The sequence below is a fragment of the Bacillus sp. z50 genome, from assembly GCF_058313585.1.
In genome coordinates, this window is record NZ_JBZFQL010000001.1 from 749,731 (window position 1) to 807,401 (window position 57,671).

The window sequence follows — 57,671 nt, forward strand, 5'->3', positions numbered from 1 at the left end:
CCGTTATTGATAACTTTCCTTTGGAAAAGTATTCTCCGTATTGTATATATCCATGCTCTTTGAGGATTCTTTCGGCTATTTCCTCTGTATAATCATCAAAGCCTACCTCATGTAATTTTTCGACCAATGTATCTTTCATTGTTACCGTAAAATAATCAGGCAAATCATCAATATATTGGTCTATAATTTTTAATTGCTTCTCAATTTCACTATTAATAATAAATAGTTCAACCTTTTCATCGTATAAATACGGACTTTCTTTCGTTTTTAAAAGTTCAATAACAAGTTCTGACTCTTTTCCAAATAAATTTTGCAAATCTATTTCAGCAATATAATCAGGCGATCCAGTTAATAGTTCTAATAAACTAAATGTATTTTGTTCATGTAAAAAGCTAAGAGCTTCATTTATAGCTCTTCTTTCTATTTGTCGTATTCTTTCCCTTGTTAAATCGAAATGCTTGCCTGTTTCTTCAAGAGTGAGTTTGTCTTTCAACCTATATGAAAGTACTTTATATCTCTGGTCAGGTATCCTATCAAATATACTCTCTGCTATCACTTCCAATGGGCGTTGTTTCTTTAATTTTCTGGATAGAATAATTAAGTCTACATCTTCCAAGCCTATATCTTTTAATGTTAGACCTTCAATGTCTGAGATTTTTAAATCCGTTTCTTTTGATGAGGTAATATCAAAGGCCCTCAAAACATCTACTAATGCTCTTTGTCTTATTAAAGGATATATATCACCAGATTCAAAGACAAACTGTTCAAAGACATCAACAGGATAACGATAGTCTTCTAATATCTTCATGACCTCTTCAACTTTTTTCTTCCGTATTCTTGGTTGATTCCCAAATTTCTTAACTACATCATCAGTCAGATCATTAATCGTTATTATTCCTTCTGAGTTACAATAATCTAGAAAAGAGTTATCTGTGCCATGCTCAAATACTTCCGCAATTGTTTTATTACTAGAAAAAAAGAATTTTGATGAATTATTTTCAATGTAACCCTGTAAGTCTTCGGTACTAGTTGTTAGAATTGTATCTATTCTTTCTCTAACTTCTTTAACTTTTCTATAGCCTACACCTTTTCTATTCGAATATTCCTCTAATTCTCCAGTGGTAACTTGTAAGATATTAGATATACTTTTATCTGTACAGAATGCTCGGAATGAATTATATCTATTTTCGTTAAACAACTTGTCTATTGGTATATTTGATAGGATAATATCTCTTTCACCCATTACATGATTATCCGAATTAGAATTATGTACTATGCTTGCCATTGGCTCTTCTTTATGATCTTCGGCAAAGAAACCTAAACTTATAAACTCATCCTTTAATCCATCCATATCTAGATGTTTATTTAGATGATAAAGAGCATCAAACTGGATCCCATTGAAAAACAGATCACTTTTTACATTAAATCTTAATATGAAATTCCCTAAACCATATTTACTGAAATCTAATTGCTTATATCTATCTTCATTCTCTTCAATAGCTAAATTGGTATCCGTTTTGTAAAAGTAGTTCGGTAATAAGTTGTTTTTCTTAACTGTTACAAATTGAAATCCTCTTATCACTAATTCATCCACTATATTTTGGAACATTTCTTTATCTTTAACATATAAACGTCTAAGATTATCTAAAGATATTTTTTTATCTGAAATGTTACTGCCCTTAAAAAAAGGATGGAGATTCTCACTGTATATATCAGCTATATTATTTACATGATCAGGTATCAGAATGTAATCTTCCATCTTTTCACCTCATTTTCCATAATAATACTATAGTAACGTAATTTTATTGTTTATTGTAAATTAAATGGAGGATGCCATAAGTATTTAAGGATTTTTCGAAGCCCCTGTCCTTCTCAGACTGGGAAATGGTTCCGCGTTCAATTGCTACTGATGGCTTATGAATCTGAAAGAAGAACGGTTGGCAAGCTTCTTCCTGAATTAAAACCAAGTAAGAAAAACATTCTTTTTCTGATAGTATCGTTTCCAAACCGTTATAGGGCTTAAGATTTCCTTTTTGAAATCACTCGTTTTTCTCTCTAAAAAAGCCTTAAGGTGGTTAGCCTTAAGGAGTATCTTTTAATAAATTATTTTCATAATTAGTTACTTTATAATTAACATAGTATCATCTGAAGTGTGTTCGCAATCAACAACAATTTTTGGTATATAATTTATTTTCAAATTAATCATAAATATTGAATAATTATTCTGCTTTTCCTAGTGAATATATTGATGTAGCTATTACCGTTTTCAACATGAGAAAAAGACTAATACTAAAATAATAACAACGCCTAATTGCCTGATACTTATTCCAAATATCTTTTTCCACCAAAGCTTTTTAGTTGCTCTCGCCATTACCGTGCAGACTATTCCATTGCCCCCATTTCACCATTCAAGATTGCTTCTGTTTGCAATTCACCGGAAGATTGCAAATCGTCGTTTAATGTATTTAAATATGTCATTGTAACATCATCGCCAACTACGTTATTTAAATGATTAGGATTTTCGACTAAATAATTAGCACGCTCATGCACATCTGCAAAATTGTTATTTTCCCACTGTGCTTTTTCTACCGGACCCATATTTGCCGGGTTTGTTTTTGCTTCTTCCTCAGCTCTCGCTTCGGCCTTTGCCTTAGCTTCAGCCTCCTCTTTAACTTTACGTTCAGCTTCTTCTTTCTCTTTGGCAATTCGCTCTTGTTCTGCTTTCCATTCTTCTTCAAATTGCGCTTTCAAACCTTCCACTTTTAAAATACGCTGACCTTCCAATGCAGTATCCTCCAACTCTGTTAGATCAACGTACTCAGTATGAACCTCCCCTTTAACGAATTTAGCTTCCTGTCCACTACAACCACTGATGATCACCATCATGGCTACGCTTCCTGCAACCACATTCAAACATCTGCTTGTTGACATTGCAACCAATTCCTTTCAAGAATATTACTTAGCTTGCTTAGACCAAAGGCCAGCATTATGTATGAGATTGTAAACAATTCAGAATTACTTGTTAACTCTTTATTACTTCTATACCACTCTTAATCATTAGAATTCATGCCACTTTTTACCTAGGTGATAAATTGTGTTTTAGTGTTGTAGTGACAGACCTATATACATTTAGCTCGATAAAGCTTTACCTAAAGGCTCACAAGTTAAATCTAATCCTTTTTCCTTACAAAACAAATCGAACCAAGCAATTAATCTAAAAATTCAAATAATATATTGTAAGCGTTTTCTTTTAGTGTTAATATGTGTTCATTGGATAAGCATTTACTAAATTATTACTTATAAGGGATAAAGAGGTAATTAAATATGGTCACAATCAAAGACATCGCTAAACTAGCAAATGTTTCTTCCACCACTGTTTCTCGTGTGTTAAACCATGATAAATCATTAATGGTAACTGACGATACGCGTGAGAGAATTTTACAGAATGCTAAGCAGCTTGGATATAAGACAGTTAAGGAAAGAAAACAGAAGAAAGGTAAGCTGAAGAAAAAATACAGTATTTTATTACTACTCTGTTTGTCATCAGAGGAAGAATTAATCGATCCTTATTTTTTATCGATTCGAAAAGGTGTTGAAAGCTCTTTAGTAAAGAATGGTGTAAATAGTTTCGAGGTGGTGCGAATACATGAAACGATTCATGAGCATCAGTTTATGAATAAGGATGGTGCCATCGTCATCGGCAGGATCAGTGATCAAACACTAAAAAAGCTAACTCATAATATGAAAAATGTCGTGTATATTAATCATTCTCCAGATGAAGACCTCTATGACTCTGTCATTATTGACTTTCAAAAGGCCACTAAACAAGCACTGGATCATTTACTTACCAGAGGATACAACCATATTGGTTATATAGGGGGGCTTGAGAAAGAACATCAAGTTGATCGTTCCTACAAAATCGAGGATGAGAGACTCACCACCTTTGAATTCATTTTAAAAGAAAAAGGATTGCTTAAGAAAAAAGATATATATATTGGCGAGTATACGATGGAATCCGGCTATGCATTAATGAAAGAGGCATTAACGAACAAACTGCCTCAAGCCTTTTTCGTTGCCAGTGATTCTATGGCTATCGGAGCTTTAAAAGCATTAAAGGAGTCCAATATCTCTGTACCTGAGGAATTGGCCATCATCAGCTTCAATGATATTGATATAGCCAAGTTTTCCAGTCCTCCTCTTACCACTGTAAAAGTATATACGGAGGAAATGGGTGAAACAGGCGTCAACATGCTTTTAGATCGACTAAATGGTAGACAGCTGCCTATTAAAGCTGTTCTTCCGACAAAATTAATGATCAGAGAAAGCTGTTAAGCACACTAAAAGGAGGTGGTTTGATTAAAGTCGTAACAATCTTCCAGATATACATACTGAAAAATAATATGGGATAAGGAGAATAGAATACTATGAAAAAAACATTGAGATTCTTTATTGTACCTGCCTTATTGTTAGTAGCTCTGAATGGTTGTTCGAGTAGCAGCTCTACTGACGAGAAGAAATCAACCCTAACTCTTTTTTCAACCGTAACGAATGAATCTGATCAAATCGCATTAGATGAATTAATTGATAAATTTGAAGAGGAAAACAAGGACATCGATATTAAACAAAACTACCCTGCAAATGACTATGAAAGTATGCTTCGCGTCAAAATGGCCGCAAATGATATGCCAGACTTATTTGATACTCACGGCTGGGCAAAAAATCGATACGCCGAATATGTAGAGGATTTAAGCTCTATGGATTGGGTAGATCGTCTGGATCCATCCTTAAAGCCCTTCTTAACTGATGATGCCGGAAAGGTTTACGCATTCCCCCTCAACCAAGCTAAAGATGGCTTAACCTACAACGCTACTTTACTAGAAGAGTATGACATTGAACCTCCTGCAACGTTTGATGAATTTATGAAGGCGCTCCAAACGATAAAAGAAAAGGGTAAAGGTGAAGTCACCCCTCTATGGTTTAGCGGTTCAGATAAAGGTTCATTCGGTCAATACTTCGATCAGTTCGCAACTCCTTTGTTAATAACAGATAGTAAAAATAATCATTCAGAAGAATTATTAAATGGCACATTCAACTGGGATCATTATACTTATCTGCCTGAGAAATTAAAAGAGATGCAGAATAAGGGATATTTGAATGAAGATGTCTTGACGGCTCAACTCCATCAGCAGCCTGAATTGTTGGCCCAAAACAAAATTGGTTTTGTCGTCGGCGGAGGCACGCAAGGACCAACGGTGGAGGAAATGAATCCAGATGTCAAACTCGGAGTGCTTCCTATGCCGGCGATCCATGAAGGCGATGAACAAAGCTGGATTGGCGGGGAACGACATACACTTGCTGTTTGGAAGGATTCAAAGAAAAAGGATGCGGCTAAAAAGTTTATTGAGTTTATGGCAGTGGCTGAAAATGCAAAGGCGATGGCTGAAGGAACCTCTCTTCCCTCCGGCTTAACAGATGTCGAGGCAGATATTTATTACTCTGATTACTTTGCTAAATACCAGGATGTGAAGGTTGAACCATATTTTGACCGTGTTTACCTGCCAAGTGGGATGTGGGATCCAATGGGTGCAACAGGTCAAGAGTTATTATCGGGGAAAATGAGTCCAGAAGACGTTTCAAATAAAATGGGTGAAGAATATAAACGTCTGTTAGAACAAAAGTAAAACCATCTAACTCTTGAACCGAAAGGAGTTGAACATCTAGTTGGAAGCGCAAGTAGACAGTCAAAAACAGACTAGACCAATCGAAAACGTAAAGATGAAAAGACCTAAATCGAGGCGAAAACCTTCATTAGCATGGATGTATATTCCTTCCTTGCTCGTAGTCTCTTTATTTATTATCTATCCCTTTTTAAATGGGATCCGTATCTCATTTACAGACTGGAATGGATTTTCTCAGACCTTTAAGAACGTTGGATTTGCCCAATATTCTAGAATGCTGCAGGATCCAGACACTTGGTTAATTATGAAAAACACATTGCTGTATGGACTGGGAAGTACATTGTTTCAAAATATCATCGGACTGGGCTATGCCTTATTATTGAATCAAAGCATCCGTTTCCGGACGATCACCCGGACGATTATCTATTTACCTGTTATTATCAGTCCGCTAATAATGGGGTACATTTGGTACTTCTTCTTTTCCTTTCAGGGTGGTGCGCTGAATGATTTACTCTTATTTATTGGGATGGATAAAACAAATATTCTGGCTGATCCCAATATCAATAAATGGTTAATTGTATTTGTTAATACCTATCAATATACAGGTGTTGCAATGATTATCTATTTAGCCGGATTACAGAGCATTTCAAAAGACTATTATGAAGCTGCCAATATGGATGGAGCATCCTCTTTACAAAAGTTCAGGACCATTACCCTGCCACTTTTAATGCCTTCTATAACTATTAATATGGTTATTAACATTATTGGTGGACTTAAGCTATTTGATGTCGTTCTAGCCTTAACCGGAGGTGGACCAGGTAATGCCTCTCAATCTATGTCTACCTATATGTATGATTTATACTTCGACCGCCAGGATGCCGGATATGCGGCAACACAGGGTATCCTAATGGCCTTTGTCATCTTAATTTTAAGTCTGGCAGCCCTCCTATACTTTAAGAGAAAAGAGGTTGAGGCTTGATGGATTATACGTCAAAAAAGAAAAAGTGGTTATTGTCGATTGTGGCTCTACTCATTGGGTTATTTCATTTGATCCCCTTTTATATCCTTTTAACCACCGCTTTTAAAGAAAGAGGAGATTTTAGTTCGAAATGGGTTTTACCAGAAACGTATTCGTTCGAAAATTTCACTCAAGCATGGGAAACGGCTAATTTAGGGACAGCCTTTATCAACACGGTGATTATTACGTTTTTTTCAGCTTTACTATTAATCTTATTTTCTTCTATGGCCGCCTACCCTTTAGCTAGATTTAAGACCAGATTAAATAACTTCGTATACATGCTTTTAGTAGCTGTAATGGTCATACCTCCTTTAACAGCTTTAGTGCCTCTATACCAATTAGTTGTTGATCTAGGGATGATGAATACCCATGCCATAGCGATCTTAAATAATGTTGCTGCTTACACCCCACTCGCTGTTTTTCTTTACACAAGTTTTATACGGTCTACGATTCCAAGAGAACTAGAAGAAGCAGCGAAAATTGATGGGGCCAGTCATATAAAAATATTCTTTACGATTGTTTTTCCATTATTGAAGCCTGTCACAGCATCGATCTTAATCATCTCCTGTGTTTACATATGGAATGATTATCAATTTGCTATTTTCTTCTTGCAGGCTGATGAGGTTAAAACGCTAACCGTCGCTTTATCCAGCTTCTTTGGGCAAAATTCCAGCAGGCTTAATTTAGTTGCCGCTGCCTCAATCATGGCAGTGATTCCTATGGTCATTCTGTTTCTGGTGCTACAAAAACATTTTGTTAAAGGTCTTGCAGCTGGTTCAATCAAGTGATAATCAATTATTAAAATTGGAGGGATTTTTAAAATGAAAGTAACAATAATCGGTGCAGGAAGTGTTGTTTTTGCCAAAAGACTTATTTCAGATATTCTTAGTTATCCAGAATTAATAGGAACAACCTTCTCATTAATGGACATAAACGAAGATCGATTGCTAACTGCAGAAAAAATGGCCCTTTCTTTAATAGAGCAAAATGGAAACATTGCAACAGTAGAAGCTCATCAAAATCGACGGGATGCGTTAAAGGATGCCAGCTATGTGATCAATCTCATACAGGTCGGTATGCATGAATCCACCTTAATAGATTTTGAAATCCCTAAAAAATACGGCCTAAAACAAACCATTGCAGATACACTTGGGGTAGGCGGAGTATTTAGAGCACTGCGGACAATTCCGGTTGTTTTAGACATCTGCAAAGATATGGAGGAGGTTTGTCCGGATGCTCTATTACTAAACTATACTAATCCAATGGCTGCCCTTATCCTTGCCATTGAAAAAGCGACATCCATTAAAACAGTAGGTCTCTGTCATAGCGTACAAAACACCGCCGGAGAATTAGCTGGCTATCTGAATCTACCAGCAGAAGAACTGGAATATCAGGTTGCAGGAATTAATCATATGGCATGGTTTCTGGAATTAAAGCATAAAGGAAGGGATTTGTACCCTGCTTTGTTCGAGGCGATGAAAAATCCAGCCATTTATAAAAAGGATAAAGTACGCTTTGAAATGATGAATAGGCTGAACTACTTCATCACAGAATCAAGTGAACATCTTTCCGAATACACACCTTATTTCATAAAAAGAGATTCGCTTATTGAGGATTTCTCTATTCCGATTGATGAATATATCCGACGAAGCGAAGCTAATTTAAAGCATTTTGAAGAAACGAAAGAGAAAATCGAAAATAATATTCCTTTTAATACAGAGGAAAGTCACGAATATGGGGCCCCGATTATACACTCCATGGAAACCGGTGTTAACCGTGGAATATGGGGAAATGTGTTAAATACTAATTTAATAACGAATCTGCCAACCAATGCCTGTGTTGAGGTCCCTTGCCTGGTCAATAAACGCGGAATTCAGCCAACTCATATTGGTAATATGCCTCCGCAGCTTGCCGCTATGAATATGACAAATATCAATGTACAGCAGCTGATTGTAGAAGCCGTTCTGACAGGTGACATTGATTATGTCTATCAAGCAGTTATGTTAGACCCTCATGCCTCCTCCGTCCTGTCATTAGAAGAGATTTGGGATATGACATCCGAATTACTAGAGGCACATAAACAACATTTACCGAAGTTCACCAAAGGACGGCATTTACAATATAAAAAATCAGTTACAGTTGGATAGATTTATAATGACTAGAAAAGGATACATGAACCCATGTATCCTTTCACTTTGTTATTGTTTCCTCTAAATCTACTATTCCCTCTTTAGAAACTCTCTCAAAGAGGCGAACCCGCTCAGTCAAAATATACCTAGATGATGTCTATGATAAAGAAATACATTCCCTATGTGAATGTACTTATTTTAATCGTTTTACATTCAATAATTCTTCAATCGGCATTTCGTAAGCACGGTTTCCTAATTCTTTTTTTAGCGCTTCATTGGCTTCATATTCTTCCGCTGTAAATGAATCCTCGCGGCCTTTTTTCAAATAATCATAGAAAATAGGCGGTAAAAAGTCTTCTTTTAACGAAACTTCTACAGATTCCCCATTTTGTCTTGTGAAAATATAGGCATAGCTGGTCGCACGGTATGGATCATATTGAGCTACTGGATAGTTCACATCCACTGTGTAGACCCCTCTCGTTTTACAGCGAGTAATAAACTCAAATACGTCACGGAATCCAGGTCCCCCATGCCCCGACTGAACGGAAAGATCATTCCGATTCGGAATTTCATCTCCAAACAACTCCTGAAAGGCTGCTTCCACTACACGGAACCCAACCCCTAACGCCATATAAGCTGCATAGCCATGATACTTTTTAATATCATCAAAAGAAATTTCAATTAAATCATTACGATCATAAATTTTAATTGTACGCATACTCAGTCCCCTATTCTTAGTTGTTCTCGCAAACTAATTATAGGTAATTTAGAAAAATCACACAAATTATAAGCAGACTTTAATCCTAAAGTTCCATATCCATAATTTATAGTTACAAAATAATAAAGGGGCATAAAATTAAATGTTTACGTTATATCCCAATTATAAAAAAGACCCTTTAGATGCATAAAGGGCCATCATATTTTTATATAATTATATGAATAAATACACCGCTGAGATGAATCAATCATGAAAATCAAATAGTACCCTAGAATATCCTTAGCTTTTAATCCTACTATTACAAGAGCCGGTAGCAAAACAAGGTTAATTAATTATATTTATCCAGGCATCTCTCAACACTACTGCCATAGCCTTCATTCACATGTTTTTTCATATACAAAACACAGAAAATTGCACAGGATTCTAAAAACAAAGAAATTATGAGATTTAGCTTGTATAAAATAATCACTCTCATTGAATTAATGGATTGTATGGATTCTGATTTATACATATATTATGAAAAAAATCAGAATATCAAATCGAAAAGGTGGAATGTTACTTTGAAACAAAGAGACAGCAAAACTACCTTTTTATATTAAAAAAAGCATCTCCAATTCTTTTTATTTCACATCATGTATTGATGCTTCTATTTCCGGTGTATAATGTCCGTTCTTTATCCATTCAATTTCCGCATTTTGCAAAGCAAACCATTCCCCATTTGTCCTTTTAAATTTAAATAAATCATGAAAAAGTTGTTCTGTTCTTATCATATCATTAGTTTCAATTCTGTGAATTTCTGTAAGTTTAAACGGCATTTTAGTCTGGAAATTATCAATTCTTGCTTTAGGACTTTGTGATCTTCCTATTTTTATAGTATTAGCCATGTCTTCATGTAAATAATATACATATCCTTTTTCTTTGATAATTTGATCAGTATAGCCTAGTTCTTTTCGTATACAATCAGAAACAAATCCAGATATAGTAATTTTCTCACCGTTCAATTTTTTTTGATTAACATGTCTTTTAACTGCTTCTTCCAACTGTTCATTTATACTTATAGTCATCCTTGTCATTATAAGACCTCCTAAAATATTATAAATTAAGTTTACAAACATTCTTAGAAGTCAAAAAATAAAACTTCAAAGCTCCTCACTTAGCGCTAGAATGAACTGGTGTACCCGGATATGAGATAATGGACAAAGAACCTCAGGAATTCTATGTTAACTTATCAAGAGTGTAGTTCACTAAGCTCCATGGAGCCGGCAGACTATAAAAACTTGTTCACATAATAATAAATTATAACGGATTACGTGTTCATTTCTTGAAAAAATTAAATATCAGAGACGGAGCCCTAATATTTAGATTTCATTTCCGGAATTCCACATAGTATACTTGATCAATTACTACTAGCTTTTGACCACGATAGCCCTCTGTGAGTAGCTTCTGCTGTCCCTTCGTATCAGCCATTTGGCATAATACCGGTTCTCCTTCTCGGTTATTCGAGCTTTCGAGTTCCTTAAAGAAGATATAACGTAAATTCCCTCCATATTTAGGCTTCAATGCAACGATTTCCATTCCTTGAGCAAACTTGTCCTTTAGGCTTGGGATGTTAAACGGAGCAACTGTTGAACATACATATTTATAGGGATGTTTGCTACGTGCCAGTTCATCCATGATCCATTTTGCCATACGTCGTTGCAGGCTCAATCCACGCCAGTCCGGATCCACATTGCTAATGTCTTGATAAATAACAAAATCCAACTCGCTCTCTGGCAAGCCTGCATCGATTCCCAAATGGTCCTCCATCGTATCTGGCACAACTAAAGCGCGGAATGAAATCAATTCTGCCTTAACAAATACGCCGATTAATAGACCATTACCACTCGTTATGTAACGGAACTCCTCTTCTGAAAGGGGCTGTAGGCTCGTTTTATCATCTAGATCCTGTACCACTTTATCCTGCAAGCGTAACACAGTTGGAATATCGGTCTCTGTTAAACGGCGAACAACATAAGCTTGTCCGTCGGGAAACATGCCTTTATCGATCATCTAAAGTCTCTCCTTTCATTGAATAACATCTCTGTGAACGGTCAATTCTGTAAGTACATCTTCATTCATATCAATTCCGAGACCACTCTTTTTATTTAATTCAATGAACGGGACATCATAGTACAAATTCCCAACATCCTTTGAGAATTTTAAAGGTCCTGTCAATTCGACGGATGTGATGATTTTCTTGGAGAAAGCAACATGAAAGCCAGCGGCCGAGCCAATGGATGATTCGACCATCGATCCGATTTGACACTCGATTCCAGCCATTTCCGCTTGATTGGCTAGCTTCACAGCTGGATGGATTCCTCCACATTTCATAAGCTTTATATTAATTTTATCAGCCGCTTTCTTTTGGATAACCTCTCTCATATCCTTTATACCTTTTAGGCCTTCATCAACCATTAATGGCAGGCGTGCTTTCTTTTTCAATTCAGCCATACCCTCAAGATCATCAGCCAGCACTGGTTGCTCGAGCCAGTCTATTTGCAGTTTTTCAAGAGACGGGAGAGCCCTCAATGCATTGGAGCTATTCCTCCAACCTTGATTAACATCGACACGAATGGCGATTTCATTCCCAACTGCCCTGCGAACAGCACGAATTCGTTCCATATCCTGCCCTACCTGTTTGCCAACTTTCATCTTAAAGGAAAGGTATCCCTCAGACACCTTCAGCACCGCTTCTTCCGCCATTGCAGCTGGTTCCTGAATACTTAGTACATGGGTGATTGGAAAACGATCATGATAACGTCCTCCGATCAGCTGATAAACCGGTACCCCCAGTTTCTTGGCCACTAGGTCATGACAGGCAATATCAATAGCCGCCTTTGCTGCAGGGGCTCCGTATACCATTTTATTCATTCGTTCATGTATACGTTCAAATTCACCTGGATCCTGACCAATTAGAAGCGGCGCTAATGTATGCTTGAGAAGACTATACGTACTCTCCCATGTCTCTCCTGTTACATGTTCATCTGCAACCGCTTCCCCAAAACCAATAAAACCGTCATCACTTTCCATTTTCACAATAATGGAGGGCATATCGTGATATGTATGATAGCTGACAACGAATGGTTCATGAAGAGGCAGGCGGATGGCATATAGTGAAATAGCTTTAATCATATGAAAGTCCCCTTATACTGTAATTGTATCCTCTTTTTGCTGTTTAAGTTCTTTTTCAATCTTTGCTCTTTCTTGATCACTCATTTTTTCAATTGAAAACCCTGTTATCGCATAAAGAATCGCAATAATCGGCACGGCAAAGTTCAAAATCGCGTATGGGGCATATTCAAATACACTTACACCAAGAGTACCGAAGATAAAGACGCCACATGTATTCCATGGGATGAAAACAGACGTTAGCGTCCCTCCATCCTCAAGCGCCCTGGATAGATTTCTGGAAGAGAGCCCTTTATCACGATACGCTTTTGAAAACATACGTGCTGGAATGACAATGGAAATATACTGTTCGGAGCAGGTTGCGTTTGTAGCAAAACAAGATAATATCGTAGAAATAATGAGACTTTTTGCAGTTTTTGCTAATTTAAGAATTTGTGAAACGATTGCGTTCAGCATTCCCGTATGCTCGAGCATGCCTCCGAATGTCATTGCCACGATGGCCATGGATACCGTGTACATCATATTGTCCAAACCGCCGCCATTGAAGAGATCATCCACCATGGAATTACCGGTTTCAATCACATACCCTGCTTGCAGAGCTGAAATAGCATCAGCAAATGTATCCCCCTGTACGAATACCTGAGTAAGGAAGCCCAAAAGAACCCCAATCACCAAGCCAGGTATGGCTGGTACTTTTTTTGCCACCAAAATAATGACGATAAGTGGAATCAGTAATAAGAAAGGAGAAATAAGGAACTCATCCTGCAAGACAGCTAGTGTTTGTTCAATATCAGTTGTACTCACACCGCCTTTACCGAAGTCACGCCCCAAGAACCAAAATACACCTAACGAAATGATTAGGCCTGGGATCGTTGTGTAAAACATGTGGCGAATATGTACAAATAAATCCGTGCCGGTCAATCCGGCTGCTAAATTGGTTGTATCCGATAATGGTGACATTTTATCCCCAAAATAGGCACCTGATATAATTGCTCCCGCAATCATCGGGGCCGGTATCCCAATACTTAAACCAATCCCCATCCCAGCTACCCCAATCGTTCCCATAGTTGACCAGGAACTACCGATGGCAACGGAAACAATACAACAAATGAGCATAATCGACACCAGGAAAAGAGACGGACTGATGATCTTCAATCCATAATAAATCATGGTAGCGACCACACCACTGCCAATCCATGATCCAATTACCAGACCGATTAACATAATGATGATTACAGCAGGTAATGCTAAACGAATTCCATTGTACATGGCCTCTTCAAGCTCGTCCCATTTGTAGCCGGCCATCCATGCCACAAGTGCGGCCGTGATTGTACCAACAATCAACGGGATATGTGGTCCCTCTTCAAAAACAATAATTGTAATAGCCATAACTGCTATCAGCACTACTAACGGTATAATTGCCAGCCCAAAAGATATTTTTCTCTCCATCTGTTCTCCCCCTGTTTGAATTTAATCCGTAATGAAACGTTATTTATTCTTTTATGTGGACAAGCTGCATCGCTTCCGCAAGTACCCTTGCCCCGAGATCTAAGATGTCTGTTTGTATCTGCATTTTGGGATGGTGCAGTCCCGGGCTAACCTGGGCACCGATTCCGATCATAGTTGTTTGTACATCTGGATGCTTCCGGCTATAAAAATGAAAATCATCGCTTCCAGACGTGATGATTGGCTCTTCTAAAGCTTCTTCTCCGGCAACTTTTATGATTGATTCCCTTGCAGACCTTTCTGGCTCTTTTGAAACAGTGGCTCCTGGAGTATAATCCTTCCATTCATAATCAATGTGTACACCAAAGAGCTCAGCTATCCGATTTAAACCAGTCCCGATAGAATCTATCATTTCATCTAAAACAGCATTACACTGCGCACGGACATCAATCGCAAATGAGCCATTGCCTGGGATAATATTAGTGTTTTGCCCGCCAGCTATCATTTTGGTCAGCTTAATAGAATAGTTCTCCGCAGGATCAGCATGAAAAGTTGCCAGATAACCATGGATAGCAACCATCACATCAATCGCACTCTTTCCCTGATGCGGCCTTGCCCCATGTGCATCAGTACCTTTGATTTTCCCCTCAAGGAAGATACAGGCTCCGTGGTGGATAGAAGGAGTAAACTGACCATATGCTAGTTCATCTTCTGGACGCACATGCATACCAAACAATACCGACACGCCATCCATTGCACCCCGCTTAATCATCCATAACGAGCCATTCCCCTTCTCCTCGGCCGGCTGAAAAATAAAACGATATTTACGATTCAGCGGCTGTTCCCTCAAATAGAGAATCGCACCGAGTGCCATGGCGATATGAGCATCATGCCCACATGAATGATTCGCCCGCATAACACCTCCAACTTCCTGCCATAGCGCATCAATATCTGCTCTCAGCGCCACTGCACCACTACCTTCTCCCAATTCAGCAATTAATCCGGTACAATCAGAAAAACGTTCGTAATGAATCCCAAAACTATCCAATATCTCGGCAATTGTATTGGTTGTTTCGAATTCCTTTCCGCTGATTTCGGGATGTTCATGAAAATGATGATACCACCCCAAAATTTGTTCCTCATAGCTCATCATGCATCACTCCCTTAACGATCCCCTTATTCTGCCATAACGTTTTTCAGCATATCACTCCGCCTGTCAGAGGATTTATTGAACACAGTTGCTCCTATCATTTGCAAATCCCCAAAGAAAAAGGAACCAGGTAAACCCTACATAAACAAGCATTTCTCCCATTTATTCAGGTAAACATACTTGGATTGCCTCTGACTGTCGATAAGATACCATGTATTAAAATACTTAAAAAACATTTTATCAAAAAATTCAAATAATTTCTTGTTTAATCCATTCTTTACAAATAAAGTTTCCTATTTAGGTTGGCAAACCCTTATAAATTAGTAACAAAGTCCCCATCTTTGCTAATTAACCCGCTAACAGGAGGTATATGATAAACAATTTGTCATCCACACGAAAAAGGACCTGTTCAAAGGTCATTTTTCATAGACTTTTGAGCAGGTCCTTCCTTATATTAATAATCCAGTATTAGTTAAATAGTTTTCTAAATTTTACATTTGAATCTACTACTCTAATCTCAATTTGTATTTTTTTCATTCCCCTATGTATTTGCTTAACTTTGCTGACTCCATCATCATGTCCCTGTTAACGACTTTTTGCTCTTTCAATTGCCTGTTTCATATCTTTTACTGGATTCCTTATTAAATTTCCATGCCCGACTGCCAGTAAAGAAGGTTTATAATCCAACAAATTTTCAACGGACTCGATTGCTTTTTCTTTATTCCAGGTTGCCAATGCCGGGAAAGGAAAACTCCATCGAGTATCACCAGCTACAGCTATTCCGCCCTTTGTTTGAAGAGCATCTCCGACTATTAAACTATGATCCCTAATATCTAAATACGACATCATTCCTGGAGTATGACCCGGGGTATGAATGGCTATCAACGATCCAATCCGATCACCATCCTGTAATAGGGTATCCGGATTTGTCTTTATATTTTTGGGAATACCGCCTTTTATAGGCATATTCCCTTCACCTTCCTCTAACGATGCATCTCCTTTTAGAATTTTCAGCTCTCGTCTGGGAATTAATACTTCAACGTCTTGAAGCTCCTGAGTAAGTCCATCAAGAGCCCCTACATGATCAGTGTGTGCATGTGTTAACACTATTTTCTTAATCGGCTTTCCTATACCCTTTGCTGTCTTTAAAATTGCTTTTTTACAAAAAGGAAGTCCTGCATCGATTACGATTAAATGCTCCTCTTCTTCGATAAGATAACAATTAACAGGAAAAAGATTTGGCATAAAGGAAAGCTGGTAAAGATTATTTATCTTTGTTAATCTCATTAAAACTCCTCCAACTTATATTTTGGGTTATATATTGAATCTAAGGAAAAACAAGGTGAGTGAAAGAAATTTTTTAGAAGGTAAAATATAATTCCGGTGATTAAGACAAAATGTGAGCAACCGTCGTGATTTGTGGGATAAGGAGGGTTTTGGACGAAAGATTCGACCCATATCAGCGCTACGACTGAGGGAACAATCGCGGCAACACGGAACGTAAAAATTCTGGGGACCAACTTACCCCAATGAAAGAGGTAATCAGGCGGTAATAGGATGGCTCACATCTTTTCAGAAGACCATTTGTGATTGTCTCTTTTATTCTATCTAGTCTATTAACGCCCGATTATCGAATAACAGGACATACGTATTTCGTCGAGAACATTTGTATAGATTTACTCGCTAGATTGATTACTTTTACTCAGGAAACTCAATGACTTGTCGCAACTCAATTTGACCTTCACCAAATCCTTGTGGATCAGGCATTCGCTTAGCCCATTCGATGGCTTCTTCCCTAGACTTCACATCAATGAGAATAAATCCCGCAATCACTTCATTCGTTTCCGAAAATGGTCCATCAGTGACCACTGGCTTTTCTCCCGGCTTAGGATATGAAAGGCGAACCCCATTTGAACTTGGATGAAGTCCTTTGGCCATAACCCGCACGCCAGCCTTTACTAATTCCTCATTGTAGGTTGACATGGCTTCCCTGAGTTCCTGGCTTGGAAGATTCCCAGCTTCTGAATTCTTTGAAGCTTTAACAATGATCATAAACAGCATGAAATAGCCCTCCTTCATTTTATTCTCAACATCTTAACTACTTTTTTAATTCGATTTTATGCTCCAAAAACCTAACAATTCATTTACTTACAATCGATTGTTTGCAATATCTATTAAGTAATCTTGAATTGCAATGTCCCCAACAATCCAAGAGGATTCGGGATATTTTTATATTCTTCACTTATTTTTTCACAATCAAATATGGGTAAGAGGCTATTACCAACACTTCTATAAAAGTTATCCATAAATTCTATAACATATTCCACTTTACTCAGTTCTTCCATTTCCATTATCGGTTTTGAATAAAAACCAACATACTTCCAGGAATGATTTAGAATTGAAGCAATTCCTGAATTAGCAATAAATAAGAAATTCTTTATCTCTATATCTTTACTTATTTCTTGAAGGTTTATTGGCTGTTCAGTAAAAGATTCTATGTATGCGATTTTTATGTCATCTTTTTTTATTCGTCTATCGCCCGCTACAATGACACCGTAAACATATTTTTTAATTTGCTGAAGATATAATTCGAAAATTTGACCTGGGTATATTTCACGAAACTTTCTCGTAAACACCGGTTTATCACTCCCTTTATCTCCTTCTAAAGCTAACCTGTCCATAGCTGCATAAAAAACAGCTAATCATACAGCTCTTGTACTGAATATGGTTGTCAGTTGATAGATTAGTTACTGATTTCTGAAGTTCACAGAGAGTTAATGAAATCACCTTGAATGGGTTCTTTTCCGTCTTCAAATTGAATACGGATTGATTTTCCCTTTAAATAATCAGCTGAATTCATCACTTGAAAATGCAGGTGAGTTTCACTTGAGTTACCAGAATTTCCGCAAGTACCAAGAAGCTGTCCTTTCTGGACTCTTTCTCCTTCTTGAACAAGGATAGAATGATTTTTCAAATGAGCTAGCATACTATACTCGTTATTTTGATGTTCTATTGTAATGCAATTTCCTTCAGGAAGTTCAGGATTCATTTCCCCTGGCACATTATCCTCGATTCCATCTATCACTTTTATCACTACACCATCTGCCGGGGCTAATATTTCCTTGTCATAAGCATAATAGTTTTCATTTTTCTTTGAGTCATCGCTATAAGATTTACCGTTTTTCAAAATAAGTAAATCATACGCGTATCTTTGATCCTCATATACATAGTGATAATTGATAAACTGATTAGTTCCACCCCAGAAAACATACCATTCATCTTTTATCGGCATAATATATTTATTCATTGTATATTTCTGATCACTTTCAGGATGAGTGATAAAAGGAGCAAGAGATAGGCTGTAAATTGTATTATTTTCTCCGAAGGATACACTTATAACTTTTTCTCTGGCATTGTCTAACCAGATATATTGTTTAATACCTTCTATTAAATTAGTAACCATTTCTAATGTATACTTTTCGACTCCAGCATTAAAATCTGTTCCATATTCAATGAATTGTTGTAAAGGTACAATATTTTTAAAATCAATTGTTGTTTGTTGATATAAGGTTGAATACATTCCATTCAGAAAAGATTCTCCGAAATCCTCGGGTGAAACTTTAGATATTTCTGCTTGATTCTCCTTCAAACTAAACTCCTCCAATTCTTTATAAACCTATCTAAAATTATTCTTAAGCTGGAGATTTCCTTTAATAATTCTAGACTGTCTGACAGTATGTACTTTTACAATATTCTTCATTCATTAGAAAAATCCTTCCTCCGCTAAACTGCCCAATAGCTGCATAAAAAAAGAGCTGTTTACAGCCCTTGAAATAGAGTAACACCCGTGTCGTTCCTTTATAACAGTTCCTTATTTTTATTATAAGAACGTTTTAATGAAATATAATTGATGAGGAACATCACTACACCTCCGAATAATGTAAATCCTATTAGTTCACTCCAACTGCTAATACTTGAAGGCGTATCAACCAATAGTAAATACAGTAGAGTAAAAATAACAAAAAATGTAACTGTTTTAGTAAAAATAACTCTTAACTCTTTCCTATAAGCTACTTTTGTTGCAACCTCCGTATATTCAATCCCAGCTACAATATACCTTGTAAATATATATAGAACGAATATGGATATGGCCAACAGTAAAATTATCTCTAAGTCGATAGAAGCATATTTGTTTATGAACATTATTAAAACAAGGAAAAGGAAAAGAAGTATCCCACCTTCCGCGAAGAAATATAGCATCCTTTTTTCCTTATATTCATCATCAGGTATTAAAAAAGATATCCAAGATTTCATCAACTCTCTACCTCCCAAAATAATTCATCTAATGTTTTATTAAGTTCTTTTGCTATTGCAACACAAAGATGAAGAGTCGGATTATATTCCCCCTTCTCAATCAATCCAATAGTCTGCCTAGTCACCCCTACTTTTCTTGCTAATTGTTCTTGGGTCATTGAAATTTTCATTCGTGTTATTTTTACATTATTTTTCATATATTCCACCTTACTCATGTAAGATATAGTTTACATATGCAATTTATATCTTACATTAGATTTACATATAAAACAAAGAAACCGACTCTAATCATAAGGAGTTTAACTTAAAAAGGCCTTAATCCATCCTGGATCAACGCCCCCTCGTTAGATCTATAAAAAAACTCTATATATAATTCACCTATTCTTACTTACTATATATAATATTTATAAGCTTTATTATTCGACTTCTATACTAAGCTTTCCTCCCTATTTTATGATAAAGGGACATGATGATCCAAATAGCAGTTGGAAATGCGAATGCTCCAATAATCATAGATGCTAAAATGTTAACTCCGATATCACGGACATATAGCAACATAAAAACAGCTATTAAAAAGAGGATGACTGGTATAGTTTTAAGAAGATTAACTAACCCTTTCTTTTCCTTTATACTCCATTTATTATTGTACGTTGCAATAATAGTCATAGCTGCTGGAATGGCAATGGCAGTAGAAATAACTGCGGTTACAATAAGTATTGAATGCAATATACCAGAGCTTAGCATTGTTCCAACCCAAGCAAGTAGTGTGATTAAAACAACCGGAATCACAAAATAATTGATTGAACGGGCTGAACTTTCATACTTTTCAACAGCTGTGTCTCGATCACTATAAATCGGTTTCGTATCGGGTTTTGCTCGAAATAAATGTATATCTCCTGTGGAGGCAACATGTGACCATCCTGAGGCTGAGAAAAGGTCAAAATATTCATCATCTTCTTTTAAAGATCGATAATCTACACTGTAGATATAATCTGAGCTTTCGCCTTTTTTTAGTGTATAACCCATTAACTTAAAATCACTGACATGCCATCCCTTCAAAGAATATCGTCGTAATTTTTCCATGTCCTTATCCTCAGCAAAAGCTAATCCCTCTGACATAATATACTTTGTTTGTCTCATTCTTCTCCCTCCTTCAATCCCATTTCTGCTAATTGAATCATCTGTTTTCGTATGATTACATCTTCCTCTAATACTTCTCTGCCCTTGTCAGTAAGCAGATACGTTTTACGCCTTGAATCCGACCCATCATACAAATAAATCCATTCTTGTTTTAATAGCTTTTTGATAATTGTGTACATGGATGCTGGCCCTACGTTAATGGCCCCATTTGTTGTTTCTTCAATTAGATTCATAATTGCATAACCATGTCTTGGCTTAGTTAAAGCAGCCATAATATAAAACATTGAATCAGTTAATTGCTCCGTTTTCTTCAAGGTATCACCTTCTATATCCTTTTACGATATATCATAATATGATATATCTATTTAAGATCAATATATCACTTTGTGATATATATGTCCATACTTATATCACAAAATGATATATTAAAGTTTGATATTTAACCTTTATCATTAAAAAGGAACTATACAAATCGGGCTTTGTTTTCGAATATAAAATTCTTAAATCAATATGACAAAGCGATGTATCAGAAAGTTTTGTAATACTAATCTTTTTTTATTAGAGTTATTAATTGTGTTATTTCACTTTTATGAAGTGAGATTAGTGAAGTTTTTAAAATTAAATTAACAAAAAAAACGACTCTAATTAAAATGAGAATAAAAAAAGCATCAATAATTTTGTGGCCCCGGAACAACAAATAAGCTTCTTGGTGCTGCGTACCACCATTGGAGGTTTGTTTTTAAAAGGTAAAGCGCCAAAAAAAATTGTCAAAAAAAAAAGCAAGCTTGTCCGATAAAGATGTGCATTTCCATTCAATCCTCCCCTTTCATTAAAAATATTTATAGAAAAAAGCCACCAGTTGCCTGAGAGCTTCTAACTTCAATTTCACTATTTAAATATTTTTATTCTTCTTTACCTCTATATTATTCATCTTCATATGGTACTACTTCATATTCATCATCATCATCAAAAATTTGCTCCTCTTTTGCCTCTTCCATTTCTTTAATAAATTCGCTTATCAGAGTTGAATAATGGGCAACATTAGGGTGTTTCTTTAACTCATCTATTATCTTATTTACAATAGGAAGATCATATTTAATCCTTTGGAAGCTTATGTATTGAAATAAAGTTGATCCTATCTTATCTTGAACCTTCTCTTTGGTTTCATTTAATAAATTTAGGACATAGTTTTCTGTAATACTATTTTTCGGGTAATAGAATAAATTATCCAGTGCTTTTATGATTTTAGTAAAATGACCTGATTGTAATAAAGAGATTAATTCATCTTCTGGCATCGCATCTAATTTGTAATCCTCTTCTTCGTCAGGATTAAAGAAGTATAGCCCCTCTTCCTGGATGTATAAGTCCTTTATAAATTCATCAAAATTATCAGCTAAAACAAAATCTAAATCTCCTTCTGTATCAATGTATGAAACAGCAGGCTCAAATCTATTATTCCTATAATCCAAAGCAAACCAAGTATGACCATCCCCATTTAATAAGACAAGTCCTTTAGGTAAATTCCATTCTTCAGTCATGTAAGCTGTATCTAAAATACCAGGCCATTCTCCAACTCCACGCAGATGATCAAATTCCACAAAAAAGTTTCCATCTATTGGGCGTTTTCTTAAACGGAGAGCATTAAATCGAATAGACCCACCATTTTGTTCTAATAGCAACTTACGATAAGTTTCAGGGAGCTTGTGTCCCAGTTCCTTTTCAGCTTCTTCTAATTCAGCTTCAGTTACGGGTGGCCTTCTATAATAATCTTCACGTGCTTTAAGCCAAAATTTCATAATTATCCTCCTTAAAACATTTCTTGATTTATAAATTCGAAGTTATTATCTTTCCTCAATTGTAATAACAGCCTTTTTTCTGATCTAAAAGAATAACACTTGCTCCCGTCATAACAAGATGGCGACTACCAACTAACCTGCCCCTTTAGTGGCATAGCAAATAAAGCTAATCACATAATTTGTTATGATAAAGGTTTAACTCTTTAAACGAATGTCTCGCCTTTCAAGAATTCCTATAATTCCACATACTAATACGCCAAACCCTAATATGCTTGTGAGAATCCAATTGTTTCCCCAACTAATAATTACACTACCTAAGCAACTTAGAGCAATAATGAATGCTCCATATTTTGCTCGCCATTTTTCCGATTTTAATGGTTTTTCACCTTTCAAAGTTATTCACCTCATACTAATTAGAAATTCTATGATTATTCTTCATCCCTAAGTGATTCTTCAGTTAAAATCTAAAATCCTTCTTCCGCTAACCTGCCCTTTACTTCCATAAGAAGTTCAACATAAAAGAGCATTAATCATTCCTGAAACAACGGCTCCGTTAGTTTAAATACATTTGAAACTAATAGTTTCCAAAGTAATTCTTAAAACACCAAATCACAAGAAACATACTCACTATGCCCCAAGCAACGGTACTCCATATCCACCAAATTACGGATTTGGCTTTTGATGAATTTTCCTCGTCTTCCATATTGGCTTTTATAAAAGCTACCTTACTTTCCATACCTTTTTTCATAGAAGCGAGAATAACAAATCCCGTTATTATGAAAACAATAGTTATCCAGAATAATAAGTCCACCTTTTATAACTCCCTTTCCTTTCAATCCTCTTTATTCAACTAACCTGCCCCGTTTCTACAATAAGAAATTCAACATAAAAAGGCATTAATCATCCTTAGATCAATACCCTCGATAGCTTAAGTACAACTTTTCACACTATAAATATTTTCCTTTTAAAGAGCTATATTTAAAATTTCTTCAATCCATTCTTCTTTTTCCTCTATGCCAAGAACAATGCATAAACTTTTATGGACCTTTTTAAACTCTGGGATAATTTTATTTACTACAACCATTATCTCAATTGGATCTCGGCTACATTGCCATTGTTCAAGTAGTCCAAGTTGTATATCAGATAATTCACTTCGGCTACCTTCTAGTTTTGCCCAGTCTCCAAATGCGTTAGGCTGAATACCAGCAGCCATATACCAACCTGTTACCACTGATAGTCTCAAACTATCAAGACAATTCAGTGCATAATAAAGTTCTTTTCTCATTACTCTTCGATATGCTTCGTGTACATAAGCAAAGAATTTCGTTCTCCAAATTTCAAACTCCTGGACATTAGGACAATACGACAAATCCATTGATTTTTCTAATACAGTTCTTAATATTCCAGTTGTGTCTCGAACAATTTTAATGTTTTGTAAACATACTGATGGTTGAACATCCTTGATCCTATAATAAAAAGTGTCTACTTTTATGAACTTATCATAATGAGCAACACTGTGAGTTGCCCAGGGTAAATCCTCAAAAAATAGAACGTTTCCCCAGTTTCGGGCTCTTTGCTTTTTGTTTAATCTATATACTTCATACATATCATCTTTAACAACAATTCTCAGGTCAATATCAGAATATAAATCTGTATTTTGATTACCTATTGAACCTCCATAAAATACGCCCAATACGTTCTCATCATTTAGCAAATCTTCTTCAATTGCAATAATTATGTTTTGACGATACTTCGGAAGATCTAAATCTCTTCTTTGGTATTTAGTGTTTAATCCCACACACTATAAACCAGCTCCTTATCTGAATAATGGTGTTAACCAACTTATTCGTTAAAAACCATATAAAATCCTTCTTCCGCTAACCTCCCCTTTCAGTTAAAGAACAGCCCACTCCCATTATATGTTATGTATTGAATAAAAACCCTTTTGATGAAAACAACGTTTAAGAAAAAGCACAAATCAACGAAGGAATAGTGAGGTTTAAGTTTCGGTGTCTTTGAAAAATCAATTGAATATATAAGGACGTAAAAAAAATGACGTATTATTATACGTCACATATGAATTAACAACTAGATTAATTATTTAGAAAAAAGATGCCGATAAAAATTAGATAAGTTGCAAGGATACCTAGCATCTTCCCTTTCGAGTCTCTACTGGCAATAAGCATATATCCATATAATATGGTGAATAGGATGAAACCTAAAATAGATAAGAGCCAATCATAAGATGACTCTCCTTTAAGGGCAGAAATAAGACATGCTAGGATCGTGATAGGTATATAAACATAATTATCTTTTGTATCTTCTTCCATTTGTCGCACTCTCTTTCGAAATTTTTAGAATTTGGTAAATAGAGTATTTTTCTGACTTTTCATATTATTGTATAATAATCAATGACAACAAACAATGAGGACAAAGGGATAATAAATTTTTTTGTACTGTACTTAGCAATTATCATTACAGTTTTAGGTCTTGTCTTGGCCTATCGGTTGGTAATGCATCAGCAGCGGGCTTAAATGCTACTGAGTCAGAAAAACTCATCACACCAATCCAAGAGGAAGATACATATATGGAAATTCTTACAATTAGTTCTGTTTTAAGTTTATTAATTATTCTAATTTAACTCCTTCTTCTACTAACCTGCCCCGTTATAGAAAAGGGTATTAATCCTTCTTGGATCAAAACCCCTGTTAGCTTATATGTAATTTCTTACATTCAGGCAAATTACAATTTATCAGTGAGTTTGAAATTTAGAAAGGAGATTTTGATATGGACAATAAAGACAACTTATTGAAAGTGTTAGATGATAAATATGGTGTATCAATTACACCTGTTGAAGATTCCGAAAAATATGATAGCTACACAAAGATTAGTGATGATGACTTTGTAAAAATTAATGCCAGTCTCCAAAATTTACCATTCGCTTTAAAAAACATTAATGATGCTAACTATTATTCTGGAACATATAAAGTTGTATATGACAAAGGATTAGGTGTGTTGCAAAGGTCAGCAAAAGATCCAAACTTATTTAGAGCTAATGTTGTTGCCCCTGGAACAAATAATGATATTACAGGGCAAGCATTACTTCAAGAATTAAATCCATCCGAGATTATGACATTATCTAATATAGCAATAGCTTCTTTTACAGTTGCGTCAATTGCTACAAACCAATAATTCCTAGCAAGAATTGATAATAAATTAGAATCAGTCGAAAAGAAAGTGAATGAAATTCAAAGGTTTCTAGAGATTGATAAAGAAAGTCAGTTATGGGCAGATGGTGAATTCTTAAAAGAAGTACGAGACAATGCACAATATATTTTAAATAATGAAGCATATAGTCACGCAACACTTATAAATGTTCAATCTATCAGAAGAACAGCCTTAGCTAATATCAAATTATATTATGAGCAATTACAAGATTTAAAATCATTACTCAATCAAAACGATAATAGCAAAGAAACAACAGAAAAACTTAATAAATATAAAGGTTATTTACCTAAATATTGGTATTCAGTTTATTTATATGAAATGGCATATTATTTGGAAGTCTATCTATCAAATATTACTGATTCTTCTTTCTTACAAAAAGTGATTTTGGAAATGGAAAAGATTATCAATATGTATCAAGAAGGATATGACATTATTAGAGGTGAAATCAACAAATATATTGATGAAGTGAAGGCATTAAAAGCTAATGATGTACCAGCGAAAGTTATGAAAAATGTAGGTAAAGTATTAGAAATTGTAAATATTCCTGTGAGTCCATTATTTAAGTATGGTGCTAAAGGTGTCGGAATTATACTAGATATGGGTGCTGACGCATTAGAAAAATACGAAAAAACTACAAAAAAAGCTAAGAAACAAGAAGTAATTGATGAATTAGAATTACTAATTAAACCTTATTCTGATTTAGAACCATTGAAATTTCAAACTGGAGCAATAAATAATATTGATACTGTTTATAATAAACGTCTTGAATTAATTGTTTCTAATGATGAAGCATATATAAAATGTGATTCAAGTAGATTAAACAAAATTCCAATTTATCGGTGAACTTAATTTGAAAACACAAAAGACACTTCGGTGTCTTTTTTAATCATCGCCAATTCTCCCATTCATACCTAATTGTTATATCTTCCACGAACCTGCCACTTTATCTTGATAAGTAACAGCTTTGTTTTCTGGTATTACAACGTTTGTTTAATAAAAAATTCTCTAAACTTCTTTATATTCTTTCGGTTTTCTTATACTCAAATATCCTCCTAAAATTAAACCTATCGCTGATAATCCATAAATAATAGATTTAATATCAGTATGAATATCTAAGTTAGAAGTAATCACAGCCAGTATAAGTGAAATCAATGTTAACAAATAAGGTTTGGATTTCAATTTTTCATACCCCTTTCCTTTAAGAATCTAAGTAATATGACTAACCTGCCCCGTTTGTCTAATAACGACTAGAACATACTGATATCTATTTACTGTTTATTTTCTTTTTGGCATCCACATACCCAACTATCCCAACTATTGTGATTAAAATTAAAACATACATATCTGTAGTCAGTATGCCTTTCGTTACCAATGACAGTTCATCGTATGTTCTAATCAAGAGACCAATTGGCGAGAAAATAAGAAGCGACAAAAAGAACTTTTTCCTGACTTCTAAATCTTGCATAATAATCCCCCTTAAAGCATTACTTTCCTTCTTCCGCTAACCTGCCCCGTTGTTACATAATAAAAAAGCCATCTTAATGCTGTTCACTTAGTATTACAAATATGTTTTTAAGATTTACTTTAATTATCTTCATACCATTCCAGTTCTTTTAGTTCTATATCCTTAACAAAGTGATCTTTACCATTTATGTAGGATTCAATGTCATTGGGAAATTGTCTTGCTAATTTTTCTTTTAATTCACCATATCGTTTCATTTCATTCGGGTGTAATTTTAAATAATCTCGAAAAGCCAGGTGCCTGTTTATTTCATAACTTCCAATCTGAAAAATATGAACGTGGTGAGTGCGATTGTCCCCACCTTTTTGAAAGTATCTACGTTTGACTATCCCATTTTCTCCTTTAGGTTCATATCCGATTTCTTGCATCTTTCTATTATATTTATCAACATTGTTAATATCTTTAACAACAGGCATTATATCCATGATTGGTTTAGCTATTAACCCGGGAACAGCCGTACTGCCTATGTGATGTATATCTATGATTTCATTCCCAAATATTAGATTCAGTTTTTCAGCTTCTTCCATAAACATCTGAACCCATTTCTCATTGTACGAACATACTTTTACCTCCCGCAAATCATCACCTCGAAATCATTTTTATAATTATATAATACCTAGAATTACATGATTTCTTATTGCACTCTGCCCCTTTAGCTCTATAAGAAAATGACGTCAATATTCAACTATATTTAACCATTGACCATCAGGACCTATTGTTATGTGAGGAACTTTGTTTGTTTCAAATATATCGTTTATATCAATGTCTTCGTTGCTTATATTATTTAAAAGTTGAGATACATCTAGCTCCGAAAAAACTAAAAAATCCATTGTTGTTGACCTTAGATAAAACTCGTATATATATTGTTTTTTACTATCCTTCACATATCCTAAAAAACCTATTGTTCTTGGGAAAATCCTCCATAAAGGAAATTTAATCGTATTTATTAAAATAAAATCATCTGACAGTTGGTTTAACAATTCTTCTTCCCAACCAGGAATAATCGCATAAATATAACATTCCTGCTTATAAATATCATTGATTATATCAACAAACTCCTGCTCATCTATTTCCTTTTCAAGCAATCTTTCAATTACCTTTGGAATGATTTCCACTCTAATCACCTCTTTGTTAAAATTATACGATTAGATTAGAGCGTATTCCTTCTTTGGCTAACCTGCCCCGATTCTACAATAAGAAGTTCTACAGAAAAAGGCATTAACCCTTCTTGTACCAATGCCTTGATATTCATAATTATTAGCTGTTTATTTTAATAAGAAATTGAGTGGAATTAAAAAAGGTTTTTATTAATGCGTGTTGAATATTTACCATAACACTAAATAGGAGGAATAAAATGGTGAATCAGGTTTGTGTGATAAGCATTTACGTTCCAAATTTAAACACTGCAATTGACTTTTATACCAATACTTTAGGTTTTGAATTAAATAAGCAGTATGGTCCTAATATTGCATCACTTGTACACGGAGAGTTACCAATTATTCTAGAGGAGAACATTAATACGCCATATAATCAAGATAATAAAATTACAGGAGTTGTATTAGGATTACGAACTGAAGATATTTATGAAACGGTTAAATTCTTAAAAGAAAAAGAAGTAGATTTTATTGTAGATGAACCAACTAATTGTCCTCCAGGAAAATATATTAGTTTTAGAGACCCCTTCGGAAATATTTTAGAATATCTCCAATTTGAAAATAAGTAACAAACATTAAAAGTTCAATTTTAACTTCTTATTGAGCTAATCTGCCCCTTTGTAACATAAAGAGTTCAACAGAACGGGGCAGTTCACCCTTGGATCAACGCTCCCGTTTATAAATTTCACCACGCTCACTCCACAACTTTTTAGCTACATCAGTTGGAAGGTAAAGAAATTGAGCGATTAAACGAGTATGAGAATCTATCAAGAATTATATAACCGCATAAAAAAGCAGGAGAAGTTAGCCTGATTTTTTATTTTTTGTGTGTTTCCTTCCTTTTTTTCGAATGAATTATCAAAGAAGCTATTATGAGACCTGCTAACGAAACTAAGGCTACATACAGAAAACCAGGTAAATCAATATCTCTTGTTTTATTTCCTAAATACACAGCTAAGCTAGATAGTGTTACTGTAAAAAAAGCATTATTAATACTTTTAATATATTTAATCATCTACTCCCCCTTACATTCCACAATATGTATAGTTCAGATATTCCTTCTTGAACTAAACTGCCCCGTTACTTTAATAAGAATTCTTTAATAAAGACTAAGAAAAATAAATAACGAAATAATAATACTTGTGTATCCCCAAAAGTTTTTTCTGTCTTTTTGAAGTTCATCTAATCCCATCACTAAAATCATAAAACCTAAGAATAAAATCGTATAAGAACTAAAGTCGTAATTTTCAGTTATCAAACTATAAACAGATAAAACAACAACAATTATCGCTAAGGTAATTCTTAAAGTTAGTACCATATTCTCCTCCCACAATACGTAAATACATTTAAAATCATATCATTTCCACTTTGCTATATATAGGAAATTAGAAGATTCCTTATTGAGCTAAACCTGCCCCGTTTCTACAATAAGAAATTCAACATAAAAAGGCATTAATCCTTCTAGAACAATGTCCCTGATGGCTTCTTAAATTGCACTTTTCATTTATTAATAAACGGATGTTGGGCCTAATAGTCAATTTACCGAATTAGTTTAAAAATAATATCTGTACAGATACAAATAATGGGAATAGTGAAAATATAAACAACAACCCAGCATTTAGCAGTCTCTTTTTTTGATATTCTTCTAATGCCCATACCATCATCAGCAAACATAGTAAGGGTGGAATGAATGATGACATATCATCAAAAGTTCTTGTTATTAGGCCATAGGCAGCTATTAGACCAATGATTATTATTAATATATGTCTTAATGTTTGGACCAAAAAGCATTCCTCCTTATTCTTTCTAAATTCATACATAAGTCATTTAGAAAGTATTATTAAATAGTTATTCTTCAATTAAAATCAAAAATCCTTCTTCCGCTAATCTGCCCCGTTTGTCCAATAAAGAATTAAAAGTTTTGAATCTATCTTGATTCAATTCAACAGTATATTTAGTAATGAATCATTGATGTCTAAAATCAAATTTATCATTAGGTACATCTAATGTATGCCCATTGATCTCAACTGTATCATTGTCTGTCCAGGTAATACTGGCAGTTTCTTCTCGTTCATCCCAATAAATATTTTTTGCTTTCTTATTGCCTTCATTAAAGACTAACTCGCCACGAACAGCATATGACGTTGTAGCACCTCCGTTAGTGAGATATGCTTTTAGTGTGTAATGGCCGCCAGGTGATGTTTTTTCAATAAGATATTCTCCTTTTGGTAGTCTGTTCATATCGAAAAAAGCCCAATATACTCCATAAGTAACAACCCCAGTAAATAAAAGACAGATAACAAGGAATACTCTAAGTGCTTTTTTAGGAGCTTTATTTTTCTCTCTCTTCAAGTAAGTTGTCATACAGTTAAACCTCTCTCAGTAACGGTTAATAATATATTCATTCTCCTATGTATAATAAAAATCCTTTTTCAGCTAACCTGTCCCGTTAGCTGAATTAAAAAAAGAGCTGATCTCAGCCCTTGATATTGAAGTAATGCCCCTGAACCAAACCTTTTACATTAACTGATCGCCTTTTATGTTTTACTTATTTTTCAGACAAAAGCCAGAAAATACGATATAATTAACACCTTATGATTTTAATTAAGGAGCTGACAATGTGGAAGATGAACTAATTTTTAAAAGCTATTCTAGGTTGTTATTAAGAGATTTAAAAGACGTAAAAGAGGCTCTTATGGTAAAAGACTATGAGACAGCTGAGAAATTCTTAAATGAGCTTATAAACGATACTCAGAAAGACGTAGAGAGTGGCAATTAAACTAACGGTTTGGATATTCATCCACCTCTATAATGATAGTTTGATGTTCTTATGCAAGAAAATGATTCTTTCTATTTCTTCAAAACCATTTTTCTTATAAAATTCTTCGGCAGGTATACCTCTATCTGTGAGAAGTGTAATGTTACTTATATTGCTGCTATGAAGTTCTTTTATCAAATGATTTAACATCGCTCTTCCAATACCCTTATTTTGACATTGTTTTCTTACACACATTTCATTAATAAAAAACTCATCTCCGCTCCACCATACTCTATTTACACCAAAAATAAAGCCGAGAATTTCATTGTTTTCTACCGCTAAAACGCCTAAAAATCCAGGTGTTTGGTAAAAGTCCAGCAAATATTTTTTAGCCTTTGTAAATTTCCATTCATCATTCCAAGGCTCATCATTGAATACTTCAATAAATGTGTCCGTACATTTAATTAAATCATTTTCTGTTAATAGTTTAACTTCCAAGGTGAATTCCCCTTATCGCTAAATGTATTATTAAAGCCACCTTAACCGTTTTATTTATGGATTATTCTACCACAAAAAAAACCAAATTTCTTATTCAGCTAACCTGCCCCTTACTTCCATAAGAACTTCAACACAAAAAGGCATTAATCCTTCTTAGATCAATGCCCACCGTCAGTCGTATACCTCAATCATATTGATGTGCTATTATTAGCATTTTTACGTGAAAAAAAATATGAAATAAAATATGAAGTCAAAAATAAGATAATCCCCACTTTATTAAATTGGAGATACACATCAAATACATCTTTAAATGAATCTAACGGATAAAACCCACTTAATAGCAACGTTGGAAAAACAGTAATCAGCATCGCCATATAATGAGCAAAAATTTTCTTTAAAAAACTCCATTGTTCAATTTGATATATGACGCTTGTCAACCCAAGGAAAAAGGCTATAAGTCCATAAAAAAATAAACACTCGAATCATCTGATTGCCCTTGCAACTTATACGACAGTGAAATTATTAGTAAGATACCAAATGAAATAGACCCTCTATATAATCCCTTTAAAAGCAACTGCAACGTAAAATCCCCTTTCTTGGAGTCAAATTAAAAGAGCTGGTTATTCTCAACTCTGACTCCAAACTTTTTACACCAGTTAATTAAATACTATGATTTTCGTTCTCTTTATACTTTTTGTTCGTTTGTATGTTTTTCCAATATGTGTTTGGACCATTGTTTTTTAAAATTGCATTTTTTGGGACTTGTTTAATTATAAGAAGAAGAGTAAGTAAATCAACTGATGATCCCATTGCGTTTAATATTATTAAAAATTTTAATGTCGTTGTTAATAGTCCAAATGAACTTAATACAAGTGGCAAAATTATTGAAATAATAATGAAAGGAGCAATTGAAATGAAGATATATCTTGATTTTGAAATTTCTTCTTCTGTTAACACAAAACCTCCGAACAGCGTCAATCCTATATATGTTTTTTCTGATTTTGTAAAATTTGGAATGAAAATTAAATGGAGTAATTCGTGAAGTATTAAAAGTATAATTAACGAAAGAACACTACTCAAGTTAATTGTAATTGAGATTGCATCAGGTGTTAGTCCAAAATCGCTCAAAGAAATACTGGAAAAGATATTTATTACACCAATAGAGAGGATTGCCGCGACAATCATTAAAGGGGTGGATAACAAAATAGCACTTGCTAAATCTTTGGGTTCTTTCAATAGAATCCATCTATTTTTAATTAACTGTAAATGTAACTGCGGGTCACTTTTAGGTAATTTACTTTGTATTTTCATTAAATCCACTCCATTAATAATTTAAGTTTAAAGTACAACCACCTAAATAAAACCATTTTTTCAGGTGTATACCTTTTTTTATTAAACTAACCTGCCCTTAAGGGGATCAATATAATCGCTTGTATATGAAGGTTTATGTTTGATTCCTTGCACGTTGCATTTAAAAACGAGTAGAGCCATAATGCTTTCGACCCTCAAAAAGAAACGCAATGATACTTTCATAATAAGGTATAAATTTTTTTAATTCGATTAGCTCTAAGATCTCCTCTTTTGAAGCCCATCTCACTGCTTGCACCTCATCAGTCTGTAACGTCAAATCATTCAAATCTAAATCATATTCAACTAAATAATAATCATCAAATCCACGCGCGAAGTTAATAGTAAATTGTGGACGTATCTTTTCAAAGTCATAACGAATACCCAACTCCTCGAATAACTCTCTTGAAGCAGCTTGCTGACTTGTATCGCCTGCCACAGCACTTCCACCACAAGTGATATCCCAAAGATTCGACCAACCTTGCTTAAAGGACTGACGTTGTTGAATGAGCATTTCTCCATTGGAGTTAAATATACAAACGTGTATTACTAAATGAAACTCATCTGGTGTCATATCATCTCCACGAGTTATTTGTTTGCCTATTTTATTACGATGCTTATCATATAAATCCCATTTTTCCATTGCTAAACTCCTTAATTGTAGTTTTGCCTTAAGATTCTTAAACTCTGCAAGAATATGTCCCAATGATGAACACAAATAATCACCTATAACCTTCTCGAACAAACCTTCCCCATTTCTACAATAAGAAATTCAACATAAAAAGACATTAATCCTTCTTGGATCAACACCTCTGTTAGTTAAAGAAGAATCTTTACTTGCCAATCCTATTTTCCTCTATTCCTCTGTTCATATGGACTGTTTTAATAGCCTCTGCTTCAGGGATGCTTTCATTGGGGCCTTGTCCCCCAGTAGCAATGGCGACTGTATGAGAGTTATCTTCCAGATACGCAGCAGCGGTGTTAATTCGTTCTTGTAGAAGTGGCGAAGAATCAGTTCCAATCACCCTTGCTCCTAGAATAATTAAATAATCAGCATTATCTGGTACAGTTTGATTAGGAATTTGAGCAATTCGAATATGCAAGAATAGAAGATAAAAAACTAAAAACACAAAAAGTTCATAAGTAATAATCTTTAAGTATTTCATTAAATCGTTCCAATCGTTGAAATTGTATTTGGTCAATACAGAGAGAGTCGAGAAAAGATTTTTTGAAGGTATTTACGGAGAAAAGGATTTGGAATTACTCAACAATTGAAGCGAATAAGTTCTCTAATGAAAAACGCATATTCCAATACATAGAAAAATGTACGGGGAATATGCATTTGCAAAAATACATTATTATTTTTTTTATTTAGAATTTGGCCATTCTTCATCTTCCAATGGAATAATTACACTCGCCACTAAGTAAATAATTAATCCAGGAAATGCACCTGAAAATACACAGAGTAAAGCAAATGCAAACCGAAGGATGGTTACATCGATTTTTAAAATCGGTGCTAAACCTCCAAATATACCCGATAATACTTTGTTAGAGCGGGATCTTACTAATTTAACGTCTTTCACACAAACATCTCCCATCTTTATCTTAACAGTATATTAAATGAATTATCTTTATAATACGAAAAGCCTATTTATTAATTCAGGATATGAACTTTGAATTGAAGAATTAAGCTCCGCCATATCTTCTTGGGAATAAAGTGAGCAATTAAACTTTCCTTATCTGAAATGTCATCATTATTCGGCATTCTCTTCTCTGTTTGAAACATAAAATATATGCCAGGCAAACAAATAGCAACTGATATCAATCCCCAAAAAATCATTCTCCTCCTCCTTATGAAAGATACTTATCCAGTTACTATCCATGGCTAACCTACCCCTTTACTTCCATAAGAAGTTCAGTAGAAAAGGACATTAAGCCTTCTTAAATCAAAGCCCCGTTTATAAAAAAAATATTATCAATCTAATTATCTTCGTTATTGCTTCTCACATTATTTTGAAGATAAATCTTTTTAAGAGTTGAATTTATATTATTTAAAGCAATAAGAATAACCCCTAACATAACAAATGTTACTACTTCCCCGGTAAACCAAGATAGTATTCCTAAAATTACAGCATAAAGTATGTATAGCCAATTACTCATTTATTCAATATCCTCCCAACCAAAATAATTAACTTCTTTAAAAAACCTAGTTCATTTGTAACATTTTGTAAAACCAGACCGAATCTTAATTAAGCTAGCCTGCCCTTTTACTTCTATAAGAAATTCAACACAAAAAGGCATTAATCCTTCTCGATCAATGCTTCTGTTTATTGAAATGTAATCTTTTCCAATCCATTCTATACCTTAATATAACTCGAATCCCTAGCCGGGTAATAACGAGTGTGTTATTTTTGTAATATCATATCGACGTGAGGGATATTATCCTCTAAATATGTTTCGGATATAGGTTGAAAACCAAAGGAAGTATAGAATTTTCTTAAATAATCTTGGGCTTGAATTTTAACCTTTGTTTCTTTTAATTCGTTTTGGATAAAATCTAGTCCTTTCTTTAAAAGTTCCCCTGCTATCCCTTGTCCTCTGTATTCTTTCTTTACAATAACTCTTCCAATAGAAGTTTCTTGATAAGCAATACCTGCGGGTACAATTCTTAAATATGCAACGATTTCTCCATTGTCTTCTTTAAAAAGATGATATGAAAAAGGATCTTTACCATCAACTTCAAGATAAGGACAATTTTGTTCCACCACAAAAACTAAAGTTCTTTCTTTTAAAAGATTATATAGTTCAATATTTGTTAACTCATCAAATTTTTTGAGTTTCCAACTCATAAAAATTCACCTCTTACTTTTTGTTTCAAATGCATTCAAATATATCTTAAACTTAATCTAACTTTTCCGTAGTTGCAACAAAACACCTATTTCTCTATAAAATTTTCTCGCCTGCCCCTTTACTTCACTAAGGAATTCAACATAAAAAGGCATTAAACCACTTAGATCAATACCCTCTTTAGTTCTACAAGGAAATTATATATTACCTACAATATCTTCTGGTCCCCATATTGCTAAACTATCATTAGGACAAGCTATTATCTCCCAATGCTCACCATCTTCAGAATCCATAACTCCTACTTGCCAACTCTCGTACTGCTCATTCTGGCCCCATATAAACAATACTTCACCAGAGTCAAACGTTAAGAATAAATGTGGACTTTCAACACCTAAAGAAACATCCACAATTTGTTTTAATCTCAACTCACATAACATCTTTAAAGATTCAATCGAATCTTTTTTAGATAATTCGTTTAATAATGGGATTTTTTTAGGCATTAACTCAAATAAACAAATTGGACTCTCAATATTAATATAAATTTGACCATTTATTCGATTAGAATTATTTTCACTCTCCGAAAGAAGTAACCTTAAACCATAAAAATTAAGTCCCTCTAGTCTGGTTCCTTTACATAAAAACTGTAAAGTTCGTAAACCTGCAGTTCTTTCTGCTTTATTCATATTTAACACCCTTTTCTTATAAATCATATATCCTTGTTCCGCTAACCTGCCCCGTTACTTCCATAAGAAGTTCAACATAAAAAGGCATTAATCATCCTTTGATCAATGCCCCTGTTTATTTCTGTATAATACTTCTGATATGAATTTTTGACTAGAAAAAGGTGAATATATTTATAGCTTATTTTTTCTTTTATCAATTATTAATAAAAATGACAACACCACTACACTAAATACCACTATAAACAGAAACGACAAGTATAGAGTCATGAATCCACTAAATGTCTCATCGAATATTAAAAGAGCGACGTCTTGGTCATACATACCTCCCATGGATATATATCTAGTCACTTCAAGATAAACGACATGGAAGATCATACTCATCCATATTGTTCCTGTATACCTTCTATATAACTGTAGAGCAATTCCAAATGTAAAGAGCAATATAATATAATCTATAGTTAACGTAAATGGCTCACTAAAGAATATTGACTCCAATGCCATCACCGCAACCGGAACACAAATGAAGATTAACGGCTGTAAAATCAATGCGATGATGAAGCGAAATTTCTTATGCAACTCTTCAAAGATTAGTCCTCGGATAAAGACTTCTTCTGGAAATGCTTCATACATAAATGCTGTCACTGTATTAATTAAAATGGAAATTATAACAGTGGCTGTCAGGTTCAAGCTGACATTTTCAATGCCACCAAATAAATAAGCTGTTATAATTCCTGTTATGACTAATATAAAAGGCAACGCGATTCCGACGATCAAACTAGATGGTGAATTTACACCCTTTAAGCCAATATTCTTAAACAAGTCAGTTTTTTTCTTTTAAATATATATAGTACAAAAAGCGTTAACCCGCTAAAGATTACTCCTTGTAAAAGCATACTATTTTGTCGATCCATACCTTGAGTTTCAGTCAAATATTGTCCGACATTACCCGAAACAAAGAGAAATAATGATACAAGTACAAAGTACAAAAGCAACCGACTAATACTAAATTTCAAAGAACTCAATTGAATGCCCCTTTTCTATTAATGACGTATTGTTATAGCGATTGTTGAGCAATAGTTAAACAACACTCTTGAACTAATCTGCCCCCTTTACTTCCATAAGAAATTCAACACAAAAAGACATTAATCCTTCTTTGATCAATGCCTCTGGTTGCTTAATTACATTTATTCATAACTTGATATAATTTAAAAATCTGTTAGTAGCTTCGTCTCATACTTAAATCGTATCGTTACTGGAATCTTATTAAAAATATGAAGGGGGATTCCTACTCTATCTTTAATATCAATTTCTATCCCCACATTAAAGTAGGTAAGAAATTCCCAATAAGAAATGAAAACGTTATAAGTTGGCTCATAAATAAACTCCATCCATCCCTCTGCAATATGGTTATCTTTTTCATCAAATATATTAATTCCCGAAAGTTTTCCACGACCCCATCTAAATAACTGGCATCGTTACCCTCTATACAACTTTCAGACCAATCAAATTTAAACTTATTCGCCGTTATTCCATAAAAAACGAGGTCATCACATAGCTGTTTTTCTACTAACATTCTTAATTTCGGACCCATTTTATCTGCGTATCCTAAGTCAGTATAATTTGGTTTCATATTTTCTCTCCACACTTTTGGTTTTATGTAATAGAACATTGCTACCTTTGCTAGTTAAAACCTCATGTAACTAAACTGCTCCGTTTGTGAAATAGCAAATTTGAAATGATCATAGGGCCTCAAGGGTAGAAATCAAACTAATGTATTATGGCCCTGTACCACAAGAGACTTCGTATTTTTCGCTCTCTATCTTTGTTGAATAACACAGTGTTGCCGTATGTCCTGTAGGATTGTCGTAGTCAAACCAATTTACATTGTATAGCTGTCCGTATACTTTATCTTTATAATCATTCTTCGTTATTAAAGCAAAGAAACTTTGATATGGATGCCCGTCTTTGAGTATTTCATCTCTTATTGCAGATTTTGGCGAATCATTATTGTGTACCATTTGTCCTAATATAGGCGGAAATATTATTATCACTAATAATACCAGCAAGCCGACTACTAAAAATCTTTTTTTCTTTTTCAAATTGATTCCTCCTTTCACCACTTTTATTCCGTTAGCCTGCTCCTGTATTCCAATAAGAAATTCAACACAAAAAGACATTAATTCTTCTTAGCCAATTAGCATAATAGAAATTGTACTGATGAAATCAAATTCTATCCTTATACCATTTTTCAGTTTTAAATTCCTCTGGAATCGATTGCTTAATATTTACCCTTCTTTTAGAAAAGATAAAAATCTGTTATCCTGATGTTAGTATATTTATTCAATACCACTTACTATTAAGTTAGCTTTTTCAAAAGGTTTATAGGTTTCAACATAAACGTCTTCTGATAGCATCCAATTATTTTCCCACCTATCACGTGCTGTTTCTCCGTCTCTTTCAAGACCTCGTGAAAGCCTTGTTTCTCGTGGACATTCAACCCATATCGTAAAATCATATTTATTAAAAAATTCCTGACATATTGCGTAAACACCTTCTATTATGACAATTCCTCCAACTGGAACAGTATGCCACTCCGCTAAACCATCCATTACCCAATCATATCGCTGATAATGTCCTTCTTTATTTTGAGCTATGGGTTCAAGAACCTGATTTAAAATACGCCTCCTATCATAATCTGCACCTATAGGCTTGTTCTTTGGAAGTGTTTTTAGAATTCGAGAAGAGGGTAAATAAAAATCATCCATATGCACAATAGTTGTATTTAATAATCTCCCTTTTAACTTATCAGCGAGTGTGCTTTTCCCAGAACCTCCACAGCCATCTATCCCAATTAACAAAGTTGATTGTTTTTGAGGAACTGAATCAATCAGCCTAACCAAATGTTCAAAATCATTACTGCTTTTAAGAGTTTTATCATTCATAACCTCACCGCCTTAAATTGGAAAACCATCTTGTTAACTAACCTGTATAAAATATTTTCTATTAATTTATTATTAAATCCTTCTTCCCTGCCCTACACCTTATCTAAATCTATGATTAATTTATTACCTTCGATTTTAAAATCTGTGGAATAATTTACAAACTGGATTTTGATAGTTCAATTTTATTCTTAACTTATGTTCACTATAAGACCATAATGCTGCTTAACCAATTTGATTTCATTGACCAATAGCATAATCCATAAGCTTTCCTTCTTATTTCCATAAAGACAAGTCATCTAAAAGATATCTCTATTTCACTGCTAATTTTAGTACCATCAAATCCTCATCATAATATCGGCCATTAAACTTTAAGGCATTTCTTTCTATACCATAGACTTCAAATCCCAACGACGTATATAATTTCTTTGCATAGTGATTATCAGATACAACCGTTAAATTGATTTGTTCCAATCCTTCAGAGTTCTTCGCCCTACTAATAAGTTCATTCATTAATAACTTTCCTAAACCCTGACCTCGATTGCCTAGAGCTATGTACATTCCATAAACATTCCCTTTATGCCTGGTTTTGAGATTGTCTTCACGCACAAAGGTAACAATGCCAATTAAAGATTTCCGATTATCAAAGGCACCTACAATATACTTGTCCATTGTTGGTTTTATTCGTTCCTTTACCATGTCTAATGAATATCCCACCTCTCTCTCATAGGTTGAACCGAATGCTTCCGGGTTCATTTTCAATGCATTCAATCGCACTTTCTGATATAAATGAGCATCGGACTCTTCTAAAATACGAATATTCATCAACTACTCACTCCTTTAATTTGATGGAATTATGTATTGCATAATCTATTCTTTTTTTCGCTCCTAATATCCTTCTTGCACTAACCTCCCATCTTATAAAAAGCTTAATTATTTCCTGTACACTGCTGTCTCTTTTCTCACAAACAAATTCTTCTATTTTCATATTTTTTGTTTAACACTATTTATATAGGGAAAATAATTCTATTGAGGACTATTCCGGTTCAGAAGCAGTGGCTGAACCGTGCCTCAAATTCTTTATAATACTACGAATGGAGGAGACATGAAGAATATTATTAAAATAGCCAGTGCATTTATGGGAATTATCATAGGTGCCGGTTTTGCATCAGGACAAGAAATTTTACAGTATTTTACTAGTTTTGGAATGAAGGGAACGATTGGAGCCTTTCTCTCGATCCTATTGTTCGGATATTTGGGAATGGTTTTAACTAAGCTGGGCAGCCGGCTTCAGACAGACTCACATAAGGAAGTTATTTACAAAATCAGTGGACGTTACCTCGGCGTTCTCATCGATTCTATCCTCGTATTTATCCTTTTTGGAATTGGAATTGTCATGATTTCTGGTTCAGGGTCTATTTTCAATCAGCAGTTTGGGTTGCCAAGTTTCGTTGGCATCATTATCATGACGATTCTCATTTTAATCACAATCCTTTCCGACGTAGACCGGGTTGTAAAAGTTATTGCTATGATAACCCCTTTTCTCATATTGGGAGTGGTCGTATTATTTATACATAGTATGGTGACCATGGAATATTCTTTCTTTGAGCTTGACTCTATAGCGAACGAACAGTCTTCGGCTACAAATCATTGGCTGAGTTCTATTATTAATTATGTTTCACTTGCAATCGCAATGGGAGCATCCATGACTCTGGTAATGGGCGGCGATGAACCCAAGGAGAAAATTGCTTCGATTGGAGGACTGGCGGGAGGTATAGGTGTAGGAATTTTAATTGTCCTGCATCATCTAGCCATCTTTGCACAAGTTGATAAGGTAGGGCACTTGGACATGCCCTCACTAGGGCTGGCCAATCAAATATCACCACTTTTTGGAGTTCTCTATTCCATCATTCTATTCGGCATGATTTTTAATTCAGCTGTTAGTATGTTCTTTTCGTTTGGTACACGCTTCTTTACCCCGAAAACGAAAAAATACAATTGGTTCGTGGTTATTTCTGTACTCGTCGCTTTTGCTGCAAGCTTCTTTGGATTCAAGCAGTTAGTTTCCTTTTTCTACCCACTGTTTGGATATCTCGGTATGATTTTAATTGTCGTACTCGTTATCGCATCAATTAGAATGAAGCCTTTGAAGGATAAAATTGATTAATCGGTATCAGTTACGCGTTTCAATAAGGATTTAGAAAAGCATTCTTCCGAAAGAAATAAAGAAATCCACTGTAATAGAAAAAGAGATTCGTCAATTTTGATGAATCTCTTTTTCTTGTGCTAATTTTACCTTTAAGTTCACCTTTACTTCCTGTTAACAATTCAAATTTAACTGAGTGTATTCGATTTCTCTTGAGTATCATCTGGAGATTATCAATTGTAGATCTTTCACGCTGAATATAGCATCTCTGCTTCCCATCTAACCCTAACTAACTGTTTCTTCATTAAAAAAGGATTGTCCCCTGCTTTGTAGGTTTTCGGTCATTTAAGTTCACCCCCTTAAACTTCGGCTCATAGTTGGCCACGGGTTTAATCCCTAAGGATTGGTTCCACTGATTATCATGCTATTATTCATTTTCATCCATATATATTAGAAATCTGACCAGGTATATAAAAGCTGTAGTACTATATCCAATTGCTTCCTATAATAAAGGGAGAAAGATCCATAAAAAAGGGTGGGGGTGGAATATGAGGATAGAAATCCAGTTAGATAGTGAATGTAAAGATCCCAAAATCGTCATACATGCTAGTGAGATGACAAATGAAATTTCAAGTTTACTTGAAAAACTTTCAGGCAATGAATACCAATCACTGATGGGTTATAAAGGTGATGAAATTCTTTTGATACAAATGGACGATATCTTGCGGATTTATACTGAAGGTCAATATGTTTATGCACAAGTAAATAATGAAAAATTGCGCTTACGACAAAGATTATACCAATTAGAAGAAATGGTCCCGCGCCAACAATTCATCAGAATTTCAAACTCTGAGATTGTCAATTTTGAAAAAGTTAAAAGCTTAGATATGAGCATAAGCGGAACAATCACTCTGAAATTCAATACCGGCGATCAATCATATGTCTCGAGGCGTTATATTAATAAGATAAAAAAACATTTAGGAATATGAGGTGATGAAGATGAAGACAATTATCGTAAGAGGGGCAATAGGATTTCCGCTAGGCGTTTTTATATCAACCTTTATAACCCTTTGCATTTCACTTGGCATTGGGGATGGGACGTTTTACGCTGTAGTACCCAGCTTAATAGAGACCATGGGTACAGAATTAAATGCCTATCTACTGCAATTTATTTTAAGCGGATTATTAGGAGTTGCTTTTGCTGCAGGCTCTATCATTTTTGAACATGATAATTGGAGTCTTACAAAACAAACAACTCTACACTTTTGCTTAGTTACCATCGCCATGTTTCCTGTCGCCTATTACTCCCATTGGATGGAGCATTCCTTTATAGGATTTTCACTTTACTTCCTTATCTTTGTGGTCATTTATTTAATGTTCTGGGTCTTCCAGTATCTATTTTGGAAGCGAGAAATTAATCGTTTGAATCATTCATTAAATAAACCATAGACACCCACTTTAGAATTACAGTTTTCCTACTAGCAATAAGGTATTCTGCCTCCTTTTAAAAATAGTTTTGATAGGAGGTAAACTTAATATCTATAAAGACACCCCAATAAGATTTGTACAACTCAAGTTATTCTTACAATAAGAAAAGGTGACCCTATTCTCTCTAGAGTCACCTTTTCTTTTTCTGAGCCAAATTATGCGGTTTCCTATCGATTTACCGTTACCGTTGTAAAGACGAACTTGTCGTGATGATGCCGTGAGAAAGAGTATTCAAATGGTATACCAGTAATCAAAAAGGCAACTTGTTCGACTTCCAAGATAGGATCGTCAGCTCTGCAATCCAGGTATTTTTGATCCAGTTCATTTGATTTACATGCTCTGATTTTACGGTGTGCTCCACCCATTTTTAATTCAAGTGTTTCTTTAATATGCTTATATATGGAAGAATGAAGAACCTCATCATTAATACCGGGAACCAGATTAGCCGGCATGTATGTTTTTTCTATTACATATGGTTCATCATTTACAATCCTGAGACGAATAATATGATAGACAGGTGTATCAAGGCTGATCCTTAGTTTACTGGCTACTTGCTCAGAGGGAAATTGAATTTCAAAGGCAATTACCTTGCTTTTTACCTCATCATTATTGGCCAGATTGGATAGTCCAATATTTTCTTCACTGATGATATTCACTTTATTGTCATCAAATGGAGGCTCGATAATAAAGGTACCATGTCCTCTTTTCCTATATAAAAGCCCCTCTGTAACAAGAATATTCAAAGCTTTTTTCATCGTTACCCTGCTGCTGTCAAATTCTTTCGAAAGAGTATATTCGTCTGGAATCGGCTGGTCCTTTGAGTAATAATCACTCTTTACCCTTCGCCTCATTTCATTTGCAATGGCCTCGTACTTGTTCATTCCTAACACCTTCCTAAACGCTTCTTATAAGTCAATCATAAATACTATCACAGGAAAAATATAGTGTAAAAGTAAAGGTATGCAAATTATAGTAATCAATGACCTGATTCTTTGTTCTATTCCATATAACGTATTACATCGAAATATCAAATCATGCTTGAAGATATGATTATACTTATATCTTTAAATGATTATAACTTTCCCTTGAATTTGTAATCATTTAAAGGTATATATAGAATATATTGTAAAAGTTAGGGTGGGCCAACATGAAGAATCTGATAAAACTTTTTATTGATTTCGTCTCTCAATATACTATTTCCAGCTATTATTTCTGGCTTTATATACTTAGAGGTGGAATCATCTATGGGTTTGTTTCCGCTTCAGTCGGACTGATCCATGCTGTTGAACTCATTCACCGGAAAGAAGATGATTCAATCCGTTCAGCTTTTCAAGAATCCTATAAAAAGAATAAAAGTTATATAGGGTTATCGTTTCTATTGTTTTTATTCAGCGGACTTTCACTGATGTCTATCTATCCACCGCTTCACGAGGCCTTGCCTATCTTAACATGGCTGCAAATACCGATTTTGATCTGGACTTTTCTTTTATGGACCATTGCTATTTATAGCATTTACTTCCTTGCTCATGATCAACGGAATACTCATTCCGCAAAATGGATCTATGCACTGGCTTTTGATACTTGCATTCGCCATCCACTCCGTAGCCTGGTTATATTGCTGATGATCTTAGCTTTCACATTGATAATCAAAGTAAATTTAGTCGCCTTTATTTTTTTGGCACCGCCTCTATTAATCATTGCGACCAAAAAAATTGTCTTCATCCCTAAGATTCTGACAAACTAATACCTTTATAAAAAGAGCTGCTTGAAAAGAAGGGCTTTCCTTTCAAGCAGTTTTTTCTTCCTCTACTATAATGGACTTGAAATACTTATTTTACTGAACCAGAAACTCCGTTATAAATATACTTTTGAAGGGCCAGGAAGACGATTAGTATTGGTGTAATTACGATAATAACACCCGCCAGAATGACCGGCCAATCCGTTCCATATGGTCCTTTAAAGGCAAATAACGCTGTTGAAATAACCTTCAATTCAGGTGACGGCATATACAGGAATGGATTGTAGAAGTCATTGTAGATTCCCACACCGCTAATAATAAGAATCGTAATCATTGGAGCTTTGAGCAAAGGCAAGATAATCTTGCGGTAAATTTGAAAGTAAGATGCGCCTTCCATGATTGCTGCTTCATCCAATGAAACTGGAATATTGTTAAGGTACTGCAGGAATACATAGACAGCTATTACGTCTGTGCCAAGATTCAGCACAATAACCGACCAAATCGTATTGAATAAGCCCATTCCTTCAATAATCTGGAATGTTGCAACCTGTGTAGTGATTGCCGGAATCAGGGTTGCAAGGAGGAAGAGTCCCATAATAGGTTTCTTCAATTTAAAATCAAATCGGTTCAAAACATATGCAATCATCGTTCCAAGCAAGAGTTTTCCTACAATTGAAACAATAAAGATGATAAGCGTATTTTTAAACCCAACAGTCATTTGGCCATCTATGAATGCTCTTGTATAATTGTCAAACGTAAATTGTTCCGGTAAAGCAAGAACACCAGTTGTCAGGAATTCCTCTTTTGACTTGAATGATCCAATAAACACAACCAATACAGGTAAAATAGCAACCGCTACTCCAAGCAGTAAGCTGCCGTATTTTACAATGGCGCCAAGCAGTTTCTTAATGTTGTATGCATGATCCTGCTTTGCTGGAATCTTTGGTTCTGTCACACTGACATTTGCCTTCATGGTCACACCTCTTTCTCTCTAGTCATGTATTTTTGAATTAATGTCACGACGATGACAATGACTAACAATATGAGGGCCATGGCAGACGCCAGTCCTAGCTTCTGGTACTTAAAGGCTGTATCGATTGTTTGAATGACAAAGGTTTTCGTTCCATTTGATCCACCCGTCATAATGTATGGGATATCGAATACACTTAGGGAACCGCTTATTCCTAAAATGATATTCAGGAACACAATCTGTTTGATACTCGGTAAAATAATGTATAAAAATTGCTGGAACCGGCTGGCACCATCAATTTCCGCTGCTTCATAAATTTCAGGATCAATGGACTGAATAGCTCCCAGGAATATGATGAAGTTGAACCCCATATATCTCCAAATCGACGTAAACGCCAGGGACATATTGTTTATAGAACGGTCTCCAAGCCATAATTGGATTTGACTATCTAACCCAAGGAAAGTCATGACCGTATCCAATGTTCCTCCGGCTTTGAAGAAATACAAGAAGATGAACCCAATAGCCACTCCATTTAAAAGGTACGGAAAAAACAAAATACCCTTCCAAAAGTTTGCGAATTTCACCTTGAAAGTTAGGATCGTGGCAAAGTATAAAGCAATTCCCAGCTGGATAAATGTCGCTACAAAATAGTAGAGACTGACTTTAAATACTGAAAAGTACTCTGGGTTTGTAAAGACCTTTAAATAGTTGGCGAGACCAACATTCTCCTTCGTCGGACTAATCCCATTCCAATCCGTAACACTGTATTGAAGCATTTTTACTAGCGGATAATAAGAAAATAATAAAAGCAAAAAAACAGGTAAAGCTGAAAACAGAAAAATGATAATACGACGCTGCGCCTTATAACTCAAATTTATTTTTTTCATCGCTTTTACTCCTCTTATCTCATTAGCTGGCCCTAATGGACAAAGATACTTTTCAAATCCTTCTGTATTAGAGGAACTGGGATGTTACAGTATGAATTCTGCAAACACCCCAGTATATTCAATAAGATGATTCTCCTTACTTGCCAACCTCTTCCATTGCACTGGACCATTTTTTGTTCAAGTCTTTCATAATGGCATCAAAGGATTCTTTTGTATTGCCTTTTGCCGCATCGATAATACGTTGCTTCGTTGCTTCTGTTGTATCAATACCGATTTCAGATGTGTTGTTGATGTCACTAAATAGAGATTCTTCTCCTTTAGGTGATGGATTAGCCTGGATAAATTCTACTCCAGCTGTTTCCATCGTTTTAAGAGCTGCTGGCATTTCTTCGCCAACCTTAGGAGAGATGGCTCCTGTATCTTTTGTATAGTTAGATTCATCAATAAACCAGTCTACGAACTTACGAGCAGCTTCTTTTTGTTTGCTGTTCGCATTAATACCGATATTGTAGTCTCCGCCAATCGCAGCATACTGTTTGCCATCTTGTGCGGTAATTGGGAACGCTGCATACTGAATATCTTCTGGATTTTCAGCAAGAGCTTGAACTTGTTCAATTGCCCAGCTGCCTAGAACCATAACAGCAATTTTTCCGTCTGCCAAATCTTGTTTGGATTGTTCCCAATCAGTTGTGGAAGGATCAGCTTCAGTTAAACCTTTTTCCGCTAAATCATATAAAAGTTTGTAGCTTGTGTTCATTACTTTACCATCTGCAAACGGTTCTTTATCTTTCACCATTTTATTCGTAACATCCGGATCACCGGAAGCACCTGTACGGATGAAGTCCCAGTTAGTTAATGTCCAGCCGGAAGCGTAGTTTGTGTATAAAGGAGTTACATCCGCGTTCTTTTTCTTGATTGTTTCTAATGCAGCTACGAAATCTTCTGGTGTTGCTGGAACAGTATCAATACCTGCATCTTTAAATACCTTCATGTTAAGGATGACACCAGTCGTATTAACTGCAATCGGAATACCATAGGAAGTACCTTCATAAGAACGGTCACTTAAAAGCATATATTTCTTTGATAATTCATCCTGTTTACCAAGCGGCTCAAGGAAGTTTGCATTGTCTTCAGGCTTAATCGTTGTTGGAATCATGAACACATCACCGTAGTCTTCTGAGTTCATCCTAATTTGCATTTGACCGGCATAGTCTGTAATCGTTTCCACTTTTACTTCTATATCGGGATGATTTTTATTAAACTCTGCTATGTATTCATCCCATTTCCCATTACCTGTCCAGTCTGTCTTGTGGTTGATAAAAGTGATTGTTTCTTTTCCTGACTCTTTAGAATCGGAATCACTATTGCTCTTATCACTGCAACCTGTTAATGCAAGGGCCAGAGCACTTGCGGCAACCCCCATACGGAATAATTTCTTCATTCCAGTTCCCTCCAAAGTATAATTTGGTAAACGCTTACAAAAATATTGTAGCATCCTATGTTTTAGTTTGTATAGTCTTTTATTACAAAAAAGTAATACTTTTGAAATGTTGTAACTTTTTATCAACAAAACAGACAATCTTTCAGTCTTGTAAATTAAAAGATTTCCTTATAATATCGATAAATAACTTTTTCTGCCGGCTTTCCATAGACAGCATAGTCCTGATCAGAATCTGCCTTTTCTATAGGATATAAATGAGCTTTCCAGTCCCATAAGGCAAATCCTTTTACCCAATCTCGCTTTACCGTTGTGCTAAACATCTTTTCGTACCACTCTTTTTGGACATTGACATCTGCTTTCCCTCTTAATGTCCAGTCATTTGGGAGCAAATCTCCACCCTCCCAGCTCGGACAGCCGGCTTCACAGAAGAAAAATGGTTTAGTGTGTTTCTTGACAACGCTTTCAATACGGTCAAGCTCTTGTTCCCATTTATCAATCGGATAATAACCGCTAGAAGAGATCACATCAACAGCGTCCCACCATTTTAGAATATCTTCTTGGTACTTATCGCAATTATAAGTAACAAGTCCACTGTACAGCTTCCGGACCTCATTTATTAAATCACGCCATTCCTTTTCACGGCGGTCTGCATTGACCATTTCACAGCCGACCACAAACATGGAACACTTCGTTTCTTCAGCTAGTTTCGCGTAATGAAGAATGAATTCATTGTAAGAGGCAAACCATTCAGACCATTTAGGCTCACACGGAACATCGGTATCAAAGAAATTAATATGGGCACGCCATGTCCCGTCCGAAACATTCACCATCGGTTTTAAAATAACCTTTAAACCCAGTGATTGTGCAAAATGGACCATCTCGATGGTTTCTTCATCACTGACCACATTCGGATGTTCCCTCCAGTTAATTACAGTGGACTGGGGTCGATCTTGCTCTGCCACAACCGTTAAAACGACATGATCAATTCCGCATCTTTCTTTTAAAGATTTTAAAGACTGTTTTGCCTTCACATCCTCCCATTCTCCGCGCTTACTCATATAACCAAAGCTAAATCCCTTAATAAAATCCATCATATTCTCCTTTCAAATGATTTAACAAAATGTAACAAAAAGTAATATTAATAGATTGATAAGTATATACATTTGTTGTAAATTAATTATATATTTTCCATTTATTTTCGTAAAGAAAAATTAAAAAATTGAAAGTACGTGCAGATATGGATCATAAACAAGAATACTACCGGAAAATGCTTTACTTCACCATTCCAATCACGATTCAGTTATTAATCATCTCCAGTTTGAATATGATTTCGTCCAGACAAGTTTTCTTTTCATGTTGCTTGTTAAAAAGGAGTTTATTTCCTGGAAAATGATCAAAGAAAACCTAGAGCAGACGCTATATTAAGTTGCTATATATGCCCTTGCAAGCTCACATGAAATCATTCGGGCTCTTCTCGGTGTAAAACGAACGTTATCTAAGAAATGGATCCAAAATATTGTCGAAGAACATGAGGAGGCTGTTCCAGTTGGAAAAGATTGAATTTAAAAAGGAATTAAACGAAAGAATTCTCCCCTTTTGGATGAAACTATTAGATTATGATAATGGCGGATCATATGGAATTCTAGATTATAATTTAACCATGCACAAAGATAGTCCTAAAGGGGGTGTGGTAGGAGCACGTCACCTGTGGAGCTACTCGGGCGCTTACCTTCTCACGAAAGATGAAAAATATTTGCGGGCCGCTGAGCATTCCTACCATTTCTTGATTAATGCGTTATGGGACCAAGAACATAAAGGAATCTATTGGCTTGTCGATCACCTTGGGCAGCCTCTCATCTCAACCAAGCACATCTATGCACAAAGCTTTGCTATTTATGGACTTAGTGAATATGTCAAGGCATCTGACAATAAGGAAGCCTTAACCTATGCCATTGATCTTTTTCATCTTCTTGAAGATACATGTTTTTCTACTACATACGGAGGTTACAAAGAGGAATTTACACAGGACTGGATACAGACCGAGCATCATCTGCTGAATGAAGGTGCTAATGCTGTTTTTACTACTAACAGTCATCTTCACCTATTAGAAGCCTATACAAATTTATATAGTGTTTGGCCTGATAGGCAGCTGTTGAGCAAAATCAATTATCTGTTGGATTTGTTTTATTCAAAAATCTATCACCCTACAGAACATGTTTGCAGAGTCGCTTTTGATGAAAACTGGCAGTCTACAAAAGAGGCGTACTCCTACGGCCATGATATCGAAACGAGCTGGCTCTTAACCGAAACCCTACATATAACCGGTCTTGACCGGCCAGATATTGTAGAAATGAATAAGCAGATTGCTTACAAGGTTGCAGTTGAAGGCATTGATCCGGATGGATCTATCTATGATGCTAAAAAAGAGGGAAACATACATAAGACAAGGATTTGGTGGGCGCAGGCAGAGGCAGTTATCGGCTTTTATAATGCTTATCAGCTTACTAAAGATGAACAATTTATCCAACTCAGCGAACGTACTTGGACGTATATTCAGAAAAAGATTCACGACCCTCGTACGGGAGGAGAATGGTTCTCAAGGATAGATGAGCACGGAGAGGTAATCTCCTCACTCAGAAATGATCAATACCAAACACCTGAAAATATCGCTGACTCCTGGAAAGGATTTTATCATAACGGCCGCATGTGTTATGAGCTAATAAAAAGACTTCCAGAATAAATAAACGGCTCTGTTTAAGCAGAGCCTTATTTTATCCCTCTTCATTAATATTAGCTCAATTAGTATAGTTGTATAACCTTAAAAAATGGTAAACTATTACAGTGAAGTTAATTTAGAACTGATAGTTCCTGAAATGATCTATGGGGGAAAAATATGAATTCTATTATGAAAAATATTATAAGCTTGTTCTTTGAAAAAGCTGAACATCCAGTTAAACCTCTTATGTATGCACAAATTACTGTATGGATTGGCATGGGTATTGCTTCGTTTCCAGTGTTGTATACTAGTCGATTTTATTGGATGTATCTTATGCTTGGAACTAGCTTCCTATTAAATGGTATAGAAAATTATTTAGTAAAAGAAACAAATCGTAGAGGCTACTTAATTTGGTTTATTTGTGCACTACTCTTTTATTTGATAGCAGCGGAAGACTATTTCTTCATCTAGCTAATTGTTCGATTAAGAAATGAAAGAGAATTTGTTTAAAGGTAAATGTTTTGCTCCAAATCAATCATTTTTAATTAGGAGTTAAAAGAAGATGAGACATAGAAGGAGAAATAGAAACGGCTTTTTTAAAGAATCCCTGTTTGAGATCATTGGTGAAATAATTTGGGAGATTTTAATGTTTATACCAAGGATGATCATTCGCTTTATAAGTAATATTTTTGATTAACCTATTTACCATAGGCACTAAATTGAGGTCATCAAGTATACTTGAACGTGTTTGCGAAGCATTTCACTTAAACAATCAGATGGACATGAATAAACAAATGAGACCAAAAACATTTCTCCTTTACTAACCCTTCGCAATAACCTTTATAAACAGGGCCAAATAAAAATCCTGCATGGTATAGATGCAGGATTTGTTTGTTATTTGCTTTCGCCGTGATTTAGATGATAATTGTATACTGCTCCAATAAGATTGGCATCATTTTCAAACTTGCAAATAGCAATGTCTGGAACAATTTTTGCAATTTGTACCTTATCTAATATTTCCTTAAATTTACGATGTAATTGTGGAATCAAATCTGGTTTAGCCGAGACTCCCCCGCCAATAATAATTTTTTCAGGGTCATAGCTGTACTGTAAGTTATAGATTCCTTGTGCCAGGCTATAATAGAACTTTTCTGTTTCCTCTATTGCTATTTTGTCACCCTGCTCCGCCAGTTCAAATACTTCTTTTCCGCTAATTTTTCCGCTTGGCAGATTGAACCGTTTCGCATAGCGGACAGCCATTTTGACCGGGCTTGCTAATGTACTGAAGGTCTCATCATGGTTCAAGAGCATATACCCAAATTCTCCACCAAAAAGATGTTTCCCATGATGAATCTTCCCGTCGACAATTACGGAACCGCCAATACCTGTGCCAACTACTACAAAAATAATATCCTTCAGCCCCTTCGCTGCACCCTTCCATACTTCTGCAAGCGCTGCGCAATTCGCATCATTTTCCATAGAAATGGGGCAACCGAATAGCTTAGTTAGTTCAGGGTAAATCTCAAAATCATGAAGATAGGGAACAGCACTTGCTCCTTCCACGACTCCTCTTCTTTGATTGACGGCTCCAGGTGAACTGATTGCAACTCCCTCAATCATGAACTGATCAGCAAATTTCTGTTTAACCTGCAATAAGGATGTTTTCATTTCCTCCCATGTAGATGGAGTGATAAATGATCCTTTATCTACTATTTCTTCCTTATCCCAAACCGCATACTTTACAGTTGAACCGCCAATATCATAAACCAGTAATGACATGATTTTCACTTCCTGCTCCCTGAGAATAATAAATAAACACCTAATTTGCAGAACAGTTCCGTTATTCTAAACAAATTAGGTGCTTGATCCATCACTTTACTTTAATCCATTATTTTCACTAACTTCTTTAATCCAATAACCCGATTTCTTGATGGTCTTCACCTGCGTATGGATGTTATTCGAAATAAATCCATAACGGTTACGGTACGCATTCTTCCATGACCAACAGTCAATAGGTGTCCATAGATGATAACCATAGCAATTTGACCCTTCTTCTATTCCTTTATGAACCCATTCTAAATGCTCCTCGATGAATTCAATCCGATAATCATCCTCAATCATGCCTTCATCATTCAGGAAACGTTCCTCCCGTGAAACACCCATTCCATTTTCGGAAACAAACCACTCAATATTTTTATAATTATCACGAATATTGATGGCGATATCATACAATGCCTTCGGATAAATCTCCCATCCTTTATCCACATTCATCCTTCTGCCAGGCATATCATAATGATCATAATAGCGGTCAGGCATCCAATCGGCTGTACTGTTTGGTGAGATATCTGGGGCCTTCACGCGAGACGGATGATAGAAATTAACGCCAAGGGTATCAATGGTATTTGCCTTCAAAATCGCCAGTTCTTCCACCGTTGATTCCCAGATCACTTTATCTTTTGTTAAAATTTCAACCAATTGTGCCGGAAATTCTCCATAAACAGCCGCATTTAAGAACATCTCATTGCGCCATAGATCCGCAATTTTCCCTGCTTTTACGTCTTCTTCCTTATTGGAAGCAGGGTAGGATGGAGTCAGGTTGAGAATAATTCCAATTTTTGCACCCTGATTATGAAGACCCAACTCCCTGAAAACCTTAATCGCTTTAGCGGAAGCCAGATTTAAGTTATACGCAACCTGGACTGCCCTTTTTCCATCAACCACCTTTGGATAATGGAATTGATATAAATACTGGCCGTCCACAATGACCATCGGCTCGTTAAAAGTAAACCAGTGCTTAACTCGGTCGCCAAACAGCTCAAAGCATTTGCCCGCAAACTTAGCAAACAAGTCAACTACATGCTTTGATTCCCAGCCGCCATACTTCTTGTATAGCTCAACCGGAAGGTCAAAATGGTGGAGTGCCATAACAGGCGTGATTCCTTGTTTAATGAACTCATTAATCACATCATTATAATAGCGAACACCATCCTCGTTGACAGTCGCTGTTTCGAAATCGTCAATCAATCTTGTCCATTGAATGGAAGTCCGGACAGAATTAAGACCAATTTCCTTCATTAAATGAATATCTTTTACATAACTATTGTAGAAATTGGAGGCAGTATCAGGTCCAACCTGTTTGTAAAACTCCTCGGGCTCCACTTCGTACCAGTAATCAAATACATTTGCATGTTTTTTATTAAATCTACCTTCACTTTGGGGACCAGAGGTAGCTGCACCCCACCAAAAATTATCCGGAAACTTTTTCATGATTGCCTCTCTCCTAAACAGTTAGTTTATTGAATTCAAATAAAATAGTTTGCTATTGTAATCCTTCGTTTTCTCTCTGGACCAAAATTCATCCGCTTTTCCGGTAAAGTTTTCTCCGAAAAGAAGACCGATTTGCATTAAATCATCGCCAAACCTTTTCCCGTCTCCATTGATTTGGTACATTTTGTCCTCTGCCAATCCTTTTAGCTTTAATCGTTCATATGGACGATTTGGCTTTGATAAAACCTCATAATAGCCAACAATCGCCTCCGTTTGATCCTTTGAAACAACCATCCATGCCGTTTCATTGTTGGTAAACGGACTTAATAACCGGAAAAATGTCCCTTGCTGGATCAAAGCGCGATGCTGCTTGAAAAAGGTAATATCCTTCTTAATCTGGTCCTTTTCCTCCTCCGATAGAAGGGTAATATCCAGCTCATATCCAAATGTACCGAAGAAGGCAACATTAGCGCGCATTTCCATGCTTGTTGTCCTTCCCACCTGATGATTCGGAACAGCAGATACATGACTGCCAATACTGGATAATGGATAAACGAATGAAGTTCCATATTGAATTTTTAACCGTTCAACTGCATCTGTATCATCACTTGCCCAGCCTTGAGGTGCATAGTAGAGCATCCCTGGATCGAAACGTCCTCCACCGCCTGCACAGGATTCGAATAATATATCAGGATACTTCGCTATCAGCCTCTCGTATAAGGAGTAAACACCTAAAATGTAACGATGCCATACCTCTCCTTGCTGATCCGCCGGCAATGCTATGGAATAGGCCTCTGATATATAGCGGTTCATATCCCATTTGATGTAGTCAATTTGACAGTCTGATAGAATCGCATCCATTTGTTCGTATACATTTTCGACTACTTCAGATCGGGAAAAGTCCAGGACAAACTGATTTCGGCCGTGAGATAGTCTCTTGCCCGGAACCTGGATTAGCCAGTCTGGATGTTCTTTAAATAGCTTAGTATCCTTGCAGACCATTTCCGGTTCAAACCATAGACCAAACTTTAATCCCAAGGCGTGTATCTTTTCTGATAACCCCTTCATTCCATTAGGCAATTTAGCACTATTAACAAACCAATCCCCTAATGAAGAGCTATCATCATTACGCTGACCAAACCAGCCGTCATCAAGGACGAACAGCTCCATTCCAAGCTCAGCACCACTACGTGCAATCTCAAGAATTTTTTCTTCATTAAAATCAAAATAGGTCGCTTCCCAGTTGTTAATAAGAATCGGACGTTCTTTATCCCTCCAAACTCCCCTCGCCAATCGAGTACGATAAAGGTCGTGCAATGCCTGACTCATTTCGTTTAAACCAGAGTCAGAATAAACCAGTACGGCTTCTGGTGTTTGGAAACTTTCACCCTGCTTCAGCTTCCATGCGAATTGGAATGGATTAATGCCCATCATCGCTCTTGTTACTTTGTATGTATCCACCTCAATCTGGGCGAGAAAATTACCGCTGTAAATTAAACTGAAGCCATATGCCTCACCGGCATGCTCCGTTGTCTCGGGTCGAACCAACGCCATAAATGGGTTATGAGCATGACTGCTTGCTCCACGTGTACTGGAAATCGATTGGACGCCTGTTATAACCGGTTTCCTTTCAAGATGATTTTCGCGGGTCCAGGCACCATTTAAGTGAATCAATTCAAAATTATCATCTGAAAAATCGATGCTTAAGCTCATCGCTGTTTCAAGCTCGTAGTCTTCAGAACCATTATTCGTAAATTTAGCACTTCTGGCAATAACCGGCCGATCTTTATAAATCGTATAGAATATATATAATGTCAGCTCAGAATACGCATCCTTCAGCAGAATTTCGAGCGTCTCTGCCTCCTCAGGAGATTCCGTATATGTAGCCGGCAGACCATCAAGGACTGGTTTCCCTTCCATAACTCGATAATCTGCATATTCAAAACGACTGATTCTGTCACCCGCTGGATAGCGAACCTGCTGTGCTGGGTAGCGAAAATCCGAGGTACCAAAACCAGGATACTCTTGTCTGATATGTTCCAGTGATAAAGTATGATCACCCTCAAACTGATTATTCGATGGACGTACTTCTCTTTCCATTAAAAAGTCGAAGTTTTCCTGATGACGAATACTTTTCCCAAAATATAAATGCTCCAGCTGATTGATTTGGTCCATCACGCGGAATAAATAACTTACTTTACTGTTTGATAGATGAAACTCAAGCTTGTTTTTATTTACTTTAATCAATTTATTCATATAATAGGAACCCCTTTACGCGGTCACCAAGCTTCGGCAAATATTCGTGACCATATTCCGGAAAGATAATCATTTCCTTTGGCGAAGTGATTTGATTGTAGACCGCAAATTGCTGGGCTGGATAACAAACATCATCCTCAAGGGCAATCGCCCATTTTACTTCCGCCTTAATTCGCGGTGCAAAGTGTTGCAAATCTATGTATTCAAGAGTGTTGAAGAATTCATCTTCACGCTCATGCATCGGATCACGGAAACGAAACCAATAATGAAGTTCCTCATAGGCAGAAGAAGTAATATTAAATTCAAAAGCTTTACGGTAATCACTTAAAAATGGATATTGCGCAACAACCTTTTTCACTCTTGGTTCCAACGCTGCACAAACCAATGATAGAGCTCCGCCCTGTGAGGCACCCTGAATATATATTTCCTCTTCATTGACCTCATCCATCGACATTAAAATTCTGGCAGCCTGTACAGTATCAAGAAATACAGAACGGAAATACAAACTTTCCGGCCCTTCTTCGACACCGCGGATGATGAGTCCCTTCATCGTTGTTCCTTTTACTTTAGAGTTGTTCTCAGAAAGCCCGCCCTGTCCGCGGCAATCCATAGCAAGGACAGAAAAGCCTTCAGCAGCCCAGCTTACTTTATCGCCAAAATCACCACTGTCTCCATGATATCCATGGAACATAAGCATTCCGGGTATTTTTCCATTTACTTGTTTCGGACAAACATATTGGCATCTCACCCTTGCTCCTTCAACACCAATAAAATACAAATTATAAAAATCAGCGACTCGGGAAGGAATTTCAACTCTCTCCAATTCATAATCCAATGGAAGCCGTTCAAGCTCTTCCAGTTGTTTATCCCAAAATTCATCAAAATTCGCAGGTTTTATTCCACTTCCAAGATAATTCTGATATTGATGGATGACTTTTTCTGCTTTCATAAGAACACCCCTTCTTTTGGTATCGCTTTCATTATAAAGAATATACAAAATTATGTAAATGTATATATTTTATGAAAATATGTAAATCCTTTTAAAATTAATTCTACTAGTAAAATAGACTTATCATTTTACATAAAATATTCACATTTTACGGTCATATTGTATTTATAAAGCTTGTTAGTATCGCTGAACAGAGGATTAAACAGTACCGATTGATAATAACTGGTAAAGTTAAAACAAAAATAGTTTAGATATCCTTGACGCTGCGGATGAATGAATA

64 protein-coding genes and 1 pseudogene (1 of these 65 running past the window's edge) are annotated in these 57,671 nt (G+C 35.5%); 15 read left to right on the plus strand and 50 right to left on the minus strand.

The features are described from left to right. Together AC4G3N_RS03470 and AC4G3N_RS03475 are read right to left on the minus strand one after the other, a co-directional pair. Positions 1 to 1,759: the 5' portion of a sigma factor-like helix-turn-helix DNA-binding protein gene (locus AC4G3N_RS03470; RefSeq protein WP_491089740.1), read on the minus strand. 1,472 nt of this gene lie to the left of the window's left edge; 1,759 of the gene's 3,231 nt are visible here — the first part of the coding sequence; its start codon is at positions 1,757 to 1,759; its stop codon lies off the left edge, out of view. Between the two features lie 623 nt (positions 1,760 to 2,382). Beyond that, entirely contained in the window at positions 2,383 to 2,931 is a 549-nt protein-coding gene (locus AC4G3N_RS03475) for a hypothetical protein (RefSeq protein WP_491089741.1), read from the minus strand. 393 nt (positions 2,932 to 3,324) lie between these two features. Between AC4G3N_RS03475 and AC4G3N_RS03480 the strand changes: the two genes are divergently transcribed. The 5 genes from AC4G3N_RS03480 to AC4G3N_RS03500 all read left to right on the plus strand — a co-directional run bounded on the left by AC4G3N_RS03480 (position 3,325) and on the right by AC4G3N_RS03500 (position 8,843). Next, positions 3,325 to 4,332, plus strand: coding sequence for a LacI family DNA-binding transcriptional regulator (locus AC4G3N_RS03480; RefSeq protein ID WP_491089742.1), 1,008 nt, complete (start codon positions 3,325 to 3,327; stop codon positions 4,330 to 4,332). A gap of 92 nt (positions 4,333 to 4,424) precedes the next feature. Further along, on the plus strand, positions 4,425 to 5,681 hold the full coding sequence (locus AC4G3N_RS03485) for an ABC transporter substrate-binding protein (RefSeq protein ID WP_491089743.1): 1,257 nt from the start codon (positions 4,425 to 4,427) through the stop codon (positions 5,679 to 5,681). 94 nt (positions 5,682 to 5,775) lie between these two features. Next, complete coding sequence (locus AC4G3N_RS03490; protein WP_491089878.1) at positions 5,776 to 6,657, plus strand: carbohydrate ABC transporter permease; 882 nt, start codon at positions 5,776 to 5,778, stop codon at positions 6,655 to 6,657. Further along, positions 6,657 to 7,484, plus strand: coding sequence for a carbohydrate ABC transporter permease (locus AC4G3N_RS03495; protein ID WP_491089744.1), 828 nt, complete (start codon positions 6,657 to 6,659; stop codon positions 7,482 to 7,484). The genes AC4G3N_RS03490 and AC4G3N_RS03495 overlap by 1 nt, the downstream gene beginning before the upstream one ends. A 33-nt stretch (positions 7,485 to 7,517) precedes the next feature. Further along, complete coding sequence (locus AC4G3N_RS03500) at positions 7,518 to 8,843, plus strand: alpha-glucosidase/alpha-galactosidase (protein WP_491089745.1); 1,326 nt, start codon at positions 7,518 to 7,520, stop codon at positions 8,841 to 8,843. 175 nt (positions 8,844 to 9,018) lie between these two features. Here the strand turns inward: AC4G3N_RS03500 and AC4G3N_RS03505 are convergent, their stop codons facing one another. The 18 genes from AC4G3N_RS03505 to AC4G3N_RS03590 all read right to left on the minus strand — a co-directional run bounded on the left by AC4G3N_RS03505 (position 9,019) and on the right by AC4G3N_RS03590 (position 24,355). Then, positions 9,019 to 9,543 carry an FmdE family protein gene (locus AC4G3N_RS03505; protein ID WP_066104439.1) on the minus strand — a complete coding sequence of 175 codons (525 nt, stop codon included), beginning with the start codon at positions 9,541 to 9,543 and terminating at the stop codon, positions 9,019 to 9,021. Positions 9,544 to 10,163: 620 nt separating this feature from the next. Continuing rightward, complete coding sequence (locus AC4G3N_RS03510; RefSeq protein WP_491089746.1) at positions 10,164 to 10,616, minus strand: GIY-YIG nuclease family protein; 453 nt, start codon at positions 10,614 to 10,616, stop codon at positions 10,164 to 10,166. A gap of 292 nt (positions 10,617 to 10,908) precedes the next feature. Then, positions 10,909 to 11,592 (minus strand): GNAT family N-acetyltransferase, encoded by a 684-nt coding sequence (locus tag AC4G3N_RS03515; RefSeq protein ID WP_491089747.1) that lies wholly within the window; start codon positions 11,590 to 11,592, stop codon positions 10,909 to 10,911. Positions 11,593 to 11,607: 15 nt separating this feature from the next. Further along, a complete protein-coding gene (locus AC4G3N_RS03520; RefSeq protein WP_491089748.1) occupies positions 11,608 to 12,714 on the minus strand; it encodes a mandelate racemase/muconate lactonizing enzyme family protein in 1,107 nt (368 codons plus the stop codon). A gap of 12 nt (positions 12,715 to 12,726) precedes the next feature. After that, entirely contained in the window at positions 12,727 to 14,160 is a 1,434-nt protein-coding gene (nhaC, locus tag AC4G3N_RS03525; RefSeq protein ID WP_491089749.1) for a Na+/H+ antiporter NhaC, read from the minus strand. Between the two features lie 43 nt (positions 14,161 to 14,203). Further along, a complete protein-coding gene (locus AC4G3N_RS03530; protein ID WP_491089750.1) occupies positions 14,204 to 15,310 on the minus strand; it encodes an amidohydrolase in 1,107 nt (368 codons plus the stop codon). A 582-nt stretch (positions 15,311 to 15,892) separates the two neighbouring features. After that, entirely contained in the window at positions 15,893 to 16,594 is a 702-nt protein-coding gene (locus AC4G3N_RS03535) for an MBL fold metallo-hydrolase (RefSeq protein WP_490558689.1), read from the minus strand. Positions 16,595 to 17,005: 411 nt separating this feature from the next. Beyond that, positions 17,006 to 17,368, minus strand: a complete 363-nt coding sequence (locus AC4G3N_RS03540) for a YciI family protein (RefSeq protein WP_490551217.1) — start codon at positions 17,366 to 17,368, stop codon at positions 17,006 to 17,008. Between the two features lie 113 nt (positions 17,369 to 17,481). Next, positions 17,482 to 17,943 (minus strand): hypothetical protein, encoded by a 462-nt coding sequence (locus AC4G3N_RS03545; protein WP_491089751.1) that lies wholly within the window; start codon positions 17,941 to 17,943, stop codon positions 17,482 to 17,484. A gap of 128 nt (positions 17,944 to 18,071) precedes the next feature. Then, complete coding sequence (locus AC4G3N_RS03550) at positions 18,072 to 18,956, minus strand: M23 family metallopeptidase (RefSeq protein WP_491089752.1); 885 nt, start codon at positions 18,954 to 18,956, stop codon at positions 18,072 to 18,074. 209 nt (positions 18,957 to 19,165) lie between these two features. Beyond that, entirely contained in the window at positions 19,166 to 19,621 is a 456-nt protein-coding gene (locus AC4G3N_RS03555) for a DUF3278 domain-containing protein (RefSeq protein WP_491089753.1), read from the minus strand. Then, a complete protein-coding gene (locus tag AC4G3N_RS03560; RefSeq protein WP_066104464.1) occupies positions 19,621 to 19,818 on the minus strand; it encodes a helix-turn-helix transcriptional regulator in 198 nt (65 codons plus the stop codon). The genes AC4G3N_RS03555 and AC4G3N_RS03560 overlap by 1 nt, the downstream gene beginning before the upstream one ends. 235 nt (positions 19,819 to 20,053) lie before the next feature. Further along, positions 20,054 to 20,761 carry a DUF2812 domain-containing protein gene (locus AC4G3N_RS03565; RefSeq protein WP_491089754.1) on the minus strand — a complete coding sequence of 236 codons (708 nt, stop codon included), beginning with the start codon at positions 20,759 to 20,761 and terminating at the stop codon, positions 20,054 to 20,056. Continuing rightward, entirely contained in the window at positions 20,758 to 21,075 is a 318-nt protein-coding gene (locus AC4G3N_RS03570; RefSeq protein ID WP_066104469.1) for a PadR family transcriptional regulator, read from the minus strand. Before AC4G3N_RS03570 ends, AC4G3N_RS03565 begins: the two co-directional genes overlap by 4 nt. A 609-nt stretch (positions 21,076 to 21,684) precedes the next feature. Further along, positions 21,685 to 22,557, minus strand: a complete 873-nt coding sequence (locus tag AC4G3N_RS03575) for an SMI1/KNR4 family protein (RefSeq protein ID WP_491089755.1) — start codon at positions 22,555 to 22,557, stop codon at positions 21,685 to 21,687. A 195-nt stretch (positions 22,558 to 22,752) separates the two neighbouring features. Next, positions 22,753 to 22,950, minus strand: a complete 198-nt coding sequence (locus AC4G3N_RS03580) for a hypothetical protein (RefSeq protein WP_491089756.1) — start codon at positions 22,948 to 22,950, stop codon at positions 22,753 to 22,755. Between the two features lie 181 nt (positions 22,951 to 23,131). Next, the gene (locus AC4G3N_RS03585; RefSeq protein WP_490551212.1) at positions 23,132 to 23,368 is read right to left on the minus strand and encodes a hypothetical protein; all 237 of its coding nucleotides are present in this window, start codon (positions 23,366 to 23,368) and stop codon (positions 23,132 to 23,134) included. A gap of 153 nt (positions 23,369 to 23,521) precedes the next feature. Further along, positions 23,522 to 24,355 (minus strand): hypothetical protein, encoded by an 834-nt coding sequence (locus AC4G3N_RS03590; RefSeq protein WP_491089757.1) that lies wholly within the window; start codon positions 24,353 to 24,355, stop codon positions 23,522 to 23,524. A gap of 989 nt (positions 24,356 to 25,344) precedes the next feature. Here AC4G3N_RS03590 and AC4G3N_RS03595 point away from each other — a divergent pair. Together AC4G3N_RS03595 and AC4G3N_RS03600 are read left to right on the plus strand one after the other, a co-directional pair. After that, a complete protein-coding gene (locus tag AC4G3N_RS03595) occupies positions 25,345 to 25,749 on the plus strand; it encodes a hypothetical protein (protein ID WP_491089758.1) in 405 nt (134 codons plus the stop codon). A gap of 45 nt (positions 25,750 to 25,794) precedes the next feature. Beyond that, positions 25,795 to 26,628 carry a hypothetical protein gene (locus AC4G3N_RS03600; RefSeq protein ID WP_491089759.1) on the plus strand — a complete coding sequence of 278 codons (834 nt, stop codon included), beginning with the start codon at positions 25,795 to 25,797 and terminating at the stop codon, positions 26,626 to 26,628. A gap of 421 nt (positions 26,629 to 27,049) precedes the next feature. On the opposite strand, the gene AC4G3N_RS03605 is transcribed toward AC4G3N_RS03600, so the two are convergent. The 3 genes from AC4G3N_RS03605 to AC4G3N_RS03615 form a co-directional block, all read right to left on the minus strand. Continuing rightward, positions 27,050 to 27,250 carry a hypothetical protein gene (locus AC4G3N_RS03605; RefSeq protein ID WP_491089760.1) on the minus strand — a complete coding sequence of 67 codons (201 nt, stop codon included), beginning with the start codon at positions 27,248 to 27,250 and terminating at the stop codon, positions 27,050 to 27,052. 119 nt (positions 27,251 to 27,369) lie between these two features. After that, positions 27,370 to 27,885 (minus strand): GrpB family protein, encoded by a 516-nt coding sequence (locus AC4G3N_RS03610; protein WP_491089761.1) that lies wholly within the window; start codon positions 27,883 to 27,885, stop codon positions 27,370 to 27,372. Positions 27,886 to 27,981: 96 nt separating this feature from the next. Then, positions 27,982 to 28,422, minus strand: a complete 441-nt coding sequence (locus tag AC4G3N_RS03615; RefSeq protein ID WP_491089762.1) for a hypothetical protein — start codon at positions 28,420 to 28,422, stop codon at positions 27,982 to 27,984. A 239-nt stretch (positions 28,423 to 28,661) separates the two neighbouring features. Between AC4G3N_RS03615 and AC4G3N_RS03620 the strand changes: the two genes are divergently transcribed. Further along, on the plus strand, positions 28,662 to 29,030 hold the full coding sequence (locus tag AC4G3N_RS03620; RefSeq protein ID WP_491089763.1) for a VOC family protein: 369 nt from the start codon (positions 28,662 to 28,664) through the stop codon (positions 29,028 to 29,030). Between the two features lie 248 nt (positions 29,031 to 29,278). Here the strand turns inward: AC4G3N_RS03620 and AC4G3N_RS03625 are convergent, their stop codons facing one another. The 3 genes from AC4G3N_RS03625 to AC4G3N_RS03635 form a co-directional block, all read right to left on the minus strand. Next, entirely contained in the window at positions 29,279 to 29,476 is a 198-nt protein-coding gene (locus AC4G3N_RS03625; protein WP_066104482.1) for a hypothetical protein, read from the minus strand. Between the two features lie 84 nt (positions 29,477 to 29,560). Beyond that, positions 29,561 to 29,779: a DUF3953 domain-containing protein gene (locus AC4G3N_RS03630; RefSeq protein ID WP_066104485.1), complete on the minus strand. Its 219-nt coding sequence runs from the start codon at positions 29,777 to 29,779 to the stop codon at positions 29,561 to 29,563. 647 nt (positions 29,780 to 30,426) lie between these two features. Further along, positions 30,427 to 30,825, minus strand: a complete 399-nt coding sequence (locus tag AC4G3N_RS03635; protein ID WP_066104491.1) for a DUF5412 domain-containing protein — start codon at positions 30,823 to 30,825, stop codon at positions 30,427 to 30,429. A gap of 256 nt (positions 30,826 to 31,081) precedes the next feature. Between AC4G3N_RS03635 and AC4G3N_RS03640 the strand changes: the two genes are divergently transcribed. Further along, positions 31,082 to 31,240, plus strand: a complete 159-nt coding sequence (locus AC4G3N_RS03640) for a hypothetical protein (protein ID WP_175354267.1) — start codon at positions 31,082 to 31,084, stop codon at positions 31,238 to 31,240. A 27-nt stretch (positions 31,241 to 31,267) separates the two neighbouring features. On the opposite strand, the gene AC4G3N_RS03645 is transcribed toward AC4G3N_RS03640, so the two are convergent. From AC4G3N_RS03645 to AC4G3N_RS03715, 15 genes and pseudogenes are all read right to left on the minus strand, one after another. Continuing rightward, positions 31,268 to 31,717, minus strand: coding sequence for a GNAT family N-acetyltransferase (locus AC4G3N_RS03645; RefSeq protein ID WP_491089764.1), 450 nt, complete (start codon positions 31,715 to 31,717; stop codon positions 31,268 to 31,270). 188 nt (positions 31,718 to 31,905) lie between these two features. Beyond that, positions 31,906 to 32,181, minus strand: a pseudogene (locus AC4G3N_RS03650) (DUF3021 family protein); the annotation flags it as partial. A 196-nt stretch (positions 32,182 to 32,377) separates the two neighbouring features. Then, complete coding sequence (locus AC4G3N_RS03655) at positions 32,378 to 33,028, minus strand: metalloprotease family protein (RefSeq protein ID WP_491089765.1); 651 nt, start codon at positions 33,026 to 33,028, stop codon at positions 32,378 to 32,380. Between the two features lie 160 nt (positions 33,029 to 33,188). Next, positions 33,189 to 33,707: an NUDIX hydrolase gene (locus AC4G3N_RS03660; RefSeq protein WP_139892394.1), complete on the minus strand. Its 519-nt coding sequence runs from the start codon at positions 33,705 to 33,707 to the stop codon at positions 33,189 to 33,191. 190 nt (positions 33,708 to 33,897) lie between these two features. Further along, complete coding sequence (locus AC4G3N_RS03665) at positions 33,898 to 34,230, minus strand: YdcF family protein (protein ID WP_139892395.1); 333 nt, start codon at positions 34,228 to 34,230, stop codon at positions 33,898 to 33,900. Between the two features lie 201 nt (positions 34,231 to 34,431). Further along, on the minus strand, positions 34,432 to 34,647 hold the full coding sequence (locus AC4G3N_RS03670; protein WP_257469134.1) for a PspC domain-containing protein: 216 nt from the start codon (positions 34,645 to 34,647) through the stop codon (positions 34,432 to 34,434). Positions 34,648 to 34,718: 71 nt separating this feature from the next. Continuing rightward, positions 34,719 to 34,904, minus strand: a complete 186-nt coding sequence (locus AC4G3N_RS03675) for a hypothetical protein (RefSeq protein ID WP_491089766.1) — start codon at positions 34,902 to 34,904, stop codon at positions 34,719 to 34,721. A 140-nt stretch (positions 34,905 to 35,044) separates the two neighbouring features. Further along, positions 35,045 to 35,224 carry a hypothetical protein gene (locus AC4G3N_RS03680; protein WP_066104513.1) on the minus strand — a complete coding sequence of 60 codons (180 nt, stop codon included), beginning with the start codon at positions 35,222 to 35,224 and terminating at the stop codon, positions 35,045 to 35,047. A gap of 245 nt (positions 35,225 to 35,469) precedes the next feature. Next, positions 35,470 to 35,913: a GNAT family N-acetyltransferase gene (locus AC4G3N_RS03685; RefSeq protein WP_139892398.1), complete on the minus strand. Its 444-nt coding sequence runs from the start codon at positions 35,911 to 35,913 to the stop codon at positions 35,470 to 35,472. A 195-nt stretch (positions 35,914 to 36,108) separates the two neighbouring features. Then, a complete protein-coding gene (locus AC4G3N_RS03690; RefSeq protein WP_491089767.1) occupies positions 36,109 to 36,594 on the minus strand; it encodes a hypothetical protein in 486 nt (161 codons plus the stop codon). 171 nt (positions 36,595 to 36,765) lie between these two features. After that, a complete protein-coding gene (locus tag AC4G3N_RS03695; protein WP_148630024.1) occupies positions 36,766 to 37,413 on the minus strand; it encodes a CPBP family intramembrane glutamic endopeptidase in 648 nt (215 codons plus the stop codon). A 490-nt stretch (positions 37,414 to 37,903) separates the two neighbouring features. Then, the gene (locus AC4G3N_RS03700) at positions 37,904 to 38,224 is read right to left on the minus strand and encodes a hypothetical protein (protein WP_148630026.1); all 321 of its coding nucleotides are present in this window, start codon (positions 38,222 to 38,224) and stop codon (positions 37,904 to 37,906) included. 145 nt (positions 38,225 to 38,369) lie between these two features. Then, positions 38,370 to 38,693 carry a YjcN family protein gene (locus AC4G3N_RS03705; RefSeq protein WP_491089769.1) on the minus strand — a complete coding sequence of 108 codons (324 nt, stop codon included), beginning with the start codon at positions 38,691 to 38,693 and terminating at the stop codon, positions 38,370 to 38,372. A 237-nt stretch (positions 38,694 to 38,930) separates the two neighbouring features. After that, positions 38,931 to 39,536, minus strand: a complete 606-nt coding sequence (locus tag AC4G3N_RS03710) for a uridine kinase family protein (RefSeq protein WP_066104531.1) — start codon at positions 39,534 to 39,536, stop codon at positions 38,931 to 38,933. A 309-nt stretch (positions 39,537 to 39,845) separates the two neighbouring features. Further along, a complete protein-coding gene (locus AC4G3N_RS03715) occupies positions 39,846 to 40,358 on the minus strand; it encodes a GNAT family N-acetyltransferase (RefSeq protein WP_491089770.1) in 513 nt (170 codons plus the stop codon). 280 nt (positions 40,359 to 40,638) lie between these two features. Between AC4G3N_RS03715 and AC4G3N_RS03720 the strand changes: the two genes are divergently transcribed. From AC4G3N_RS03720 to AC4G3N_RS03730, 3 genes are all read left to right on the plus strand, one after another. Further along, a complete protein-coding gene (locus tag AC4G3N_RS03720; RefSeq protein ID WP_491089771.1) occupies positions 40,639 to 41,700 on the plus strand; it encodes a YkvI family membrane protein in 1,062 nt (353 codons plus the stop codon). 527 nt (positions 41,701 to 42,227) lie between these two features. Next, positions 42,228 to 42,668 carry a LytTR family DNA-binding domain-containing protein gene (locus AC4G3N_RS03725; RefSeq protein ID WP_066104538.1) on the plus strand — a complete coding sequence of 147 codons (441 nt, stop codon included), beginning with the start codon at positions 42,228 to 42,230 and terminating at the stop codon, positions 42,666 to 42,668. Positions 42,669 to 42,678: 10 nt separating this feature from the next. Continuing rightward, positions 42,679 to 43,128, plus strand: coding sequence for a DUF3021 domain-containing protein (locus AC4G3N_RS03730; RefSeq protein WP_225983598.1), 450 nt, complete (start codon positions 42,679 to 42,681; stop codon positions 43,126 to 43,128). 206 nt (positions 43,129 to 43,334) lie between these two features. On the opposite strand, the gene AC4G3N_RS03735 is transcribed toward AC4G3N_RS03730, so the two are convergent. After that, the gene (locus AC4G3N_RS03735; protein ID WP_066104544.1) at positions 43,335 to 44,048 is read right to left on the minus strand and encodes a GntR family transcriptional regulator; all 714 of its coding nucleotides are present in this window, start codon (positions 44,046 to 44,048) and stop codon (positions 43,335 to 43,337) included. Between the two features lie 266 nt (positions 44,049 to 44,314). Between AC4G3N_RS03735 and AC4G3N_RS03740 the strand changes: the two genes are divergently transcribed. Beyond that, positions 44,315 to 44,911 (plus strand): DUF624 domain-containing protein, encoded by a 597-nt coding sequence (locus AC4G3N_RS03740; RefSeq protein WP_148630034.1) that lies wholly within the window; start codon positions 44,315 to 44,317, stop codon positions 44,909 to 44,911. Positions 44,912 to 44,996: 85 nt separating this feature from the next. Here the strand turns inward: AC4G3N_RS03740 and AC4G3N_RS03745 are convergent, their stop codons facing one another. From AC4G3N_RS03745 to AC4G3N_RS03760, 4 genes are all read right to left on the minus strand, one after another. Beyond that, positions 44,997 to 45,878: a carbohydrate ABC transporter permease gene (locus AC4G3N_RS03745; protein WP_139063833.1), complete on the minus strand. Its 882-nt coding sequence runs from the start codon at positions 45,876 to 45,878 to the stop codon at positions 44,997 to 44,999. A gap of 2 nt (positions 45,879 to 45,880) precedes the next feature. Next, positions 45,881 to 46,762, minus strand: a complete 882-nt coding sequence (locus tag AC4G3N_RS03750; RefSeq protein WP_066104552.1) for a carbohydrate ABC transporter permease — start codon at positions 46,760 to 46,762, stop codon at positions 45,881 to 45,883. A gap of 136 nt (positions 46,763 to 46,898) precedes the next feature. Beyond that, complete coding sequence (locus AC4G3N_RS03755; protein ID WP_491089772.1) at positions 46,899 to 48,203, minus strand: ABC transporter substrate-binding protein; 1,305 nt, start codon at positions 48,201 to 48,203, stop codon at positions 46,899 to 46,901. Positions 48,204 to 48,358: 155 nt separating this feature from the next. Beyond that, positions 48,359 to 49,294, minus strand: coding sequence for a glycoside hydrolase family 113 (locus AC4G3N_RS03760; protein WP_491089773.1), 936 nt, complete (start codon positions 49,292 to 49,294; stop codon positions 48,359 to 48,361). 455 nt (positions 49,295 to 49,749) lie between these two features. On the opposite strand from AC4G3N_RS03760, the gene AC4G3N_RS03765 reads away from it, so the two are divergent. Continuing rightward, a complete protein-coding gene (locus AC4G3N_RS03765; RefSeq protein WP_490558711.1) occupies positions 49,750 to 50,943 on the plus strand; it encodes an AGE family epimerase/isomerase in 1,194 nt (397 codons plus the stop codon). Between the two features lie 153 nt (positions 50,944 to 51,096). Continuing rightward, positions 51,097 to 51,390 (plus strand): hypothetical protein, encoded by a 294-nt coding sequence (locus AC4G3N_RS03770; protein WP_066104564.1) that lies wholly within the window; start codon positions 51,097 to 51,099, stop codon positions 51,388 to 51,390. Between the two features lie 423 nt (positions 51,391 to 51,813). On the opposite strand, the gene AC4G3N_RS03775 is transcribed toward AC4G3N_RS03770, so the two are convergent. From AC4G3N_RS03775 to AC4G3N_RS03790, 4 genes are all read right to left on the minus strand, one after another. After that, the gene (locus AC4G3N_RS03775; protein ID WP_491089774.1) at positions 51,814 to 52,698 is read right to left on the minus strand and encodes an ROK family protein; all 885 of its coding nucleotides are present in this window, start codon (positions 52,696 to 52,698) and stop codon (positions 51,814 to 51,816) included. Positions 52,699 to 52,794: 96 nt separating this feature from the next. Next, the gene (locus AC4G3N_RS03780) at positions 52,795 to 54,186 is read right to left on the minus strand and encodes a glycoside hydrolase family 1 protein (RefSeq protein ID WP_140462070.1); all 1,392 of its coding nucleotides are present in this window, start codon (positions 54,184 to 54,186) and stop codon (positions 52,795 to 52,797) included. Positions 54,187 to 54,207: 21 nt separating this feature from the next. Beyond that, positions 54,208 to 56,442 (minus strand): alpha-galactosidase, encoded by a 2,235-nt coding sequence (locus AC4G3N_RS03785; RefSeq protein ID WP_140462069.1) that lies wholly within the window; start codon positions 56,440 to 56,442, stop codon positions 54,208 to 54,210. Continuing rightward, positions 56,435 to 57,391 carry an acetylxylan esterase gene (locus AC4G3N_RS03790; protein WP_140462068.1) on the minus strand — a complete coding sequence of 319 codons (957 nt, stop codon included), beginning with the start codon at positions 57,389 to 57,391 and terminating at the stop codon, positions 56,435 to 56,437. Before AC4G3N_RS03790 ends, AC4G3N_RS03785 begins: the two co-directional genes overlap by 8 nt. Between the last annotated feature and the right edge of the window lie 280 nt (positions 57,392 to 57,671).

What these genes read in the sequence shown, in the direction of transcription:
- AC4G3N_RS03475 (WP_491089741.1), bottom strand. Translation starts at nt 2,931, where the DNA reads ATGTCAACAAGCAGATGTTTGAATGTGGTTGCAGGAAGCGTAGCCATG.
- AC4G3N_RS03480 (WP_491089742.1), top strand. Translation starts at nt 3,325, where the DNA reads ATGGTCACAATCAAAGACATCGCTAAACTAGCAAATGTTTCTTCCACC.
- AC4G3N_RS03485 (WP_491089743.1), top strand. Translation starts at nt 4,425, where the DNA reads ATGAAAAAAACATTGAGATTCTTTATTGTACCTGCCTTATTGTTAGTA.
- AC4G3N_RS03490 (WP_491089878.1), top strand. Translation starts at nt 5,776, where the DNA reads ATGAAAAGACCTAAATCGAGGCGAAAACCTTCATTAGCATGGATGTAT.
- AC4G3N_RS03495 (WP_491089744.1), top strand. Translation starts at nt 6,657, where the DNA reads ATGGATTATACGTCAAAAAAGAAAAAGTGGTTATTGTCGATTGTGGCT.
- AC4G3N_RS03500 (WP_491089745.1), top strand. Translation starts at nt 7,518, where the DNA reads ATGAAAGTAACAATAATCGGTGCAGGAAGTGTTGTTTTTGCCAAAAGA.
- AC4G3N_RS03505 (WP_066104439.1), bottom strand. Translation starts at nt 9,543, where the DNA reads ATGCGTACAATTAAAATTTATGATCGTAATGATTTAATTGAAATTTCT.
- AC4G3N_RS03510 (WP_491089746.1), bottom strand. Translation starts at nt 10,616, where the DNA reads ATGACAAGGATGACTATAAGTATAAATGAACAGTTGGAAGAAGCAGTT.
- AC4G3N_RS03515 (WP_491089747.1), bottom strand. Translation starts at nt 11,592, where the DNA reads ATGATCGATAAAGGCATGTTTCCCGACGGACAAGCTTATGTTGTTCGC.
- AC4G3N_RS03520 (WP_491089748.1), bottom strand. Translation starts at nt 12,714, where the DNA reads ATGATTAAAGCTATTTCACTATATGCCATCCGCCTGCCTCTTCATGAA.
- nhaC (WP_491089749.1), bottom strand. Translation starts at nt 14,160, where the DNA reads ATGGAGAGAAAAATATCTTTTGGGCTGGCAATTATACCGTTAGTAGTG.
- AC4G3N_RS03530 (WP_491089750.1), bottom strand. Translation starts at nt 15,310, where the DNA reads ATGATGAGCTATGAGGAACAAATTTTGGGGTGGTATCATCATTTTCAT.
- AC4G3N_RS03535 (WP_490558689.1), bottom strand. Translation starts at nt 16,594, where the DNA reads ATGAGATTAACAAAGATAAATAATCTTTACCAGCTTTCCTTTATGCCA.
- AC4G3N_RS03540 (WP_490551217.1), bottom strand. Translation starts at nt 17,368, where the DNA reads ATGCTGTTTATGATCATTGTTAAAGCTTCAAAGAATTCAGAAGCTGGG.
- AC4G3N_RS03555 (WP_491089753.1), bottom strand. Translation starts at nt 19,621, where the DNA reads ATGAAATCTTGGATATCTTTTTTAATACCTGATGATGAATATAAGGAA.
- AC4G3N_RS03560 (WP_066104464.1), bottom strand. Translation starts at nt 19,818, where the DNA reads ATGAAAAATAATGTAAAAATAACACGAATGAAAATTTCAATGACCCAA.
- AC4G3N_RS03565 (WP_491089754.1), bottom strand. Translation starts at nt 20,761, where the DNA reads ATGAGACAAACAAAGTATATTATGTCAGAGGGATTAGCTTTTGCTGAG.
- AC4G3N_RS03575 (WP_491089755.1), bottom strand. Translation starts at nt 22,557, where the DNA reads ATGAAATTTTGGCTTAAAGCACGTGAAGATTATTATAGAAGGCCACCC.
- AC4G3N_RS03595 (WP_491089758.1), top strand. Translation starts at nt 25,345, where the DNA reads ATGGACAATAAAGACAACTTATTGAAAGTGTTAGATGATAAATATGGT.
- AC4G3N_RS03605 (WP_491089760.1), bottom strand. Translation starts at nt 27,250, where the DNA reads ATGCAAGATTTAGAAGTCAGGAAAAAGTTCTTTTTGTCGCTTCTTATT.
- AC4G3N_RS03620 (WP_491089763.1), top strand. Translation starts at nt 28,662, where the DNA reads ATGGTGAATCAGGTTTGTGTGATAAGCATTTACGTTCCAAATTTAAAC.
- AC4G3N_RS03625 (WP_066104482.1), bottom strand. Translation starts at nt 29,476, where the DNA reads ATGATTAAATATATTAAAAGTATTAATAATGCTTTTTTTACAGTAACA.
- AC4G3N_RS03630 (WP_066104485.1), bottom strand. Translation starts at nt 29,779, where the DNA reads ATGGTACTAACTTTAAGAATTACCTTAGCGATAATTGTTGTTGTTTTA.
- AC4G3N_RS03635 (WP_066104491.1), bottom strand. Translation starts at nt 30,825, where the DNA reads ATGACAACTTACTTGAAGAGAGAGAAAAATAAAGCTCCTAAAAAAGCA.
- AC4G3N_RS03655 (WP_491089765.1), bottom strand. Translation starts at nt 33,028, where the DNA reads ATGAAAATACAAAGTAAATTACCTAAAAGTGACCCGCAGTTACATTTA.
- AC4G3N_RS03660 (WP_139892394.1), bottom strand. Translation starts at nt 33,707, where the DNA reads ATGGAAAAATGGGATTTATATGATAAGCATCGTAATAAAATAGGCAAA.
- AC4G3N_RS03665 (WP_139892395.1), bottom strand. Translation starts at nt 34,230, where the DNA reads ATGAAATACTTAAAGATTATTACTTATGAACTTTTTGTGTTTTTAGTT.
- AC4G3N_RS03675 (WP_491089766.1), bottom strand. Translation starts at nt 34,904, where the DNA reads ATGATTTTTTGGGGATTGATATCAGTTGCTATTTGTTTGCCTGGCATA.
- AC4G3N_RS03680 (WP_066104513.1), bottom strand. Translation starts at nt 35,224, where the DNA reads ATGAGTAATTGGCTATACATACTTTATGCTGTAATTTTAGGAATACTA.
- AC4G3N_RS03685 (WP_139892398.1), bottom strand. Translation starts at nt 35,913, where the DNA reads ATGAGTTGGAAACTCAAAAAATTTGATGAGTTAACAAATATTGAACTA.
- AC4G3N_RS03690 (WP_491089767.1), bottom strand. Translation starts at nt 36,594, where the DNA reads ATGAATAAAGCAGAAAGAACTGCAGGTTTACGAACTTTACAGTTTTTA.
- AC4G3N_RS03700 (WP_148630026.1), bottom strand. Translation starts at nt 38,224, where the DNA reads ATGAAACCAAATTATACTGACTTAGGATACGCAGATAAAATGGGTCCG.
- AC4G3N_RS03710 (WP_066104531.1), bottom strand. Translation starts at nt 39,536, where the DNA reads ATGAATGATAAAACTCTTAAAAGCAGTAATGATTTTGAACATTTGGTT.
- AC4G3N_RS03715 (WP_491089770.1), bottom strand. Translation starts at nt 40,358, where the DNA reads ATGAATATTCGTATTTTAGAAGAGTCCGATGCTCATTTATATCAGAAA.
- AC4G3N_RS03720 (WP_491089771.1), top strand. Translation starts at nt 40,639, where the DNA reads ATGAAGAATATTATTAAAATAGCCAGTGCATTTATGGGAATTATCATA.
- AC4G3N_RS03725 (WP_066104538.1), top strand. Translation starts at nt 42,228, where the DNA reads ATGAGGATAGAAATCCAGTTAGATAGTGAATGTAAAGATCCCAAAATC.
- AC4G3N_RS03730 (WP_225983598.1), top strand. Translation starts at nt 42,679, where the DNA reads ATGAAGACAATTATCGTAAGAGGGGCAATAGGATTTCCGCTAGGCGTT.
- AC4G3N_RS03735 (WP_066104544.1), bottom strand. Translation starts at nt 44,048, where the DNA reads ATGAACAAGTACGAGGCCATTGCAAATGAAATGAGGCGAAGGGTAAAG.
- AC4G3N_RS03740 (WP_148630034.1), top strand. Translation starts at nt 44,315, where the DNA reads ATGAAGAATCTGATAAAACTTTTTATTGATTTCGTCTCTCAATATACT.
- AC4G3N_RS03745 (WP_139063833.1), bottom strand. Translation starts at nt 45,878, where the DNA reads ATGAAGGCAAATGTCAGTGTGACAGAACCAAAGATTCCAGCAAAGCAG.
- AC4G3N_RS03750 (WP_066104552.1), bottom strand. Translation starts at nt 46,762, where the DNA reads ATGAAAAAAATAAATTTGAGTTATAAGGCGCAGCGTCGTATTATCATT.
- AC4G3N_RS03755 (WP_491089772.1), bottom strand. Translation starts at nt 48,203, where the DNA reads ATGAAGAAATTATTCCGTATGGGGGTTGCCGCAAGTGCTCTGGCCCTT.
- AC4G3N_RS03760 (WP_491089773.1), bottom strand. Translation starts at nt 49,294, where the DNA reads ATGGATTTTATTAAGGGATTTAGCTTTGGTTATATGAGTAAGCGCGGA.
- AC4G3N_RS03770 (WP_066104564.1), top strand. Translation starts at nt 51,097, where the DNA reads ATGAATTCTATTATGAAAAATATTATAAGCTTGTTCTTTGAAAAAGCT.
- AC4G3N_RS03775 (WP_491089774.1), bottom strand. Translation starts at nt 52,698, where the DNA reads ATGTCATTACTGGTTTATGATATTGGCGGTTCAACTGTAAAGTATGCG.
- AC4G3N_RS03780 (WP_140462070.1), bottom strand. Translation starts at nt 54,186, where the DNA reads ATGAAAAAGTTTCCGGATAATTTTTGGTGGGGTGCAGCTACCTCTGGT.
- AC4G3N_RS03785 (WP_140462069.1), bottom strand. Translation starts at nt 56,442, where the DNA reads ATGAATAAATTGATTAAAGTAAATAAAAACAAGCTTGAGTTTCATCTA.
- AC4G3N_RS03790 (WP_140462068.1), bottom strand. Translation starts at nt 57,391, where the DNA reads ATGAAAGCAGAAAAAGTCATCCATCAATATCAGAATTATCTTGGAAGT.